Here is a 41,808-nt window from a genome sequence, read left to right as displayed (position 1 = left end):
TTCTGTAAGTGGTATTGTAACAATGGAAGATGTTATTGAGACCCTTCTTGGGCTCGAAATAATGGATGAGAGCGACAATGTTGCCGATTTGCAGAGTCTTGCTCGTAAAAATTGGGAAAAACGCGCTCAGGCAACGGGAGTGATCGAAAAGCCTACATCACCAGACGAATAAATAGTTAAATACCAACATGGACGATGTTGCTTACATACATACACCCCTAGGCGTTGCCAAAATTATTGGCGATACTGACGGACTCTCAGCTGTTACCGTGCTTAATTCTGATGCCCCACTTACCGATGTTATACCAGAATCTTTAGAAGATGCCGTTTACCAATTGAACGAATATTTTGAAGGACTAAGAACCGAGTTCAATTTAAAACTGAACCCACACGGAACCGAATTTCAAAGGAAGGTTTGGGTAGAATTACAGAACATACCCTACGGAAAATCTAGATCCTATTTAGAGCTTGCAAAGTTATTGGGAGACCCAAACGCTACCCGAGCAGCCGCTTCTGCAAATGCCCGAAATCCGTTATGGATTGTAGTGCCTTGCCATAGAGTTATTGGATCCGATGGTTCACTTACCGGTTACGCTGGTGGGTTGCATAGAAAACAGTGGTTATTGAACCATGAAAGCCCTACAAAACAGCAAAGTTTATTCTAAAATCGCTGGTCTACTTCATCAAATAACAAACCACTTGGTTTGTTTAGTAATCAAAACACCTTATTCAATTAGTGCTCTTTGCATTTTACCGATACAATTGCGATTGCTGTCGTTGCTTTCTAGAACTCTTAACTCAATTTACAAGTAAAAAACAGACTGGTTGGTCGGTTTGCTGTTTTTAGTCATTTCTTACGGAGACTTAAATAATTTATTGGGATTATGGTTTCCCGTAATGGAATGTGAGATGGTAATTGTAGGTTTATTCTTTAATGGTATATTTAGTATACTGAAATATTAACTATTACGCATATTCCTTAATATTGGGGAATATTTGCAATTGTGCACATACACAATAGTTATGCGCAATAAAAACTAACGAACTGCAACAATATTATGGCAAAACTTTTCCCAGATATAAAGACAATTAAAAATCTTCATCAAAAACCAACAGAAGGAGAATTAGTATTGCTTAATTTTCTGCAGACGAATTTGAATGACGAATTTGAAATTTATTTTCAACCATTTATAAACGGTGATAAACCTGACATTGTAATACTAAAACGATTCGGTGGAGCAGTAATAATCGAAGTCAAAGACTGGGTTCTTGACCACTACTATATAGACAAAAATACTGATTGGCATTTAAAAAAGAATGATTGTAAGCTAAAATCACCACTATCGCAAGTAAAAAGCTATAAAGACAATTTATTCAATATGCACATTGACAATCTTTTGCCAAAAAGTATGAAAAACAAATACTATCAGGCAATTGTGAATACCGTTGTGTATTTTCATTGTGAATATGAGCATAGAATAAACAGTTTCATCCTTAATGACTTTGAGGATAAAAGGTATAATGGGTACAGGACGTTTGTTAAATATATTCAATGTTGGGGGAAAGATTCATTGAGCCAAAATAATCTAAATAATTTTCTATCTCTAACAAGGTTAAATCAAAAGTCAAAGCTATTTGATGATAGCTTATATGAAAGTTTTAAAAGATATTTACAACCACCACTTCATATGCTTGAAGAAGGTAAGGTTATTAATTATACAAAGGCACAAGAGGTTTTAATTAAAAGTGAACAAAGACCCCGCAGAAAAATAAAAGGATTAGCAGGAAGTGGTAAAACATTCGTTTTAGCAAAAAGAGCTGTAAATGCTTATTTGAGGACAAATTCAACTGTTCTGATTCTAACTTATAATTTGTCTCTTAAAAATTATATTCACGATAGAATAAATGATGTTCGAGAGGAATTTCCCTGGAAGAATTTTTATATAACTAACTATCACCAATTCATCAAAGCAGAAGCAAACAATTATGGTCTTGAAATTAAATCATTAAGCCCATTTTCTGATACAAAGTTTTTTGAACCTGTAAAAGATGAAATTAAAAAATATCAAGCTGTATTCATTGATGAAATTCAAGACTATACAACAAATTGGCTTGAAATAATTCATAATTATTTTATAGAGGAGGATGGAGAGTTTGTCGTATTCGGAGATGAGAAACAAAACATTTACAACCGAACACTTGATGAAAATAGAGACCCTAAAACTGTTGGTATTCGTGGCGATTGGAATAGGTCATTGAATATTTCAAAAAGGTTTGCAGATGAAATTGGTAGATTAGCTTTAGAATATCAGAAAGACCTAATGTCAAAGAAATACTCGATTGATGAATTGCAGATAATTTCTAATCCGACATTTGACTTCGACCAGAAGACTCTTAAATATTTCAATTTTGGTATTGAGACCACTGCCAAAGATTTATTTGACAAATATGCTGAGTTGGTAAAATTTTATAAAATACATCCTTCTAATGTTTGTTTTCTATCAGCTAAAGTGGACTATTTGAGAGAGGTTGATTATTTGATTCGTAGAGAACTAAAAGAAAAAACAATTACGACTTTTGAAACAAAAGAATTTTGGGACAAATTAAAAGAAGAGATTCATAGCAAATCGGATTTCAATAAAAAGATTGAAAATATAAGAAGAAATAAGAAAAATCATTTTTGGATGAAGACAGGAACAACTAAACTATCATCTATTCATAGTTATAAAGGTTGGGAGTCTCATACAGTGATATTATTGATTGAGCCAGAAGAAGGAGAAAACCAATTCGAAACCGTTGAATTGGTTTATACTGGTTTGACAAGAGCACAATTGAACTTATTTGTATTTAATATGGGAAATGATTTTTATGATAATTTTTTTGACAAGAAAATGAATAATTAAAGCGCATAACATTTTGTATAAGTAATGGCAGGCGATGTGACATATCAAAGTATGTATCTCGCTAAAACCTCGTAGCGGTTTGACAGTAAATTACTACGCAATCTGCCACTACTCATACAATTTATCGTTGTGCTTCATTATCTGAAAACACTAACCAATGATAAAATTCTTTAGAAAAATTAGACAGAAACTATTAACTGAAAATAAGTTTAGCAAGTATTTACTTTATGCCGTTGGAGAAATTGTATTAGTAGTTATTGGGATTTTAATTGCATTACAAATTAACAACTGGAATGAAAATCGAAAGCAACAAGCTGAAATTACTGATATTTATAAGCAGATTGTTCTTGACTTAGATAATGACATTGACGAGTTTTCAAACGTTATCAAATATTACGATTCTATAAAACCCGTTTACGATGCTGTCCTTTCAGATAGTAGAACTATAGATTTATTAGACAATGGATTATCTCGATTAATGGCTGGAGGTCCAATAACTAATATGAATAAAGGCGGTGTTGAACGCTTAAAATTAATTGCTTCTAAAGATAGTCTATCATTTCATTTGATTGACTTATATGATAGTGGAACATTCCTTAACACTTATGAGAAAAATATTTCTGATGAATGTTTGCTAGTTGTAAATTCATTTAGAGATAACCACAGTTGGTATCCTGAGTGGATAAGTAAAACAATAACAAAAGATAATAGTAGCAAGGAGCTACAAGATTATTTTATAAATAGTCAAGAATATAGACGCTATGTTATTAGTAGTTATCAGAAATTATATAATTCTTATATTCCAAATTTGGAATTCGGAATAGTTGAATTTAAAAATATAAAAAAATCAATTAAAGAACGAATAGATAAATAACGAAAGCACAACAAAGACCTAAGGTAAAAAACAAACAAATTCATCTTTAGCCTATACATATAGCATACCAACTAAATGAAAAACCTCCTATTCCTACTAACCCTTATTCCCTTTCTAGTCTTTTCGCAAGAAACTAACGACTGCGACGAAAAAACCATGCCCTACTGGGCATATGGTATAAATAGCAGAATAGAAGGCGAGAAACCTACCCTGAGAAACGCTTTTAAAAACATACAACTAACTGAAACCAACATAGCACCAAGTAGCGGTTTTATAACCTTAAGACTTAATATTTCTAAATCAGGCACTTTGTGTGATATAGAAACCTTTCAGATAGATGAAAATTACGAGCCTACAGTATTCAACAATGGCGAATTAATAACAGCATTGGAAACCATTGCACTGACTTTAACCAATTGGCAAAGAGACAGAGATTATAAGACCTACAACCTTATCAGGTTAAAAATTAAAAACGGAAAAATTGAAGAAATTTTTTAAATACCTACTCCTATTTTTAGTTTCCATTATACTATTTCTGGTTATTGGATCAACCGTTTGGTGGCATTTAAAATCAGATACGGAGAAATCTGACTTTCTGGTAGATGCACGTCACTATGAGAAAGCGTTGGAATACAACCCAGCAAATAGCGATGCTTGGATGGAGCGTTCCGTTTCCTATAACAAAGCCGGAGATTTCAATAAAGGGTTTGAATATTTAAACAAGGCTGTTGAGCTAGACCCCATTAAACACTTAGGGTACCGCGGGTGGATCAGATTGCGTAAAATGCGTGATTACGATAAAGCCTTACTAGACTTTGACAAACTTGATAATCTTACTCCAAACGTCACTGACGCACCTTGGGGCGAGGATATTGACTTTTTACGTGGAGAATGTTATTTCGGCAAAAAAGACTACCCAAGAGCCATTGAAATGTTTAACCGTAACATTAAAACGCAAAAAGAAGATTGGGTAGATATACACACGTTCGTCTACCTAGGACTTTGCGAATATGAATTGGGAAATTACGAAAAAGCAATAACCGAATTTCAACGCGCATTACGGCAATCGGAAAACGTACCAGAGTCCCACTTCGGTATAGCAAAAGCCCATGAAAAACTTGGAGATTTGGAAAAAGCCAAAACTCATATTCTCAAAGCAGAAAGTACTATAGCCAACAAACGAGATGATTATTACAACGAGTATTTAAACGAAATCCACCTCTCAGAAATAGTGGAATTTAAACGTGCTTTGGAGAACTAACAGAGCTAAAGAAGCGCAATAAACAGTAATGTCAGTTCTAAAATTGCTTGTTTAATCCTCTAAAAAACAAACCACTTGGTTTGTTGTGTGCTCAAAATACCCATTTAACTTCGTACACCTTGTATTTTGTCGATACAATGGTAATTGCTGTCGTTAGTTGCTACAATTACCAGCTCCTTTTACCAGTAAAAAACAGACCGGTTGGTTGGTTTGTTGTTTTTAAGCTAATTCTCTTCTGAGTGTTATTAATAACTAATTAGCCCTATACAATTAAAAGCAATTGTTGTTTTTCGTAATAGAAAGTTCTAAGCTAATTGTAGGTTTATTCTTTAGTGGTATATTAGTGAACAGACGAAATATCTAATTGCACAATAGTTGTAAGTCAATACCCAAAAAAAATAAAATGAGTATACTAAAGAAAATATTCGGAAATAAATCTACTCCTAAAAAAACCAAATTAAGAAAACAATATCTGGCTGGATGGGAGGTAAATTTAGATGGCAAAGAACATTGTCTCAGTTTCATTGAAACACAAATAACAGATAAACAAACAGCAGAAAGTATGTATTCTCATATCATTTTGACTTATGATGAAAATAACTTTTTAGAGTTTGCCGAATCCAAAGATGAGGATGGAAATAATAAAGAACTGATAATAAAAGACGACCAAATAAAATATAGGGATTTAAGAATTAACAAGATTTTCAATTTTGAAAAAACTGAAAATGGAGAAAACTGGATTGGTGGAAATATACCATCTAACTTTTCAATGCCGGCAAACAATTGTCCAGGCTCTTTTCAGTATCTAGGAAAATTAAGTAAAGAAAGTATAGCCTTTGATTGGCTTCCATTTGACATAAACCTTATTTGCCCAATATATTTAGATTTGGATAAAATATGGCTAGACTATTCTGAGCCGAATTCTCCCAAAATATTGAATTTAGAAAAAGTAAACTCTCTTTCTACAGCTTATGACGATTTAAAATCAGATTCATTTATAGAATACAATAAAATCCGTTTTACAACAAAAGAGGACAAAGCTATTGGTTATGAAATTGGATTTTCAGGAATACCTAATTGGATTCAATTTTCGGATATTCCAAGATGTCCAAAAACACATAAAACAATGAGGTTTTTATGTCAATTACAAAGTAGCGATGAGATAAAAACTAAAAAAACCAATATCGAACCAGCTGATAAATGGTACATACAATACTTTGAGAAAATGAATTTCTGGGGAGATGGAGATTTATATGTGTTCTTTGAGCCTGAATCAAAAATTGCTTGTTATATGATTCAAAACACTTAAAAATAAATGCCTTACAATACGGTGTATAAAATATAGCTAATAAGTGCTAAATTCAATGGTTTGTACTTATTTGCAAAGACCGCCAAATTTTGAAAATTGGCTTTTAAGATTTATAAGTTAAAACAAAATATAAAAATACGGCTCTGTAATTCCGATAAAATAGCGTCTATTTACACGCTACGTTTCATACACAAACACATTATCAAAGTTCAAATAAAGGATGATATTAAAAAGAATTTTATTGATAGCTATTTTGGGAGTAGTATTCTTAGGTTGCGAAACTGACTCGCTACCTTGTGAAGATGGGTATATAGAATTGCCAGGTCAAAATGGACCTGTTTGCGTGCCTGAAGGAGAGGTAAGAGCTATTGAAATATTAATACCCTAAGTTCAAATAAACGATAAATAATATGCTGGTTAAAAATACCATTTCTAGTGAAGATTTTGAAACCATTAAAAAGTGTAAAGCTTCAATGGAGCATATAGGTTGGGCTATAAAAGGAGTTAATATTGTTGGAAACTCTTTAGAAACAGGAGCTAGATTTATTCCTGAAAAAGCGTTAAATATCCTTCAAAAATCTACAGAAAAAATATTATTGGGTTTATTAAAGGCTAATCTCCTTACCATTTCAAAGAACAAACCGTTAAAAGAACCTTCTAGTATTACGTATAAAGCCATAGTTATTGGCTCAGGAACAGTTGGTGGTTTTTTTGGTTCAACTACGGGCATTGGAACAGCCATTTTCGCTTCTGAAATGACCATTACCACAAAGTACATTTTACGCAGTATTATGGATATAGCTAGAAGCCAGGGTGAGGATATTTATTCCCTTGAAGGGCAAATGCAATGTATGGAAGTATTTGCGTTAGGAGGCAAGTCTAAAGATGATGATGGTATGGATACAAGCTATTATGCAGCACGCGCTGCTTTATCATCAACTTTAAAGAATCTTACTTCGGCTAGCTTACAAGCGGCTATTAAGACTGCAGCAAATAGTTCTGTTGTTTTTGGTTCTAGTGCTATCAATAAATTCATCACCCAAATAGCAGCGAGATTTAGTGTATTAATTAGCGAGAAGTTTATGGCACAAGCTGTTCCAATTGCCGGAGCACTAGGTGGCGGATCTATGAACTTTATTTTTATCAATCATTTTCAGAAAATGGCAACTTCACACTTTACATTAAGAAGGTTGGAGCGTAAATATGGTGAAGATGCTGTGAGGAAGGCATATTCAAAAATCTAACATAGCTCTAATAATAATAAACCTGAAGGTGAATTTCCTACTCAAAAATAAACCACTTGGTTTGTACTACGCTTAAAACACCTTTTCCATTAGCGCTCTGTGCATTTTACCGATACAATTACAATGGCAATCGTTGATTTTAAACACACATAACACATTTTACCAATAAAAAACCGACTATTTGGTCAGTTCATTGTTTTCAGCCATTTCTGTTACATATGATTTTTATGATTGTGGTTTCATCCCACGGAAAGCGATAGTTAATTATAGGTTTATTCTTTAGTGGTATCTTAGCTAAGTAAGCTTTAATCTCTAAAACAGGAAATAAACGTACCCTATTCAGTTTATACGTACGTAGGCAATAATTATAGAATGCGACCTAGAAGTCTTAGAATATTTCAAAAAAGAAAAGGGATTTATATTTCTCCCGAAAAATTAGTCGCCATTTTTTGGACAGGCTTGGTATTTTTAATGGCATATTTAAGGCAATCTCACGGATATGATTTTAATGGTTGGGACACTACTCTATTAATTCTATGGCTAATTTATGTAATCGGACTTATGATTAGCACCTTCTTTCGCTATGAACGAGAAATAGGAACATATTGCGGTAAATTGACTTTTTGGGAAGACAGAATACAAGTGGACGAGGCAAATTATAACCTATCTCAAATATCAAAATTGGACTTTACCCAAGCATATGATATTAGGGGAATGTTTGTTAATTCTATGCTGGAATTCTCTCCACACTTGTCCAATGGGTTAAACAACCTAATGACTCTTGAACTGAAAAATGGACAAAAAATAAAATGTAATTTTTTACAAACCGAATCTGAAAGGCTGAGTCATTTTAAAGAAGTACTGACGCACTATCATAAAAATGGAATTCTTGGATGGTTACAACTTATTGACATATTAGGAATCGAAGATTATAATAAAATTCAGGACTTAAAAAAAGAAATAACTATTGCCAACACAACCTAAACGTAATGCGGACTTTAGGGCAAAACCGAAAGGTCTGTGTATATTTATAATGTCGCTAAATCTTATGGATTTAGCTTTGGAACAATAAAAGAAAAAGCAAAACAATAAGCTTTAGCTACGTCGGCAGACGGAAACGAAAAGTTTCCTTGCCTCCGCACTACGCTTAGCCCAACCGTTGACGGTAACATAAATCAAGTCTAAACATGGAAAAAATAAAATCAGAAATAATTGGTGTTTTAAATCAAGATGATAGATTTGAAGATTGGTGGAAAAGTAGTCCCATTAAGATTCCCTTTTTTGACTATAAAGAACTAGATGTTGTTTTCATTGATCTTATTCCTGATAAGGATGAAACATTTATAACTGAAGCAGATGAAGCTCTTAAATCTTTCTTAGAGAAGAGTTCAAGCGAAAGATTGGAAATATCAAATTATGTTTTTGATAATTGTGAAGAGTTTTTAGAAGCAATAGGATATGATGATGAAGATGAACATCTTTGGCAAATTAAAGATTCAAATAAAATTTGGGAATATGTTTATCCAAATCGTATTTATATCAGTCGTCGAAGTCGAAGAGATAAAGATATATATCTGAATATAGCCTGTAGATGTGACTGGGAACAAGAACATGGTCTTCAGTTAATTTTTAGAAAAGGAAAACAATTAACTAGGGTTAGTGGCCAAGATGGTCATTTGACAAGTTCAGATGCTTATGCTACAACCGATGAAGAAGACTTTTTATTGAGTCAATATAAAGAATGAAAATACCGCTAACAATGTATATGCGTCAATGCTCTCTTCTGTTAGAACAGTGCATATACGAGCCGTTACCAATAATTTAAAAAAACATCCAGTTTGAGAGAAAACACAACAGAATATTATGTTTACGTTTACATTGACCCAAGAAATTTTGAGGAATTCTATTACGGTAAATAAAAAATTTGGCGTTTATAGTAGAAAAGATAAAAGCAAAATATTAATATTTAGCTAAGTAATAAACCGAAACGATAGTGCTTATCATCTGCCCTACGTTTCTTAGCCCAATCGTCACCGCAAATTTTGAAATAAATTCACAAATACATATTAACCTTGAGCATATTAAGCAAACTTTTCAGGAGCAATAATCAAAAAAAGGATTTTGTCCTTAATGAATTCAAAGCCGAAATTGAAAAGCAAGGAATGAAAATTGAGTCAATAGACGAAACTGAATTGATTTTCATTGCCAAAGGTAAAATAACACTTAAAGTAAGTTTAGATAATATTAGACGAGATTATCTAAAGAACAATGATAAATCTATAATATCGGACTTTGCTAAAACTTTAAGGAATTACACTCTTGAAATGCCTAATAACTGGGCTGAGGCAAAAGAGAATATTTTCATTTCTTTATATCCCAGCGACTATGACTACAAGGATTTTATAAATCATAAATTGACCGATCAAGTCCATAAAATTTATATCCATAGAGAAAATGATATGCTAACTTGGATTTCATACAATGACATTGATAAGTGGAATATATCGGAATCTATTTTAAATGCTCAAGCGGAAAAAAATGGAGATAGAATTTTAGCCGAATCTACCATTGAATACGATACCATAGAAAACAAAAAACTAGGTATTCTGGAATCTAAATACAGTAATTTAAAAGGAGCTCTATTATTAGCACCCTCAATGAAGACAAAAATTAAAACCGATTTTAGTTTTCCGTTCTATGCTGTAATACCGGTTAGAGATTTTTGTTATGTTTTCTCTGAACAAGATTCTCTGTTCTTTTCACAACGGATTGGTCAAGTGGTTGTGGAAGAATTTAGAAAATCAGGCTATCCATTGACAACCGAACTTTTAAAATTTTCAGAAAATGGAATAGAAACTGTTGGCATTTATGATGAATCCGAATAAAAGCGAGTGGTAACAATATCTATAGCAAATAGAGCAAAAAAGTACTGAATTTAATGGCTTGGTATTATTTACTAAGACCACCAAATCTTTTGGATTTGGCAATTAAAAAATAGTTACAAAAGAAAAAGCGCCGGCTAGCAGGAGAGACGGAACCAAAAAGTTTCCTTGCCTCCGCACTACGCTTAGCCAAACCGTTAGGGGTCATTCAAAATTAAACTGCAAACTAATTCCATATATCAAATGGTGCAGAATTAAAATATTATCAAAAGAAAACCCATAGACAGATTAAATAATAAGTCTTAAATATCTAATTTGCCTATCAATCAAAAACGCAAACAGGTTATTCAGGCAAAGCAGGTAAAATGATTAAACAAAGATTAGTCTTAAACTTCGAAAATATTTTAAGAGCAAAAATATATTTCTTCTTAAAAAAGTCAATTTGGAAATATTTGATAATGACTTTAGTATTAGGATTTCTAAAACCAATTAGCGGATTGAATCCTATTGTTTCTGCTGTAATTTATTTTATAGGAATCAATGTTATATTATGGCCACTCCAATATTTGAGTGCTAAAACCTTTGCCAAAAAAATATCTTTTGATGCAGATGTTGAATTTAATGATAGAGAAATCTTAATTCATCATAACAACAAAGAATTAATAGAAAACAAAGATTGGAACTGGATAAAAAAGATAGATATCAACAAAAACAGAATTTGGCTAACGATTAACCAAAAACGACCTTTTGGAATTTCAATCCCAACAAACAAACTAAGTGAACAGGATATTGATTTCTTTAAACAAAAGTCAAATAAATAACGACCACTAACACTACATATTAGATCATAGCTACTTTCTTCGTTGGAGCGCCGTACGATATCATTTTACGTTGCCACACATTATGAAGAAACATTATGCAGTTAATTGAACATTGGGGAAATCATTTGAAAATTCATAATATCCAGACCGCAACATTCTTGGTTGAAAACATTGTTTTAAGAAAAGAATTTGAAGGCGCATGGCACAATGTAGCATCAGCTGGCGGTCACTAATACTGTTCTCAAAGTAACCGACCAAGCAGAGCTTAAAGAACACAACCAAATCTATACGCTGTTGACCGCTAACCCCATAAAAGCCATTCGTAAAGTCGTAGAGGAAACATAGGGCCAACACCTCTTTTAAACGATTGTAAAAGTTGTTCTCCAGAACCCGATTACTAAGTTGAAAACTGGAGAACAGTTTTTCTTGATAATCCTTCTTGCCTTGCATAACTAAAGTTAAGCATATTCACTATTTTTGCAGTAATGAAAATACTCTGTTCTATATTATCATTATATGTTTTTTTACTCTCTACAGTACCTTGCTGTTGGGACGATAATTGTAATGAAGAAGAGAAAACAGAATTAACAGAAAATCATTCAAAAGACCAACAAGATGATAGTTGCAATACCTGCTCGCCATTTTTTTCTTGTGGTACTTGCTCGGGTTTTGTTTTTATAAATTACTCGATCAACTTTAAGAAATTTCATATTACCAAAACAAAATTGGTATCGGTTTACAAGTCCAAATTCGCAAGTAACTTTTTTGCGAAAATTTGGCAACCTCCTAAGTTAATTTAATGATAAAAGTGGCTTCACCACTTTTTAAAAGCGGTATCAAATACCGTTAATCCTTTTTTACATCATTAAATTAAATCATTAGACAAATGAAACAAATCATTTTGCCTCTTTTGGCAATACTATATACGTCTTTGGCTTTTAGTCAAAATACATTCAAGGCCATAATCAAAGACACTGAAAGCAAAGAAACCCTTTTTGGTGCATCAGCCGTTTTACAAGGAACAACAAATGGCTCTAGTACAGACGAAAACGGTTATTTAGAAATTACAAATATTCCCAACGGACCACAGACCATTGTTATCAGTTATCTTGGTTATGAAGAGCAGAAACTACAATTTAGTTTTCCTTTATCAGAAACGCAGCCTATCAACATAGCATTGACAGAAAGCGAAGGAGAGAAATTAGATGATGTAGTGATTACATCTACACGTTCAAAAAGAACCATTTATAACATTCCTACACGAATAGAAGCCATTTCTGGAGAAGAACTTGAGGAAAAAGGAAATATGAAACCGGGCGACATTAGAATGATGCTTAATGAAAGTACCGGTATACAAACCCAACAAACATCAGCGACTTCTTATAATTCAAGTATAAGAATTCAAGGTTTGGACGGAAAATACACTCAAATACTTAGAGATGGTTTTCCTCTATACTCAGGCTTTTCTGGTGGTTTAAGTTTAATGCAAATAGCACCATTAGACTTACAACAAGTAGAAGTAATTAAAGGAGCTTCTTCAACACTTTTTGGTGGAGGCGCCATTGCCGGTCTAGTAAATCTTGTTTCAAAAAAACCAAAAGAAGAAAGAGAATTAAGCTTTATGCTTAATGGAACATCTGCATTGGGTTTAGACGCAAGTGGTTTTTACTCTCAACAATTCAATAAAATAGGTACAACCATATTCGCTTCTTATAATTTGGGTACACCTTATGACCCAGCTGATATAGGCCTTACGGCTATTCCTAAATTTACACGCTATACTTTAAACCCAAGAATATTTATTGATTTAAGTGATAAAACTTCAGTGAACGTAGGTTTTAACAGCGTAAAAGAAGATAGAGTTGGGGGAGACATTGAATATATTAAAGGCAACCGTGATGAAGAGGATGTTTTTTTTGAAAAAAATACTACTGACAGATTTAGCACGCAATTAGGTATAGAACACCAACTGAACGAAAATTCTAATCTGGCATTAAAAAACAGTATTAGCCTATATGACCGAAGCATTGAAATACCTGATTTTTTATTTTCTGGAGTTCAGACATCGTCTTTTAGTGAAGCAAACTACACGACCAGAAATACCACATCTGAGTGGATAGTGGGGCTAAATCTTTGGACAGACAAATTTACCCAAGATCAATTGAACAATACAGAAGCCATAGATTATAATCACATTACAACAGGTGCCTTTATACAAAATACTTGGAACGCAACAGAAAAATTTGTGCTAGAGACGGGTATACGAGGTGATTATCAAAATGAATATGGTTTTTTTGCTTTACCAAGAATTTCTGCATTGTTAAAAATTAATCCGAAATTATCAATGCGACTTGGTGGTGGTTTGGGTTACAAAACACCAACCGTTTTTACCGAAGATGCAGAACGCATACAATTTAGAAATGTATTGCCTATAGATGTCCCAAATACAAAAGCTGAACAGAGCATAGGTAGTAACTTTGATATTGATTACAAAACTCCGTTATCAGACAATTTATTTTTCAGTATAAACACCCTATTCTTCTATACTCAAATAAAAGACCCGCTAATTCTTACTCCTTTAAGCAATGGATCCTATGAATTTCAACAACCCGATGGTTTCATTGATACAAAGGGTGTAGAGACCAACGTAAAGCTAGCTTATAAAGACCTGGCTCTCTTTGTAGGGTATACATTAGCAGACGTAAACGAGCATTACAATGACACCAAGAGTACATTCCCTTTAGTTTCAAAACACCGCTTAAACAACGTATTGATGTATGAGGTAGAAGAAAAATGGAAAATAGGGCTCGAAGCCTATTACTTTGGTCCACAACAATTAAATGATGGTGCCACTGGTGAACAATATTGGCTTTTTGGGTTTATGGCAGAAAAACTGTGGAAAAACTTCTCAATTTTCATCAATTTCGAAAACTTTGGAGATACAAGACAAACTAGGTTTGATACCATTTTTACGGGTTCCATCTCTAATCCTGAATTTAGAGATATTTACGCCCCAGTTGATGGGTTTGTGGTAAACGGAGGGTTTAAAATCAAATTATAGTTTATCTACTGGATATGATTTTTATGATGATGTTTTTCCGACACGGAAGATGACACTTAATTGTAGGTTTATTCTTTAGTGGTATATTAGTGACTAATTCTAAGAATCAATTACATATATCCATGTATGGTTGAGCATATACTTAATTGAACCTATATACGATTGTTAAAATTATGAAACTATCTCAATACCTTTTAATCTTTCTAACTATTATTTTTGTCTCTTGCACCAATGACAAAGATGAAATAGAGAGTGTCTATTTAGACTACAAAAATGCTCTAAAAAAAGACAATGGAAGTGAAATCATCAATCTTCTGGACAAGAATTCTCATGTATATCTTAAAAACTTACATGCTAAAATCATTTCATCCGATTCTTTTGAAATTTCAAAAATAAAATATATAGATAGGTTTAACATACTTTCAGCTAGGTCTCTATTATCAAACGACTCCTTATCAAGCCTCAAAACAATAGATTTATTTGAAACTTTATTTTCAAATGGTCGTTTTGAGTATCATAAATCTCTTTATAGAGATTATCATATTATGAAAACGAGTTTCAATGGGAATAAAGGAGTTCTCACTCTAAATAATGGGTTAAAAATTGATTTTAACAAAGAAAATGATCAATGGAAAATTAACTATAAATCAATTAACGATTCGAAAAATGATATTCTCAAAGAAGCTTTAAGTTTTGTTAATGTAAACAACCTGCAGAAATATAAAACCAACGCGATAAATACTGTTTTACTTAGAGAAATAGGACCAAAAACGACAAAACCATTTAATTTGCTTTTTTGGCCCTTGCATAATAGTATAGACGATTTATACTTTAATTATCATTTTTCTGAAAACCTTGAATGTAACCAAAACCAAACTTGGGCCTCAGTTAATAGACCAAGAATATTGTTTTTTTTATCTGATTCTGAATTAGATAAACAATTTTATTCAAAATTTGAAAAGAGTATTGAATTTAGAAAATTCTGTAAGAATAATTATAGCGTGACAGCATTAACTAAAGATTGTTTTTCTGGTTATAAATACTTTAAAAAATTTAATATTGGAACAGTACCACGCATGATTGTACTAAATGAAAATAACCAAGTGATTCAAGAATCAGGCGGCTATTTCATTACCCCTGAAATGTTCATTGAAAACTTTGACAAATCTGGTGAAATTAATTACGATATATCAAAAATTCAGAAAAAAGCTAATGCTGACAAATAGCCTTTGTAAATATGTAACGGTAATTTAAAATGAAAAAAGATTTAATACAATTACATTCTTTTAGAGCCAAATTTATTCTAAATTTTTATCTAATTATTATAATATTAGGAATATACGGTATCTACAAAGCCATCGTAGATTGGGAAAATATACTAAGAAATCAAGAGTACTTTTATCTATTTATGATGTTAGTTCTAATAGTTACAGGAATTGTACTTTATTCCATTTCCTACATTGGATATTACGATTCTAAGAAACATTTAATAATTTTAAAAAAGCCTTTTTTTGAAAATGAGAAGGTCATTAAGCTCGAAAATATTTTGACCATTGAAACTACTCGACTTATGGTTGTGACACATTTTAAACATCTAAAAATCAAAATTAAAAAACCCAATAATGATATTAAATCTTATTACATTATGAAGGGTAGTTCTCTATTTGGAGATGATGAAAAAATGTTGAGGGAAGCAATCATAAAAAGGAAATTGGGAATTAAAAACTAATGTTTATATAACCATAAAAAATACATAATACTTTTTAAACCATATGTTTACGTTTTTTATGAAGCCCTCAAATCTTAGTATGGATTATGCTTTAAACAAGAAAAAAAACAAAAAGATTTCGCTATCTACGCGTCAGAATGCAAACCCTAGTTAGCACCCCGCACTGTTCACAGCCAAATTATTGCGGTAAAATTCAGTATAAATGAGAAAGTGATTTTTAAAACAAAAGATTAAAAAATTCTTATCTAAATATCCAGGAATCGTTAAGAAAATTCAAAATAAAGAATTGAAAACTATTGAAGAAGTTGGGTAGAACGTAATAATGTAAATGTGATATACTGGAAATAAACATTACCAATCAAACACAAAATTCAAAAAAAGGGCTTAAGCGAAATTGTGTTAATTTCCTACTTATTAGTATCTTACCTTTCTATGCCCGATAAAATACATCTTGATAATATCTTATTTTTAGATATAGAAACCGTACCAGAAAAAAGCTCGTTTGATCAACTTGACGAAACAACAAAAGAACTGTGGGCACACAAATCTCAGTACCAACGTAAAGATGCTATTACTGCAGAAGAATTTTACGAGCGTGCTGGTATATGGGCAGAATTCGGTAAGATTGTTTGTATATCCGTAGGGTATTTTACCTTTCAAAAAGAGGAGCGTAGTTTTAGAATAACCACGTTTTATCGTGAAGAGATCAAATTGCTACAAGATTTTAAAAATCTATTAGACGAGCATTTTAACCATGTAAAGCATGTACTCTGCGCGCATAACGGTAAGGAATTCGATTTTCCGTACATAGCCCGTAGAATGATTATTCACGGTATATCATTACCTCAAAAACTAGACCTGTTCGGTAAAAAACCATGGGAAGTTCCACATATAGATACCATGGAGCTTTGGAAATTTGGAGATTACAAACATTATACTTCACTAAAGCTAATGGCACATGTACTGGGCATACCATCGCCCAAAGAAGATATTGACGGCAGTATGGTACGCGTGGTGTATTACGAGCAAAACAATTTAGACCGTATTGTTACCTATTGTGAGTTAGATGTACTCACTACGGCACAAGTGTATTTAAGGCTTAGAAATCAACCGCTATTGACCGATAACGAGGTAAAGAAGGTAGCTAATGAGTAGTATGACGTTAAAATTAGCATCAGCCGATATAAAAATAGGACTAATGGTGTAATTTTGTTGGTACCATCATTTGTTGTAAACAAACCATACGTATGAAAAAAGTCATCTTATTATTCTCTGTAGTTGCTCTATTGGCAAGTTGTGTACAAGAAAAGGAAATAAGTTCTATACATCCTGAAAACTGGACAAAGAGACAAGCAACCATTAATGCTAAAGATTCTTTGGAGAATGGTAAGTCTTACTTATCTATCTATTCTCAAATTTACAGTAGTTCTGAGCATAAGACACATAATTTAACTGCGATGGTAAGCCTACGTAATACTAGTGACGTAGACACTATTTACATTACCAAGGCAGAATATTTTGATACTCATGGCGTATCATTAAGAAGTTACTTTAGTCATGCTATTTATTTGGCACCATTAGAAACTGCCGAAATCATCATAGATGAAATGGATGTTGAAGGCGGTACCGGTTCTAACTTTATTTTTGAATGGCATGCACCAAAAGATTGTCCTGAACCCTTATTTGAAGGCGTAATGAACTCTACCGTTGGTCAACAAGGCCTTTCTTTCACCACACAGTCTAGAAGAATAAAGTAACCCTTCTAATACTTATAGAATTTTGTGCTTTTGTTGATATCAGCATCTTGAATCTGTAATACGTATAGACCAGAAGGTAAATCAGCTACATTAATTCTAGAACCTGAAGCTTTGTCCATTTTTAATGCTACACCGCTTGTACTCATAATTCTATAGGTAGCGGTTTCTGAAGTTGTTACATTTAACTGAATTTCATCTACCGCAGGATTTGGATACACACTAAATGGAATTTCTGAGTCTGCACTTAAAGCATATAATGTTTCTAACTCTGTTTCTTCCCCTTCAAAAGTAAAAGTTACCACTTCACTAAATTCAGAAGCTATGTTTTGAGAGCAGAAAGTTCTTAATCTAAAAGAATATGTAGTGTCTGTCAATAAGCCTTTCCAGTTAAAGTTATTTACCGAAACGTATTCTGTAGTCCAGTTCTCTTGGTAAACTTCTTTATACTGAATTTCATAAAGCCCATCTTCTGAAGCGTTCCAAGCTAAGGTTACATTGGTCATTTCAGTTTCATCAAGACTAACTTCTGGAGCATTAATAGAACAAGTAGTCATCTTTACACCAGAAACGATCAATGAAAAATCTTGCATATCGTTAACTAGCTCTCCCTTATGGGTAACCGTAATGGTATACGTACCACTAGCATTTGGTATTTCAACTCTTTCAAAAGGATCTACTTTATTATCACCTTTAGTAGCATTGCTTTCAGCCTTTGCAGGGTTTAATTTCCAAGGTAAAAATGTCTGTCCGTTTTTTGTAACTCTAATATCAAGATCGTTTACCAAGGCCGCAGTGGTATTGTTCAACTCTCCTGAATTAATGTAGCTAGATTGTACATCGGTCCAAGAAATTGAAGCGATCAATGTTTCGTTACCTTCTGCAGTAACATCAAAAGAAAAAGAGTTTCCGTTTTCTAAAGACTCTTCTGCAATGTGGCTAGAAAAATCTTTGTTGTTCAATACCTCGGCAGCTGTTTTTGAATTCATAATTCCCCAACCTAATTTATAATCTGGTCCTAAGGCATCAACATCATCGGCAGTATGTAAAGCCAAACCTTTTAAGGTCGCCGCTTTCATATACTCACCAAATAGTTCTTTATTATACTGTTGTAATAACAATAATGACCCAGTAACACCCGGCGTCGCCATAGAAGTACCAGAAGAAGTCTCGTAGCTAGTATTGCTAGCAGCATCTGTAGAAAGTACAGAACCACCGTTACCTGCAATGTCTGGCTTTATTCTACCATCATCAACAGGACCAAAACTACTATAAGCACAAACATCGGCATTCTTTAAGTCTCCGTTTCCGTCAATTTTAGAATTTGCACCGGCAACGGTAATATTATTCTTTGAAATTGTAAAACCTAACAGCACATCAAAGCCATCTGCAGATTGACCGTACATAGGGTCTAAGTTGTTTCTGCTTTTTTGTGCGTTACCTGCAGCGGTTACCATTAGATAGTAAGGTGCATTATACATTATCTTGTCCCAATCTTGTGCAACTTTAGTGTAAGCACCAAAATACCAATCTGGTACGCCACTTGCTTTAATACCGTAAGAATGGTTAGAAAGAAGAAGTCCTTCCGCAGCAGCTTCGGTAGCTTCAATTTTATCTCTTGTCCAATCATAAGAAACCACTTTCGCCTTATTTGCTACACCTTTTGCATCATTTTTAAGTCCCGTAGAAATAATACTACCCGTTACATGAGTTGCATGTGCATCTATTTCAAGACTTTCATCGCCAATTGAAACTCTAGAAGTATATTCAATATGATTCTCTAAAGCAACACCGGCATCCCAAACTCCTACTTTCATGCCATCACCATCTAAATTCAAACCCATTGAACCATTGGTATTTAAGGTACTAGCCCTAGAAGCTAACCCAGCTTGATCAGAATACGTTTCGTAGTATAGAGGACTACCATCAGCACCTATACTCTGCAGTTCTACTTTTTTACCGTTCGCTAATGTTTCCTTGATTTTCCAATTCTTCAATTTAGCTACTTCTTGAAGTTGCGTTCTTTCAATAGCATACTCAGAAACCAAGTTAGCCTTGAAATTTGCCAATTCTGTCTTCTTATTTTTGGCAGCAATTTTTAAACGTTGTTGAGAAGTTTGGGCAGTAGCAATAGTTGCAGTTGAACAAACAAAAAACAGTATCAATAGCATACTACTTATGCGGTAGTTTGGGTTGTAGGTAGACATCGTAGGTATATATGTAAGATTTGGACTACAAATATATAAACCAGACTGAGTGCTCGATGAATGAGCACTTTTATTCGATGAATTACCTAAGCATTATGTTTAACCTGTTGTGAAAACATCAATTTTTGATGTGTAAGATTTTTCTTTCGTTTAAATGTCAATCAAGAATTTAAGGTAAACATAGCGTAAACAGGAAAATGATCACTATAACCACCCATATACCGATCTGAGACAAAAGTTCTGTAGGGCGTACCTTTATATTTTCCTTTTTTCTCTTTTAAAGATTTGTGATCAAATATAGCAGCACTGTCAAAACTGTGTGTATTCTTTTGATAATTAAAAAATGAGTTCGACAACAAAATTTGGTCAAACATGTTCCATTTGCTACCATAAACAGAAGAGCCTGTAGTGTCTGGTATATGCAAAGTCTCAAAAGGATTAAATAAAGATGCTTCTTCTTTAAGTAGCTGTAAACTTTTAGAAGAGGGATCATCGTTAAAATCGCCCATGACAATAATATTGGGATCTAATTCCGTATTCTTAATAACCTCAATTTTTTGAACAATCTCTTCTGCGGCGATAACACGTTTGTATTCCGTTTCAACACCACCATCTCGCCTAGAGGGCCAATGATTAACAAAAACATGTACCAGTTCTTTATTTAATTCTCCTTTTACATATAGTATATCTCTCGTTGTATCTCTAACTCCGCCAGGATTATCGACCATTAAAGTAAATGGCTCTGAATGTAAAACCTTAAAAAAGCGTTTTCGGTAGATAAGACCTGTATCTATGCCTCGTTCATCGGGCGAATCATAATGAACAAATCCATAATCAATAACATCTAAAGCCTCTGTATCTAGTAGGGCTTTGAATACACTATTATTCTCAGCTTCTGCAACACCTATTAACGCAGGAGGATAAGGATGGTCTTCATCTCCTATTTTAATTATCGTCTCAGACAATTTATCCAATTTACGCTGGTAGCGTTCAACTGTCCATTTTTTTGCACCATTTGGTGTATAATCTTTGTCCAAAATCTTAGTATTACGTTCTGGATCAAATAGATTTTCTAAATTGTAGAACGCAACCGTATAACGCTGTTTTTTAGCTTTTTTCTTAAAAAATGGAAATCGCATAAATATTTTTAATGGGTAACCAATCTAAGACAAAACCATTTGAAAACGCTAATTGAAAAATTGAACCTTCAAGGAATGTCTTAGCGTATGTAATCTCGATTATCGAGTCAATAAAAATACGAAATAGCTTATCGGTAATTGCTTAATTTTGCACTTTACGGAAATATGATAGAAAAGAAGAGTATAGATTATGAAAAAGCGGTTCTTATTGGTGTTATCAATAAGGAGCAAAATGAAGAAAAAGTAAATGAATATCTAGATGAACTAGAGTTCCTTACTTATACGGCAGGCGGTGAGGTTATAAAACGCTTTGTGCAACGTATGGATGTTCCAAATCCGAAAACACTTATTGGTAGTGGTAAAATGGAAGAAGTGGAACAATACGTACAAGACCATAAAGTAGGATCTGTCATTTTTGATGACGAACTTACGCCAGGTCAACAGCGTAATATTGAAAAACAATTACGATGTAAAATCATTGATCGTACCAGTTTAATATTGGACATCTTTGCACAACGTGCACAAACAAGTTATGCCAGAACACAAGTTGAACTAGCACAATATGAATACTTGTTACCAAGACTAACGGGTTTATGGACGCACCTTGAGCGACAAAAAGGGGGTATTGGTATGCGCGGACCAGGAGAAACCGAAATTGAAACGGATAGACGTATTGTACGTGATCGTATTACCTTACTTAAAAAGAAACTAAAGAAAATAGATCGCCAAATGGAAACCCAAAGGGGTAACCGTAGTGCTTTAGTTCGTGTGGCTTTGGTTGGATATACCAATGTAGGTAAGTCTACATTAATGAATGTAATAAGTAAGAGTGATGTATTTGCCGAGAACAAACTGTTTGCTACATTAGATACTACGGTAAGAAAAGTGGTTATAGGAAATCTACCTTTTTTATTAAGTGATACAGTAGGTTTTATTAGAAAACTACCTACACAGCTGGTAGAAAGCTTTAAAAGTACTTTAGATGAAGTAAGGGAAGCAGATCTGTTATTACATGTAGTAGATATCTCTCACCCTCAATTTGAAGAACATATTGAATCTGTAAACCAAATTCTATCTGAAATTAAAAGTTCAGAAAAGAAAAGTATCATGATATTCAATAAAATCGATCAATACGAACACGATATCATTGATGATGATGATTTGGTTACCGAACGCACCGGCAGACATTTTACCATTAACGATTGGAAACAAACCTGGATGGAAAAAGTGGGCGACCGTGCTATTTTTATATCTGCACTCAACAAAGAGAATTTAGATGAGTTTAGAAAACGTGTGTATGATGAAGTAAGAGATATTCATGTAACTCGCTTTCCGTATAATAATTTTCTATATCCAGAACACTTAGATCAGTACTAGATACCAATTATAATCAAAATTGTGCAGTTCATCGATGAAATTAAACCAATGGTAAATCTCACCACATTTTGAGATCAGTTCACAACATAAATTGCTTACTACATGACCTTATGCATTAATTTTACAGTGTACTTAAGATAAGTCTTGACCCCAAATCGATATTTAGCTTATGAAAACTAAAAAGTAAAACCCCAAATTTTACGATATTACTTAACCGAAAAAAGCCCTCTAATTAGAGGGCTTTTTTATTATATGTACATTACTAAATATTATCTAAGACTACAAAGAGTAGTTAAGACCTACTAGGAAATACGTTTGTAATTTGTTATCAACAGTATCAAAAGTAGTAGCTGTTTCTCCTAACGTATTAACTGCATAGTTTAATGCCTCTTGCTTGTTGTCACGTAAACCGAATTCAAAACCTAAACCAATACCGTTCCATAACGTGTAACCAAATGAGTTGATCCAAGTAATGTTAGAAAGGTCACCGCTCTCATAGCTTTGAAACATAGAAAGGTTAGACTTAAAGTTTACCGCTCCAATTTGTCTTGTGTAATCAGCAACAATCTTAGCACCTAAAGAAGATTCAAAAATTGCATCGTTATCACTAAATACGAAGTTGTAGTTTAATGGATGAATTACAACAACTAAATCAGTAATAGGAGTCCAAGTAGCACCAACACCTAAGTCAAGGTATCCTGGATCGTTAAAGTTATTTAATATAGTTGTTCTGTACTCACCTAAACCAGAAATAGCCCACTTTTCACTAAGCTTTCTTCCGTAAAGAGAAGAGATGTTGAATACATCTGTACCTTGCTTAAAGCTATCGTCATCAGTATCATCGTTCTTGTCATCGAACTTTACCCATCCTAAATTAATGTTACCAGTGTTTCTCCAAAAGAATTTCTCTTCGTTCAAATTAGCAAAAGCATTCACAGTTACACCAATGTTACCAGATGCTAAATCTGGAGTTCCTTGACCGTACCAGTTATTAAAGCTGCTTAAGTTAGCACCAATAGTACCAAATGCACCTAATTTCCAGCCTGGTAATGCATCTATTGCACCCTGAATAGCATCAGCTCTTCCTTGAATAGCTGCGATAGAATCATTTGCAGCACTTAATTGACCTTTTAGTTCTTCTTCTGTTTGAGAAAAACCAACAGTTGCAACAAACGCAAGAGCTAGAGTTAATACAATTTTCTTCATAATAATCAATGTTTATAATTTATAGTGGCGCAAAGGTAATAATACTAGCAACAAATTATCAAATTGATAATGTTATTTTCTTTTAAATAAAGGCACTGAAGAACATGCCTCACCATACATAATTGACTTTGCAAGTGGTTTTAAACGCTCTGCTAGAAAGAGATAGGCGTTCGCAGGAACAGGTTTATTACTGCATCCTTTTATGATTATTAATTTATCTTGATATTCAGAAAAATCAATGTTTTCGATTATAGACTGATATATACTTGTTTCTAAGTCTACCAATGAACCTTGAATTGCTTTTTTTGCTATTCCGCTAAGCTTCATACTTAACAATAGGTAAGCCCAACCCGGTACAATAGCATCTGTAGAACACTGCATGGCAACATAAGCACCTTCATATTGAGACCAATCATGGGCGTCAACAAAGGCTCTGAATTCCTTTTCCTTTAATATAAAACCTTCAAAAAGCCAATCTTTAATATCTAACACTACTCTATTTCCTTGAGGATAGTAATCTTCTAGGTTAAAAGTAATCAGTTTGCTCTGGGCAACTTTATTTACGATTTCGTCTTGCATACAGGTGAATTATGGACAGGAATAAAACTTCTCTTATTAAAGAAGACCTAATTCTAATTTTGCTTCTTCACTCATTAAATCCTGAGTCCAAGGCGGATCAAAAGTAATTTCAACCTCAGCATCTTTAATGGCATCTAGCGACTTTACTTTTTCTTCAACTTCTGCAGGTAAACTCTCAGCTACCGGACAGTTTGGCGATGTTAGCGTCATTAAGATTTTAACTTCATTATCTTCATTCACCAAAACATCATAGATCAAACCAAGTTCGTAAATGTCTACAGGAATTTCTGGATCATAAATGGTCTTTAAAATCTTAACGATTTTCTCTCCTAATTCTGCGCTGTCTTCAGCTATATTTTCGTCACTCATAATCTTATTCTTCAATTTGTGTTTGATACGCCACTGCGTATAACTTTAGTTGTTTGATCATACTTACCAAACCGTTTGCCCTAGTTGGCGACAAGTGCTCTTTTAACCCGATTTCATCTATAAATTGTGTATCGGCATCTAAAATATCCTGTGGTTTCTGATTACTAAATGCACGAATTAGAATGGCAATAATACCTTTGGTAATGATAGCATCGCTATCTGCTGTAAATATCAGCTTATTATCTTCTAGATCTGCATGCACCCAAACTTTACTTTGGCAACCCTTAATAATATTATCGTCGGTCTTAAATTCTTCTTTGATCAATGGAAGCGACTTGCCTAGTTCTATCATATATTCATAGCGCTGCATCCAATCATCGAACATGGAAAATTCGTCTATAATCTCTTCTTGTATCTCTTTAATTTCCATTGCTTTATTTTATGCAAAAATACGATAACAATTGAAGGATTTCAAACCTTAACATTACCTATGAAACTTTGTTTATAACAACATACTTTTAGCTTTTAAAACACCTTGTACCAACACATCAACTTCTTCCTTAGTATTATAGAAAGCAAAACTAGCACGTACGGTACCTGGTATTTTAAAGAAATCCATAATTGGTTGTGCACAATGGTGCCCGGTACGTACCGCAATACCCAACTTATCTAAAATACTGCCCATATCATATGGATGTACACCTTCTATATTAAATGAAATAACAGAAGTCTTGTTTTTTGCCGTGCCGTAAATTTTTAGTCCGTCTATCTTCAGTAACTCCTGCGTGGCATATTCTAATAACTCATGCTCATATTTGGCAATTTCTTCAAAACCAATTGCATTCATATAATCTAAAGCGGCACCGAAAGCAATACCACCACAAATATTAGGGGTGCCCGCCTCAAATTTATGCGGCAAATCTGCATATGTCGTTTTTTCAAAAGTTACCTCGGCAATCATTTCACCACCACCTTGATACGGTGGTAATTTATTCAACCACTCCTCTTTGCCATATAACATACCTTCACCCGTAGGTCCACATATTTTATGAGCGGAACAGGTATAGAAATCAACATCTAAAGCCTGTACATCTGCAACTAAATGCGGAGCAGCTTGCGCACCATCTATTAAAACGGCAGCACCTACTGCATGTGCTTTTTCAATAATCTTTTCAATAGGGTTAATAGTACCCAACGCGTTCGAAATATGATTACAGAAAACCAGCTTTGTTTTATCCGATAGTAAGTCTTCATAAACATCCATCAGCAATTCCCCATCCAAATTCATAGGTATTACCTTTAAAATAGCCCCAGTACGTTCACATAACATTTGCCATGGCACAATATTAGAATGATGCTCCATTGCTGAAACTATAACCTCATCTCCATTCTTTATAAGCGATGAAAATCCGTTTGCAACAAGGTTTATACTATGGGTGGTACCCGAAGTAAAAATAATCTCGTAAGCCTTGGCTGCATTAAAATGCTTTTGAATTTTTAACCTGGCTTGCTCATATTTATCTGTGGCCTCTTGAGAAAGCGTGTGTACCCCACGGTGAATATTTGCATTGTAGTTTTGATAGTAATCTACAATAGCATCTATTACCTGCTGCGGAGTTTGAGATGTAGCCGCATTGTCTAAATAGACCAATGGTTTACCGTTTACCTCACGCTTAAGAATTGGAAAATCTTCCCTTATTTTTTTAATGTCTAACATAGTCAATCTTCTTATATACAAAGATACCCGATAATGAAAACATATCGGGTATTGTTTATCCTTTTGTGAAGTGGTAGATTTTTTAGTTTTAAAACCGAAATCCGATACCAGCTTTTATTAGACTTCCATTTTCATCATAATCATAACTGAAAGTTTCTCCATTTATAACGGTATCTCCATTTACATTTACGTTTAAGTAATCATATTGTATTTGAATAAAAAATCTTTTAGAAATATCATAAGACAGACCTAAATTCAAGTTTAATCCTCCGTCAGTAGAATTATTATCAACTTCTGAATTATTTCCACTTTTATAATAGTAATCATCTTTAACTATTGAATAACCTAGGGCAATTTGTGGCTTAAGTTTTGTAAAACCCGGTATCGTCAATTCGGCAAACACTTTCGGCTGAAATAAAAGCTTTTTCACTTTATAATCATTATTTACATTTACATTCTCTTGATCGTAGTATGTCCATTCATCTTGATTTTTTAAATACGCGACACTAAGACCAACACCAATATTTACGGCTCCTAGCTCAACAAAACGATATTTAATACCCAAATCGATAACACCATTTAATTCACTAAATCCTAAATCATCAGAAACATTTAATGGATAATTGGCTTCCACACTCCATTTTTGATCTTGAGCATGTAAAATAATAGAGGTAAATACTAAAAATGAGGTAAGTAAAAGTCGTTTCATAAAATTCTAGTTAATTATTTATAAAACGAAAATAGTTCAATAGCAGTGTAAGAAAATACAACGGTTCGTTAAGAATTACCTAACGAACCGTTAATTTAATGGAATAAAATAATGAATATCTTACAAATCAAACCCAAGGTTTACCCCTAGTTTTTCTGCAATTAATTTATTTATTCTTGTCTTCAATTCTGGTATACGAACCGAAGACAATACGTTATTAGCAAAGGCATACATTAATAATGCTCTTGCTTCTTTTTCTGGAATACCTCTAGATTGTAAGTAAAACAAAGCATCTTCATCTAACTGACCAATAGTACAACCATGAGAACATTTTACGTCATCTGCAAAAATCTCTAATTGAGGCTTTGTGTTGATGCTAGCTTTATCACTAATTAAAATGTTATTGTTCTGTTGAAAAGCATTGGTTTTCTGAGCTATTTTATCAACGATAATTTTACCGTTAAAGACACCTGTAGAAGCATCACCATAAATACCTTTATAATCTTGATGGCTTTCACAGTTAGGCTCTATATGATGTACCAAAGTATGATGATCTACATGCTGCTTCTCACCTAAAATAGTAACTCCTTTCATGGTAGAGTCTATATACTCACCATTTTGATAGAAATTAAGGTTGTTACGGGTTAATTTCCCACCAAAAGAGAACGTATGAATTTTTACTAAACTCTTATCTTTTTGGTCAATGTAGGTATTGTCGATTAATGAAGCTGTTTCAACATCATTCTGTATTTTGTAAAAATCTACAATAGCACTTTTTGCAGCGAATATTTCGGTAACCGCATTGGTAAGTACTTCATTTGAAGTTAAACTTTGGTGACGCTCTATAATCTGTACCTCCGCATTTTCCTCAACAACAATTAAATTTCTTGGTTGCAATAACAAAGAAGCCTCATTACCTGTAGAGAAATGTAGAATCTCAATTGGCTTTTTAGGCATTTTATTCTTGGGAATATAGATATAAGCCCCTTCCCTACTGAACGCAGTGTTCAATGAGGTTAACGACTCATCTTTAGATGCCACTTTATTAAAATACACATCAATTACCTGCTTATACATAGGCTTTGTAAGCGCTGCACTCATTAAGCAGATATCAACACCATCATGCGTAGTTTCAGAAAGGTAAGAGCTATAAATACCATCAACAAAAACAATCTTGTAGGTATCAATTTCGTGAATAAAATAGCGTTTTACATCTTTATACTCCAACGCATTCTGTTCCTTAGGAAATATGCTGAAATCTATTTTTTGTAAACTATTTAATGAAGTATATTTCCAAGCTTCTTCCTTTTTAGAAGGAAATCCTTTTTCCTCAAAGTTTTTTATAGCCGTCATACGAACATCGTGTACCGGATGCTCAACATCCACGTTGTTCTCAAACGCCATAAAAGAGGAAATCAATTTATCTTTTAAATCCATATTTTTTCAGTTGCCAGTTTGCAGTAGTAATTGGCAGTTAATAATTACTGCCATTGAATACTGTATACTTAATTACACCGCTGTTTCTTGCTTTAACCAGTCGTATCCTTTTTCTTCTAACTCTAGTGCAAGCTCTTTACCACCAGATTTCACAATTTTACCATTATGTAAAACGTGTACATAATCTGGCACGATATATTCTAACAAACGTTGGTAGTGCGTAATCAAGATTACTGCATTATCCTTACTCTTTAATTTGTTTACACCACTAGCAACAATACGTAGCGCATCAATATCCAAACCAGAATCGGTTTCATCTAATATGGCAACTTTAGGCTCTAACATTGCCATTTGAAAAATCTCATTACGTTTTTTCTCACCACCAGAAAAACCTTCATTCAATGATCTAGATAAGAACTTACGGTCAATCTCCAATAACTCAGATTTCTCACGAATAAGCTTCAACATATCTTTAGCAGGCATATCTTCTAAACCTTTTGCCTTACGAGATTCGTTGATTGCCGTTTTCATAAAGTTGGTAACGGAAACACCTGGAATTTCAACTGGGTACTGAAAAGATAGAAAAACACCTTTGTGTGCTCTTTCTTCTGGAGAAACATCTTCTAAATCTTCACCACTTAACTCAATTGAACCTTGAGTAACCTCAAAATTTTCATTACCGGCAATTACAGAAGCCAATGTACTTTTACCAGAACCGTTAGGTCCCATTATAGCATGTACTTCACCAGCTTTTACCTCTAAGTTAATTCCTTTTAATATTTCCTTATCGTCTACGTTAGCATGTAGATCATTAATTTTCAACATAGTATGTTACTTTAAATATTGTGGCGCCTACGGCGTTTTACTAAAATCTTAATTATTATTTATCCTACAGAACCTTCTAAACTAATTTCCAATAATTTCTGTGCTTCTACAGCAAATTCCATTGGTAGTTTATTCAGTACTTCTTTACTAAAACCATTTACAATTAATGCAATTGCTTTCTCGGTATCAATACCTCTTTGATTACAATAGAATATTTGGTCTTCACCAATTTTACTGGTGGTAGCCTCATGTTCTATCATCGCAGATTTATTCTTGGCCTCTATGTATGGAAAAGTATGTGCTCCACATTCATTACCCATTAACAAAGAGTCACATTGAGAAAAGTTACGAGCACCATCGGCACGGCTATTGACCTGTACTAATCCTCTATAACTATTTTGAGATTTACCAGCAGAAATACCTTTAGAAATAATAGTACTCTTGGTGTTTTTACCAATGTGTACCATTTTAGTACCCGTATCTGCCTGTTGGTAATTATTGGTTACTGCAATAGAATAAAACTCACCGATAGAATTATCTCCTTTTAAAATACAAGAAGGATATTTCCATGTTACGGCAGAACCTGTTTCAACCTGTGTCCAAGATACCTTAGCGTTCTTTTCACAAATAGCTCTTTTAGTAACGAAGTTGAATACACCACCTTTACCCTCTTTATTACCAGGGAACCAGTTTTGTACCGTTGAATATTTTATCTCCGCACCATCTAGCGCTACTAGTTCTACGACTGCCGCATGTAATTGGTTTTCATCTCTTGAAGGTGCTGTACAACCCTCAAGGTAACTTACATAACTATCTTCATCTGCAATAACCAAAGTACGCTCAAACTGACCTGTACCTGCCTGATTAATTCTAAAGTATGTAGACAATTCCATTGGGCAACGTACACCTTTAGGAATATAGCAGAAACTACCATCTGAAAAAACAGCAGAGTTCAATGCAGCATAAAAGTTATCTCTTTGTGGAACTACTGACCCAATATATTTTTTGACCAATTCTGGATGGTCTTTTATAGCTTCTGAAATAGAACAGAAAATAATACCCTTTTCAGCTAATGTCTTTTTAAATGTTGTTGCTACAGATACAGAATCCATCACAATATCAACTGCAACGTTCTGAAGCTTTTTTTGTTCATCTACAGAAATACCCAATTTCTTGTACATCTCTAACAATTCTGGATCAACATCATCCAAAGTTTTGTTAGGATCTGCTTTCTTTGGTGCAGAATAATAAGATATAGCTTGGAAATCTGGCTTCTCATAATGAACGTTAGCCCATTCTGGTTCTTCCATCTCTTTCCAATATTTGAAGGCTTCTAATCTCCAAAGTGTCATCCACTCAGGTTCACCTTTTTTCTTAGAAATGGCTATAACGATTTCTTCGCTTAACCCAATAGGAAATGTTTCAGACTCAATATCTGTATAAAAACCATATTCATACTCTTTGGTTTCTAATTCTTTCTTTAATTCTTCTTCTGTATATGCCATATATTCATAGTTAATAAGTAAAAAATAAATGAGTTAAAAAAATCAACTACACCTTTTCTTTACATATTTAATATAGTTTGCTAATTGTTTTGATATCACCACAATTTGCTCTCTATATTCTATTAATTCTTTTTTATTAAAATATCCAATCTGCTCCATCACATTGAAAAGATTCCTAACTTCTCCCGAAGAACCTTTAGCAAAATATAGAAACCTAATCAATTCCTTGTCAGTTTCTCGCTCAAAACCTTCAGAAATATTGTTTGATATTGAAATTGTTGCTCTTCTTAATTGGTCAACCATTGCAAAATCATTTTTAAGAGGTTGCCTTTCTAGCAATCTATAGATATTCCCAGTAAATGTTATCGATAATTTGTATACTTCTAAATCTTCAAAAGAACTATACATAACAACCTTTACTTATTTTCTTTTTCTCTTTTTAACTTAACTTTTATAATGAAAAACTCTCACCACAACCACACGTTCTTTGTGCATTTGGGTTGTTAAAAACGAATCCCTTTCCATTGAGTCCGCCTGAGTATTCCAATACTGTTCCTACTAGGTATAAAAAGCTTTTTTTATCTACAATAATTCGTACGTTATTGTCTTCGAATACTTTATCGGCATCATCTTTCTTGTCGTCAAAATTTAACTCGTAAGATAATCCACTGCATCCGCCGCTCTTCACCCCCACACGTACATAATCCGTCGTAGCATCAAAACCCTCTTCTGTCATAAGGTTGATGACTTTCTGTTTAGCCGTTTCTGATACTTGAATCATAATATCTGGATTTAATCTAAAATAGTTTACAAATATACGTTATAAGTAGGTTTTTTCCATAGAACCTAACATTATTATAAAGTATATTCTAATAGAGAAATACTATTGTTTAAAAGAAACTCATAATTGCAATTGAAGAAGAACATTTTCTAAATTTTAATATCGATTATCGACTTTTAAAAATTTAATATATCTCAATCAAATACAATACTAAATGCGCCTGTATATACCTAAGAAAGTGACATATATAAAACCAATGATGATTAACATATATAATACAATTTAATCTACTTTAAAAAGTAAATTAAATGTTAAAAATTAAATTTACTTTACACGCAACTATCTAATAATCAGTAACTAAAATTTAAATAATATTAACATATAAACCAACACGTTCTTAAATTGTCTGTATTCTAACAGATTTGAATTACCTTCAATACCAATTCAAACAACAACAACTTATGTCAAACAAAAAAAACAACACTCGCCGAAAATTTATGAAGAATACCGGTATGGCGGCAGCCGGTTTTATGATTGTCCCTAGACACGTTTTAGGCGGAACAGGATTTGTCGCGCCAAGCGACAAATTAAATATTGCCGGTATCGGTGTAGGCGGAAAAGGTCAAAGCGATATTGCATCTTTTGCTGAGAGTCCGAATGTAAATATAGTATCCCTCGCCGATGTGGATAATCGACAAGCAGTTGGATCTAGAGAAGCATTTCCAAAAGCTAGTTATTTCAATGATTTTAGGGAAATGCTAGATAAAGAAGGCAAGAATATCGATGCCGTATCCGTATCTACACCTGATCACAACCATGCCGTTGCAGCTTACCAGGCAATGTCAATGGGTAAACATGTGTATGTACAAAAACCTTTGACCCACGATATTTGGGAAGCTAGAATGTTGACCGAAGCAGCAAAAAAATTCAAAGTAGTTACACAAATGGGTAACCAAGGTGGTTCTGGTGACGGTGTACGTACCATGAAAGAAATCTATGACACGGGCATTATCGGTGAAGTACACACCGTAAAATGTTGGACGAATAGAGCTATCTGGCCACAAGCATTACAAACACCAACTAAAAAAGACCGTGTACCTAAAGGTCTAAATTGGGACCTTTGGTTAGGCACTGCAGCAATGCGAGATTACAATAATGCTTACTTACCATTTGACTGGAGGGGTTGGTCAGATTTTGGAACAGGCGCACTTGGCGATATGGCTTGCCATATTATGGACCCTGTGTACAGAATTCTTCCAATTTTATACCCTGACACAGTAGAATGTAGTGTTTCCGATTCTTTCAGTGGTAATTTCCAATATAAAGATTACCCAAAGAGTTTCCCAAATTCTAGTAAAATACATTTAAGCTATCCAAGAACGGATGGCAAAGGAAAAATAAAAGTTACCTGGATGGATGGCGGACTACTACCTGAAAGACCAGAAGAGCTTGGCGATGACGAAGCTTTAGGAAACTGGGATGGCGGCGTACTGTTCATTGGTACAAAAGGAAAATTAATGGCAGATTGCTACGGTGCAAACCCGAGGTTATTACCATTAACACTTAACGAACAATTTGAAGTAGAACAAACTATTGCCCGTGTGCCAGAAGGTCACTACCTACAATGGGTAAATGCATGTATGGCAGGTTATGGAAACGCAGAAACTAGCTCTTCTTTTGATTATGCAGGACCTTTTACCGAAAGTATATTAATAGGGAACTTAGCATTGAAATCATATTTTGAAGTAGATCCAACAGTTGAAAACCAAAGCTTTTGGGGCGGCGGAAAACAATACCACGGTAGAAAAAGATTGCAATGGGATGCAGCAAATATGAAAATCACCAATTTTGAACCCGCAAATAAATACGTAAAACGTACGTATAGAGATGGTTATTCTGTAGGGTAAACTTCAAAATTATTGATAATTACTATAGAAAACCCGAAGCTTTTTAGCTTCGGGTTTTTTTATGCATTTCATCTTATTTTACTTCTTATTTTTGCAACATGCTAGAAGATAAAGAACAAGAAAGAACATCATTAGAGAAATTAGGTGAATTTGGACTCATAGAACACCTTACCAAAGATTTTGAGCTTACTCAAAAATCAACCGTGAAAGGAATTGGTGATGACGCAGCAGTATTAGATTATGAAAAATCTAAAACAGTGATAAGTACTGATCTTTTAATAGAAGGTGTGCACTTTGACCTTGCCTATATGCCATTAAAGCATTTAGGTTATAAATCTATCATGGTCAATCTTTCAGATATTTATGCCATGAACGCAACAGCTACGCAAGTAACGGTTTCCTTAGCTGTATCAAATAGATTTCCACTAGAGGCACTTGAAGAATTTTATGCAGGTGTAGCTACAGCATGTAAAACATACAATGTAGATTTGGTAGGTGGCGACACAACCTCATCTAAAACAGGGTTAATGATTAGCGTTACCGCAATTGGGGTCGCAAATGAAGAAGACATTGCCTACCGTTCAGGTGCAAAGCCAAACGATCTGTTGGTAGTGACCGGAGATTTAGGTGCCGCATACATGGGACTTCAAGTACTAGAACGAGAAAACGAAGTTTTTAAAGTAAACCCAAATAGTCAGCCAGATTTAGAACCGTATTCTTACATAGTAGAGCGACAGTTAAAGCCTGAAGCCAGAAAAGATATTCCTGAATTATTAAAACAATTAGATGTTCACCCAACTTCTATGATTGACATTAGCGACGGACTTTCATCTGAAATTTTACATTTAAGTAAAAGTAGCGGATTAGGGTTTGACTTATATGAAGACAAAATCCCTTTAGATCCCACAGTTATTTCTGCCTGTGAAGAGTTTAAGCTAGACAGTACTTTAGTTGCTTTAAGCGGCGGTGAGGACTATGAATTATTGTTTACCATAGACCAAAAAGAATTCCCGAAAATAAAAGGCAATCCAAACTTGACCGTCATAGGTCATACTACAGGAAAAAACGAAGGTGCATTCTTGATTTCAAGGAGCAACACAAAAATTCCGTTAACCGCACAGGGCTGGAATTCATTTAACTAAAGGCAATACAAATTATGCCACTTGTTGCGCAGGTGCATGTACGTGCGAAGCAGTATGTCTTCTTTGATAAATATGCTCTAATGTTCTATTGATATCTTGTAATTCTGGCGTTAAAGTAGAAAGATTACCACTTACATCTGTAGTTACTTCTTTTTGACAGTGAATACATTTGTATTCTTTAATATGAGATGTCACTTTTTTAGAAATAGCATAGTGATGGCCAAAGATACTGCAGAATAATTTCTTCATGGTGTAGGATGTTTTTTTGCAAAAAATTCGATTTGGGTAATCGAGAAAATGCGATTAATATATTAGGTTGAAAATCAAGGAAATTTGCATACGCTTTGTTTCCTTTGGTTAAAGTACAACACATTAAGGCCCTGTACCAGTAATTGTTGTGAGTTTTACCTAACCTGTTGTCAATGCGCTTTTTTTTGCTGTTTCAATAAATGAAAAACCTTGTCTTGCCTGTTATTTAATAATCTTTCACTTAATTTGTACCCATGTTCAAAAAGAAAGAAACCCTAGTTACAGCCTTTGCCCTATTCTCTCTTTTTTTTGGAGCTGGCAACCTTATTTTACCACCATTACTCGGTTTTAACTCTGGAGACCAATGGCTTATAGTTACAATAGGTTTTGGATTATCAGCAGTAGCTATTCCTGTACTTGGTATTTTGGCACATGCAAAACTTCAGGGCACGCTAATTGATTTTGGAAACAAGGTATCGCCAACCTTCAGTTTAATCTATGCATTCTTCATTTATGCTATTGCAATTGCACTACCTAGCCCCAGAACGGCCTCGGTAACACATGAAATAGCCATACAGCCCTATTGGGACATCTCTTCATGGTTTACAAGTAGCATCTATTTTGCTTTAGTATTATTGTTCGCTTTAAACCGATCTAAAATTCTGAACATACTGGGCAAGGTATTAACGCCCGCTATAATTTTGATTCTCCTTTTAGTAATAGGAATCACTGTTTTCAGGTTCCCATTCGGTTTTGGAAGTACCATTATCGAGAGTCCGTTTACAAACGGAATATTGGAAGGCTACCAAACTTTTGATGCCATTGGTGCAGTCGTTGTTGGTGGTGTTATAATTATATCCATTAACCTTAAATATGTAAATGCATCTTACGAGGATAAAAAATTACTGATAAGAAATGCGGCATGGTTTGCAGGTTTAGCACTGTTCTTAATTTATATGGGACTTATTCTTTCTGGATCCTTAGTACATTCTATATTCGATGCAGACACTACTAGAACAGAAATACTATCTGGTTTAGCTATACAAAGCCTAGGAAACATAGGAAACTTGTTTTTGAGCATTCTAGTGGGTCTGGCATGTTTTACCACGGCAGTAGGCATTGTAACCGGTACGGCAGATTTTGTAGCCTCTAGATTTAAGGAGTCAAAATCGGCATATACTATTATGGCAATAATTGGTAGTGTATTAGGCGTTCTAGTCGGTCAGTTCAATGTAGCTTATATTATTGCAGTAGCAATACCTTCTTTAATGTTTATCTATCCTATAACCATTATACTCATTGTTTTAAATGTAGTGCCAGATAAATATGCATCGTCTTTGGTATTTAGAGCGGTAACCATAGCCACCATACTATTTAGTATTCCTGATTTCTTGGGAAGTATTGGAACATTAACACCTGAATCAAATACTTTTTCATGGATTCCGCTTCAGCAATATAGCTTGGGCTGGGTATTGCCGGCGTTGGCTATGTTTGTGCTATCAAACATTTACATCAACTACAACAAAAACTATCTTTCCTAGATTAATTTTATCTAATATATACTCAAAACCAAACCTTCACCTTTTGGTTTCCGTAAGTGGGGTATACTAAAAAATTAGATTATGAAAATTTCAAAAAAGATTAAACTTGCAACTCTTGCCTTAACTATAGGACTTACAACTTCATCTTTTGCTCAAGATGGCAATATGGAAATGAAGAAGGACAAGAAAATGATGAAAAAGGAAAAAATGATGATGAAGACCAAGATGGTCGGTGGCGCAGAAATGTATCCTAATAAAAATATCATTGAAAATGCAGTAAACTCAAAAGACCATACTACACTAGTAGCGGCAGTAAAAGCAGCTGAATTAGTTGAAACTTTACAAGGCGAAGGTCCATTTACCGTTTTCGCACCAACAAACGAAGCTTTCGAGAAATTACCAAAAGGGACTGTTGAAACTTTATTAAAACCCGAAAACAAAGCTAAGTTACAATCTGTACTTACCTATCATGTAGTTGCCGGTAAAGTAAGTGCTATGGAATTAATCAAGATGATTAAAGATGGTAAAGGAAAAACTGAATTGACTACTGTAAACGGTGGTACATTAACAGCTATGCTAAAAGGTAAAAAAGTACAGTTAAAAGATGTTGCCGGTACTATTTCTACGGTTACCATTGCAGATGTAAACCAATCTAATGGTGTTATACATGTTGTAGATACAGTTGTATTACCAGGAATGTAATTTTTTGCCCCAAATAAAAAAGAACGGCCCACTAGTAGTGGGCCGTTTTATTTTTAAAACTCAATTTCTAAACTAATAGGACAATGATCACTGCCCATTACCTGATCATGAATTTCAGCAGATTTTACTTTGTCCCAAATAGATTCGCTTACCAAAAAGTAATCTAAACGCCAGCCTACATTTCTACCACGTGCACCACCACGTGCACTCCAAAATGTATACTTATCAAAAGTATCTGGATACATTTTTCTAAAACTATCTACTAAATTTAATTCTGAAAGCATATGATCCAAGCCATCTATTTCATCTTGGGTAAAACCAGAAGTTTTATTGTAGTTGCTTTTCGGATTCGCCAAATCGTTCTCCGTATGGGCTACATTAAAATCACCAGTAATAACCAAAGGCTTAGTTTTAGAAAGCTCCTTTAGATAACTGGTAAAATCCTTATCCCATTTTTTACGGTAATCCAATCTTTTTAATCCACTACCACTATTGGGCACATACACATTGATCAAATGAAAATCTTCAAATTCAGAATGCGTAATTCTTCCTTCTTGATCATGTTCTTCAACACCCATATCCTTATCGAACTTAACAGGGGCTTTTTTAGATAAAATTCCTGTACCAGAATACCCTTTTCTTTCAGCGCTATTACTAAAAAGCTTATAGTCTGCTATATCTTTTAAAGCTTCAGCAACCTGATCATCTTGCGCTTTGGTTTCTTGAACACAAAATACATCTGCATCAAAATCTTTTACGATATCTTCAAATCCTTTTTTTACGGACGCTCTAATACCATTTACGTTCCACGATACTAATTTCATTTTCTGCAATTATTTGTTCATTAATTCTTCAATCTCATCTGCCTTAATAGGAATATTCCCCATTAAGTTAAAAGGTTCTCCTTTCTCTTGAATGACAACATCATCTTCTAAACGAATGCCCATGTTTTCTGTCGGAATATAAATTCCCGGTTCTACGGTAAATACCATATTTGCCTTCATTGGAGTTTTCAAAGCACCGTAATCATGTGTATTTAAACCAATATGATGACTGGTACCGTGCATAAAGTACTTTTTATATGCAGGCCATTCAGGATTTTCATTTTGAACATCTGCCTTATCCAACAAACCAAGACCCAGTAATTCTGAAGTCATTAACTTACCACACTCTTTATGATATTCTGCCCAAAGTGTGCCAGGCACCAACATTTTAGTAGCTTCATCCTTTACACGTAGAACAGCATTATAAACCTCTTTTTGGCGCTTGGTGAATGTACCACTTACCGGTATGGTTCTAGACAGATCACTAGAATAATTTGCGTACTCAGCGGCAACGTCCATCAAAATTAGATCACCTGCGTTGCAAGACTTATTGTTTTCTAAATAATGCAATACGTTAGCGTTATTACCAGAAGCTATTATAGGTTGATAGGCAAAACCTTTAGATCTATTTCTTACGAACTCATGTAGCAACTCTGCCTCAATTTCATATTCCATCACCCCAGGTTTCACAAAACTAAGTAGTCTGCGAAATCCTTTTTCAGTGATATTACAAGCAGTTTGCATAATATCAATTTCTTCAGGCTCTTTTACACCTCTAATTTCCTGTAAAATTGGATTACTCTTAGCCACGCCATGAGCAGGGAATTCACGTTTACACTTTTCAATAAATCGATCTTCTCTGGTCTGTGTTTCAACCGCTTGTCTATAATGCTCGTTCGTGTTAAAATAAACAGTTTCTGCTTCGGTCATTAGGTCAAAAAAGATTTTATCAAAATCTTGCAACCAATAAACGGTTTTAATTCCAGAAACTTCTGTAGCCTTCTCTTTTGTCAATTTCTCACCTTCCCAAACAGCAATATGCTCGTTTGTTTCACGCACAAAAAGCACTTCACGATGTTTTTCGCTTATAGCATCTGGAAACAAGACTAAAATAGTTTCTTCTTGATCAGCTCCAGAAAGATAAAAAATGTCTCTATGCTGCTCAAAAGGTAAAACGCTGTCGGCACCTATAGGATAAATATCGTTAGAGTTAAAAACGGCAATACTTTTAGGCTGCATGCGGTCCATAAACTTCTTACGATTCTTTATAAATAGAGAGTTAGGTATTTGTTCGTATTTCATGAATTCTTATTTTGACATAAAATTACGCATTATGTGTTGTTTCCTTAAAAAATAGGGCATAGAATTATAGTATTACAAGAAAGCCAAATCCTATTTTTAATATCAAATTAGCTAACTTGTATACCTCAACCAAACACAAACAACTCATGAAAAAAATCGCTTTTCTATTCATAGGCGTATTATGTCTACAGGCATGCTCAGAAACCAAAAAAGAAGAATCACAAGCTGAATTATTTGCTCGTATCGATACCGAAATCAAAGCAAACTCAAAAGGTTATAGCACCTTAAAAGAAGCAACAGAAACTATAGGGCATCGCTTAACAGGTTCTACAAATGGTGCTAAAGCAGAAGAGTACACCTATAATAAATTTAAAGAATACGGTTTTGAAGACGTTACCTACCAAACTTTTGAAGTGGAAGCTTGGGCAAGAGGCGAAGTGTCTTTAGCAATTAATGATGAAGATATTAAAGTAGTTACCTTAGGTCACGCACCAATTGAAGCTCATGTAACCGGAGATATTGTAGATATGGGCAATGGTTTAGATGCAGACTATGCTGCTAACCCAGATGCTGTAAAAGGTAAAATCTCGTTGGTCTACATTAATATTTTACCAGATAGCGGAGAAGGCCTTAGCAATTTGCACCGAAGCGAAAAAACAGCTTTAGCAATAAAATATGGTGCAATTGGTATCATTATCATCAATCAAGTAGACAATGGAGTTTTATTAACGGGTACCGCTTCTGTTACGGGAGAGTTAATTCCTATTCCTGCAGTTTGTATTGGTAAGGAAGACGGCATGGCATTAAAAGAATCTTTAAAAACAGAAAAAGCTATTGCCAAAATAGACATGACCAATACTAGTGATGTTATTAAGGCTAGAAACGTGGTTGCTACATTACCGGGTACAGAAATACCGCAAGAAGAGATTGTCATTGGCGGTCATTTAGATTCTTGGGATTTGGCAACAGGCGCCATAGACAACGGTATTGGTTCATTTGCGGTTATAGATATTGCTAGAGCCTTTAAAGCAAACAACCTACGTCCAAAAAGAACTGTAAAGTTTGTTATGTTCATGGGTGAAGAGCAAGGGCTACTTGGTTCTAAATATTTAGTGGAACAAGCTATTGAAAACAATACCATTGAAAACATTAAATATATGATGAACCTAGATATGTCTGGTAACCCAATTGGCATGAACGCAGGTGGAGAATTGGAGAACGAACAATTTTTTAAAGATTTAGGCGCAGCCATTCAAAAACAAGATGCCATTTACCAAAACAAGTTTTCAAACAAATCTGGACTACATAGCGATCACCAGCCATTTATGTTAGAAGGTGTGCCTATTTTATCGGTTCACAGTAATTTAGACCGTTCTATTTATGGTTGTTACCATTCTGATTGTGATGATTTTAATCTGGTAAACGAAGACCATATGAAAAATACGGCTCGTTTTGGCACCATGATGCTCTACGCACTTGCAAACGCAGAAACTTTACCAGCTACCAAAATGGATAGCGAAACAACAAAAGAGTTTATGATCAAAAATGATTTAAAGGAGAAATTGATTATTGGCAACGAGTGGAAATGGGAAGAATAAGTTCACTTAATAAAATTATAATGAAGCAGGGTATTGTTCCCGCACTACTCTGCTTCTCTTTTTTAACAGGATGCTCCCAGCATACTGAAGAAAAGCAAGTCGAATATTTTAATCTTGTTCGTCCGGAATTCACAGGCAAGCTTGCTTACGAAACCACGGATTTCGTAGAAGATTATTGGCGCGTGGTTGGTAATACTGGCTTTGATAAAACCATATATCTTATAGCAGATAGTTTACAAGCTGCAGGTTTTGTTTTAGAGGAAAAAGCAAAAGACAATGATCGATTAACCTACCGTATTGAAAAGCGAGAAATGACCCACCAAACATGGGAGCCCGGATCCGCTTCATTACAGATTATCGGTAACGATGAACCTCTTTTACTTTCAGAAACTAACCGAAACATGACCTATTTGAATTCGGTAGCTACTCCGAAAAAAGGTGTTAAGGCTGAAGTTATCTGGATAAAATCCGTTGATGATTTGGATAATATATCATTAGAAGATAAAGTTGTTTTTGCAGAAATGAGTGTTCGGAAATTATACACAACAGCACTTAAAAAACGTGCTTTAGGCATTATCACTTATGACAATCCTGAGTATTTGCAACCAGAAAAAAATAAGACCTCCATTCAATTTAGAAGTCTACCTGAACAATACGATGGCGATTTTTGGGGTATTGCATTATCCTACGAAGCAAAAGAACTATTAGTAGCACAGCTTAAAAAAGGTAAGACTGAAGTCTTAGTAAATATACAAACTAAAAGATACCCATCCGAAGAACTGACAATAGTTGCGAATATAAAAGGTAGCGAATTACCAGATGAGCGTTTGGTATTCAGTGCACATATTCAAGAA

At 34.1% G+C, this 41,808-nt stretch carries 41 protein-coding genes and 2 pseudogenes; 26 read left to right on the top strand and 17 right to left on the bottom strand.

What is annotated here, in order from left to right:
• From ABJI11_RS09920 to ABJI11_RS09860, 13 genes and pseudogenes are all read left to right on the top strand, one after another.
• Positions 1 to 172, top strand: a pseudogene (locus tag ABJI11_RS09920) (hemolysin); the annotation flags it as partial.
• A gap of 16 nt (positions 173 to 188) precedes the next feature.
• Entirely contained in the window at positions 189 to 665 is a 477-nt protein-coding gene (locus ABJI11_RS09915) for a methylated-DNA--[protein]-cysteine S-methyltransferase (protein WP_348351705.1), read from the top strand.
• 393 nt (positions 666 to 1,058) lie between these two features.
• Positions 1,059 to 2,903: an AAA family ATPase gene (locus tag ABJI11_RS09910; protein WP_348351703.1), complete on the top strand. Its 1,845-nt coding sequence runs from the start codon at positions 1,059 to 1,061 to the stop codon at positions 2,901 to 2,903.
• 157 nt (positions 2,904 to 3,060) lie between these two features.
• Complete coding sequence (locus ABJI11_RS09905) at positions 3,061 to 3,777, top strand: DUF6090 family protein (protein ID WP_348351701.1); 717 nt, start codon at positions 3,061 to 3,063, stop codon at positions 3,775 to 3,777.
• A gap of 75 nt (positions 3,778 to 3,852) precedes the next feature.
• Complete coding sequence (locus ABJI11_RS09900) at positions 3,853 to 4,275, top strand: hypothetical protein (protein WP_348351699.1); 423 nt, start codon at positions 3,853 to 3,855, stop codon at positions 4,273 to 4,275.
• Positions 4,259 to 5,038 carry a tetratricopeptide repeat protein gene (locus ABJI11_RS09895; RefSeq protein WP_348351697.1) on the top strand — a complete coding sequence of 260 codons (780 nt, stop codon included), beginning with the start codon at positions 4,259 to 4,261 and terminating at the stop codon, positions 5,036 to 5,038. The genes ABJI11_RS09900 and ABJI11_RS09895 overlap by 17 nt, the downstream gene beginning before the upstream one ends.
• A gap of 403 nt (positions 5,039 to 5,441) precedes the next feature.
• Positions 5,442 to 6,347, top strand: coding sequence for a hypothetical protein (locus tag ABJI11_RS09890; RefSeq protein ID WP_348351695.1), 906 nt, complete (start codon positions 5,442 to 5,444; stop codon positions 6,345 to 6,347).
• Positions 6,348 to 6,567: 220 nt separating this feature from the next.
• The gene (locus tag ABJI11_RS09885; RefSeq protein WP_348351693.1) at positions 6,568 to 6,735 is read left to right on the top strand and encodes a hypothetical protein; all 168 of its coding nucleotides are present in this window, start codon (positions 6,568 to 6,570) and stop codon (positions 6,733 to 6,735) included.
• Positions 6,736 to 6,757: 22 nt separating this feature from the next.
• Complete coding sequence (locus ABJI11_RS09880; RefSeq protein ID WP_348351691.1) at positions 6,758 to 7,591, top strand: EcsC family protein; 834 nt, start codon at positions 6,758 to 6,760, stop codon at positions 7,589 to 7,591.
• A gap of 372 nt (positions 7,592 to 7,963) precedes the next feature.
• Positions 7,964 to 8,575 (top strand): hypothetical protein, encoded by a 612-nt coding sequence (locus ABJI11_RS09875; RefSeq protein WP_348351689.1) that lies wholly within the window; start codon positions 7,964 to 7,966, stop codon positions 8,573 to 8,575.
• Positions 8,576 to 8,778: 203 nt separating this feature from the next.
• A complete protein-coding gene (locus ABJI11_RS09870) occupies positions 8,779 to 9,336 on the top strand; it encodes a hypothetical protein (RefSeq protein ID WP_348351687.1) in 558 nt (185 codons plus the stop codon).
• A 417-nt stretch (positions 9,337 to 9,753) separates the two neighbouring features.
• Positions 9,754 to 10,476, top strand: a complete 723-nt coding sequence (locus tag ABJI11_RS09865; protein ID WP_348351685.1) for a hypothetical protein — start codon at positions 9,754 to 9,756, stop codon at positions 10,474 to 10,476.
• Between the two features lie 362 nt (positions 10,477 to 10,838).
• Positions 10,839 to 11,294: a hypothetical protein gene (locus tag ABJI11_RS09860; protein WP_348351683.1), complete on the top strand. Its 456-nt coding sequence runs from the start codon at positions 10,839 to 10,841 to the stop codon at positions 11,292 to 11,294.
• A gap of 93 nt (positions 11,295 to 11,387) precedes the next feature.
• Here the strand turns inward: ABJI11_RS09860 and ABJI11_RS09855 are convergent, their stop codons facing one another.
• Entirely contained in the window at positions 11,388 to 11,744 is a 357-nt protein-coding gene (locus ABJI11_RS09855) for a hypothetical protein (RefSeq protein WP_348351681.1), read from the bottom strand.
• Positions 11,745 to 11,779: 35 nt separating this feature from the next.
• Here ABJI11_RS09855 and ABJI11_RS09850 point away from each other — a divergent pair, with 35 nt between their 5' ends.
• The 6 genes from ABJI11_RS09850 (at position 11,780) to ABJI11_RS09825 (ending at position 17,841) form a co-directional block, all read left to right on the top strand.
• Positions 11,780 to 12,094: a DUF6660 family protein gene (locus tag ABJI11_RS09850; RefSeq protein ID WP_348351679.1), complete on the top strand. Its 315-nt coding sequence runs from the start codon at positions 11,780 to 11,782 to the stop codon at positions 12,092 to 12,094.
• Positions 12,095 to 12,180: 86 nt separating this feature from the next.
• Positions 12,181 to 14,355 (top strand): TonB-dependent receptor, encoded by a 2,175-nt coding sequence (locus ABJI11_RS09845; RefSeq protein ID WP_348351677.1) that lies wholly within the window; start codon positions 12,181 to 12,183, stop codon positions 14,353 to 14,355.
• A gap of 173 nt (positions 14,356 to 14,528) precedes the next feature.
• Entirely contained in the window at positions 14,529 to 15,581 is a 1,053-nt protein-coding gene (locus ABJI11_RS09840; protein ID WP_348351675.1) for a hypothetical protein, read from the top strand.
• 29 nt (positions 15,582 to 15,610) lie between these two features.
• Positions 15,611 to 16,084, top strand: coding sequence for a hypothetical protein (locus ABJI11_RS09835; protein WP_348351673.1), 474 nt, complete (start codon positions 15,611 to 15,613; stop codon positions 16,082 to 16,084).
• Between the two features lie 432 nt (positions 16,085 to 16,516).
• On the top strand, positions 16,517 to 17,239 hold the full coding sequence (locus ABJI11_RS09830; protein ID WP_348351671.1) for a 3'-5' exonuclease: 723 nt from the start codon (positions 16,517 to 16,519) through the stop codon (positions 17,237 to 17,239).
• Positions 17,240 to 17,331: 92 nt separating this feature from the next.
• Positions 17,332 to 17,841 (top strand): DUF3124 domain-containing protein, encoded by a 510-nt coding sequence (locus ABJI11_RS09825; protein ID WP_348351669.1) that lies wholly within the window; start codon positions 17,332 to 17,334, stop codon positions 17,839 to 17,841.
• Between the two features lie 5 nt (positions 17,842 to 17,846).
• Here ABJI11_RS09825 and ABJI11_RS09820 read toward each other — a convergent pair whose 3' ends face one another.
• Positions 17,847 to 20,045 carry a S8 family serine peptidase gene (locus tag ABJI11_RS09820; RefSeq protein WP_348351667.1) on the bottom strand — a complete coding sequence of 733 codons (2,199 nt, stop codon included), beginning with the start codon at positions 20,043 to 20,045 and terminating at the stop codon, positions 17,847 to 17,849.
• 161 nt (positions 20,046 to 20,206) lie between these two features.
• Entirely contained in the window at positions 20,207 to 21,184 is a 978-nt protein-coding gene (locus tag ABJI11_RS09815; RefSeq protein ID WP_348351665.1) for an endonuclease/exonuclease/phosphatase family protein, read from the bottom strand.
• 165 nt (positions 21,185 to 21,349) lie between these two features.
• On the opposite strand from ABJI11_RS09815, the gene hflX reads away from it, so the two are divergent.
• Positions 21,350 to 22,561, top strand: coding sequence for a GTPase HflX (hflX, locus tag ABJI11_RS09810; protein WP_348351663.1), 1,212 nt, complete (start codon positions 21,350 to 21,352; stop codon positions 22,559 to 22,561).
• Positions 22,562 to 22,840: 279 nt separating this feature from the next.
• Here the strand turns inward: hflX and ABJI11_RS09805 are convergent, their stop codons facing one another.
• The 11 genes from ABJI11_RS09805 to ABJI11_RS09755 all read right to left on the bottom strand — a co-directional run bounded on the left by ABJI11_RS09805 (position 22,841) and on the right by ABJI11_RS09755 (position 31,689).
• Entirely contained in the window at positions 22,841 to 23,767 is a 927-nt protein-coding gene (locus ABJI11_RS09805; protein ID WP_348351661.1) for a DUF3078 domain-containing protein, read from the bottom strand.
• Between the two features lie 72 nt (positions 23,768 to 23,839).
• Positions 23,840 to 24,346 carry a DUF2480 family protein gene (locus ABJI11_RS09800; protein WP_348351660.1) on the bottom strand — a complete coding sequence of 169 codons (507 nt, stop codon included), beginning with the start codon at positions 24,344 to 24,346 and terminating at the stop codon, positions 23,840 to 23,842.
• Between the two features lie 36 nt (positions 24,347 to 24,382).
• Entirely contained in the window at positions 24,383 to 24,715 is a 333-nt protein-coding gene (locus tag ABJI11_RS09795; RefSeq protein ID WP_036151130.1) for an SUF system Fe-S cluster assembly protein, read from the bottom strand.
• Between the two features lie 4 nt (positions 24,716 to 24,719).
• On the bottom strand, positions 24,720 to 25,145 hold the full coding sequence (locus ABJI11_RS09790) for a SufE family protein (RefSeq protein WP_276491561.1): 426 nt from the start codon (positions 25,143 to 25,145) through the stop codon (positions 24,720 to 24,722).
• A gap of 72 nt (positions 25,146 to 25,217) precedes the next feature.
• Complete coding sequence (locus tag ABJI11_RS09785; RefSeq protein ID WP_348351657.1) at positions 25,218 to 26,432, bottom strand: cysteine desulfurase; 1,215 nt, start codon at positions 26,430 to 26,432, stop codon at positions 25,218 to 25,220.
• An 88-nt stretch (positions 26,433 to 26,520) separates the two neighbouring features.
• Positions 26,521 to 27,141: an outer membrane beta-barrel protein gene (locus ABJI11_RS09780; protein ID WP_348351656.1), complete on the bottom strand. Its 621-nt coding sequence runs from the start codon at positions 27,139 to 27,141 to the stop codon at positions 26,521 to 26,523.
• 120 nt (positions 27,142 to 27,261) lie between these two features.
• Positions 27,262 to 28,578 (bottom strand): Fe-S cluster assembly protein SufD, encoded by a 1,317-nt coding sequence (sufD, locus tag ABJI11_RS09775; RefSeq protein ID WP_348351654.1) that lies wholly within the window; start codon positions 28,576 to 28,578, stop codon positions 27,262 to 27,264.
• Positions 28,579 to 28,650: 72 nt separating this feature from the next.
• Entirely contained in the window at positions 28,651 to 29,403 is a 753-nt protein-coding gene (gene sufC / locus ABJI11_RS09770) for a Fe-S cluster assembly ATPase SufC (RefSeq protein ID WP_276491556.1), read from the bottom strand.
• Positions 29,404 to 29,462: 59 nt separating this feature from the next.
• On the bottom strand, positions 29,463 to 30,908 hold the full coding sequence (gene sufB, locus ABJI11_RS09765; protein ID WP_348351652.1) for a Fe-S cluster assembly protein SufB: 1,446 nt from the start codon (positions 30,906 to 30,908) through the stop codon (positions 29,463 to 29,465).
• A gap of 42 nt (positions 30,909 to 30,950) precedes the next feature.
• Positions 30,951 to 31,316, bottom strand: coding sequence for a four helix bundle protein (locus ABJI11_RS09760; RefSeq protein WP_348351650.1), 366 nt, complete (start codon positions 31,314 to 31,316; stop codon positions 30,951 to 30,953).
• Between the two features lie 43 nt (positions 31,317 to 31,359).
• The gene (locus tag ABJI11_RS09755) at positions 31,360 to 31,689 is read right to left on the bottom strand and encodes an iron-sulfur cluster assembly accessory protein (protein WP_073241609.1); all 330 of its coding nucleotides are present in this window, start codon (positions 31,687 to 31,689) and stop codon (positions 31,360 to 31,362) included.
• A gap of 461 nt (positions 31,690 to 32,150) precedes the next feature.
• Here ABJI11_RS09755 and ABJI11_RS09750 point away from each other — a divergent pair, with 461 nt between their 5' ends.
• Entirely contained in the window at positions 32,151 to 33,596 is a 1,446-nt protein-coding gene (locus ABJI11_RS09750; protein ID WP_348351648.1) for a Gfo/Idh/MocA family oxidoreductase, read from the top strand.
• A gap of 98 nt (positions 33,597 to 33,694) precedes the next feature.
• Positions 33,695 to 34,738, top strand: a complete 1,044-nt coding sequence (thiL, locus tag ABJI11_RS09745; RefSeq protein WP_348351646.1) for a thiamine-phosphate kinase — start codon at positions 33,695 to 33,697, stop codon at positions 34,736 to 34,738.
• 12 nt (positions 34,739 to 34,750) lie between these two features.
• On the opposite strand, the gene ABJI11_RS09740 is transcribed toward thiL, so the two are convergent.
• Entirely contained in the window at positions 34,751 to 34,987 is a 237-nt protein-coding gene (locus tag ABJI11_RS09740; protein WP_348351644.1) for a hypothetical protein, read from the bottom strand.
• Positions 34,988 to 35,241: 254 nt separating this feature from the next.
• On the opposite strand from ABJI11_RS09740, the gene ABJI11_RS09735 reads away from it, so the two are divergent.
• Both ABJI11_RS09735 and ABJI11_RS09730 read left to right on the top strand, forming a co-directional pair.
• On the top strand, positions 35,242 to 36,528 hold the full coding sequence (locus ABJI11_RS09735) for a branched-chain amino acid transport system II carrier protein (RefSeq protein WP_348351643.1): 1,287 nt from the start codon (positions 35,242 to 35,244) through the stop codon (positions 36,526 to 36,528).
• A 165-nt stretch (positions 36,529 to 36,693) separates the two neighbouring features.
• On the top strand, positions 36,694 to 37,230 hold the full coding sequence (locus tag ABJI11_RS09730; protein ID WP_348351707.1) for a fasciclin domain-containing protein: 537 nt from the start codon (positions 36,694 to 36,696) through the stop codon (positions 37,228 to 37,230).
• Between the two features lie 53 nt (positions 37,231 to 37,283).
• Here ABJI11_RS09730 and ABJI11_RS09725 read toward each other — a convergent pair whose 3' ends face one another.
• Positions 37,284 to 38,054 (bottom strand): exodeoxyribonuclease III, encoded by a 771-nt coding sequence (locus ABJI11_RS09725; protein WP_348351641.1) that lies wholly within the window; start codon positions 38,052 to 38,054, stop codon positions 37,284 to 37,286.
• Between the two features lie 9 nt (positions 38,055 to 38,063).
• Positions 38,064 to 39,356: an aminopeptidase P family protein gene (locus ABJI11_RS09720; RefSeq protein ID WP_348351639.1), complete on the bottom strand. Its 1,293-nt coding sequence runs from the start codon at positions 39,354 to 39,356 to the stop codon at positions 38,064 to 38,066.
• Between the two features lie 146 nt (positions 39,357 to 39,502).
• Between ABJI11_RS09720 and ABJI11_RS09715 the strand changes: the two genes are divergently transcribed.
• Both ABJI11_RS09715 and ABJI11_RS09710 read left to right on the top strand, forming a co-directional pair.
• On the top strand, positions 39,503 to 40,954 hold the full coding sequence (locus ABJI11_RS09715) for a M20/M25/M40 family metallo-hydrolase (RefSeq protein WP_348351637.1): 1,452 nt from the start codon (positions 39,503 to 39,505) through the stop codon (positions 40,952 to 40,954).
• A 20-nt stretch (positions 40,955 to 40,974) separates the two neighbouring features.
• Positions 40,975 to 41,808, top strand: a pseudogene (locus ABJI11_RS09710) (peptidase M28); the annotation flags it as partial.

This window comes from Maribacter sp. (genome assembly GCF_039968975.1).
In the GTDB taxonomy this organism is placed as follows: Bacteria; Bacteroidota; Bacteroidia; order Flavobacteriales; family Flavobacteriaceae; genus Maribacter.
The sequence above is the reverse complement of the archived record's forward strand: the minus strand, read 5'-3'. Positions and strand labels throughout refer to the sequence as shown.

Bases quoted from the DNA above. Each gene is read 5' to 3' on its own strand.
- ABJI11_RS09870 (WP_348351687.1), top strand. From the start codon at position 8,779: ATGGAAAAAATAAAATCAGAAATAATTGGTGTTTTAAATCAAGATGAT.
- ABJI11_RS09875 (WP_348351689.1), top strand. From the start codon at position 7,964: ATGCGACCTAGAAGTCTTAGAATATTTCAAAAAAGAAAAGGGATTTAT.
- ABJI11_RS09905 (WP_348351701.1), top strand. From the start codon at position 3,061: ATGATAAAATTCTTTAGAAAAATTAGACAGAAACTATTAACTGAAAAT.
- ABJI11_RS09845 (WP_348351677.1), top strand. From the start codon at position 12,181: ATGAAACAAATCATTTTGCCTCTTTTGGCAATACTATATACGTCTTTG.
- ABJI11_RS09780 (WP_348351656.1), bottom strand. From the start codon at position 27,141: ATGAAACGACTTTTACTTACCTCATTTTTAGTATTTACCTCTATTATT.
- ABJI11_RS09715 (WP_348351637.1), top strand. From the start codon at position 39,503: ATGAAAAAAATCGCTTTTCTATTCATAGGCGTATTATGTCTACAGGCA.
- ABJI11_RS09825 (WP_348351669.1), top strand. From the start codon at position 17,332: ATGAAAAAAGTCATCTTATTATTCTCTGTAGTTGCTCTATTGGCAAGT.
- ABJI11_RS09820 (WP_348351667.1), bottom strand. From the start codon at position 20,045: ATGTCTACCTACAACCCAAACTACCGCATAAGTAGTATGCTATTGATA.
- ABJI11_RS09730 (WP_348351707.1), top strand. From the start codon at position 36,694: ATGGAAATGAAGAAGGACAAGAAAATGATGAAAAAGGAAAAAATGATG.
- ABJI11_RS09725 (WP_348351641.1), bottom strand. From the start codon at position 38,054: ATGAAATTAGTATCGTGGAACGTAAATGGTATTAGAGCGTCCGTAAAA.
- hflX (WP_348351663.1), top strand. From the start codon at position 21,350: ATGATAGAAAAGAAGAGTATAGATTATGAAAAAGCGGTTCTTATTGGT.
- ABJI11_RS09740 (WP_348351644.1), bottom strand. From the start codon at position 34,987: ATGAAGAAATTATTCTGCAGTATCTTTGGCCATCACTATGCTATTTCT.
- thiL (WP_348351646.1), top strand. From the start codon at position 33,695: ATGCTAGAAGATAAAGAACAAGAAAGAACATCATTAGAGAAATTAGGT.
- ABJI11_RS09915 (WP_348351705.1), top strand. From the start codon at position 189: ATGGACGATGTTGCTTACATACATACACCCCTAGGCGTTGCCAAAATT.
- ABJI11_RS09785 (WP_348351657.1), bottom strand. From the start codon at position 26,432: ATGTTAGACATTAAAAAAATAAGGGAAGATTTTCCAATTCTTAAGCGT.
- ABJI11_RS09880 (WP_348351691.1), top strand. From the start codon at position 6,758: ATGCTGGTTAAAAATACCATTTCTAGTGAAGATTTTGAAACCATTAAA.
- ABJI11_RS09760 (WP_348351650.1), bottom strand. From the start codon at position 31,316: ATGTATAGTTCTTTTGAAGATTTAGAAGTATACAAATTATCGATAACA.
- ABJI11_RS09865 (WP_348351685.1), top strand. From the start codon at position 9,754: ATGAAAATTGAGTCAATAGACGAAACTGAATTGATTTTCATTGCCAAA.
- ABJI11_RS09855 (WP_348351681.1), bottom strand. From the start codon at position 11,744: ATGCAAGGCAAGAAGGATTATCAAGAAAAACTGTTCTCCAGTTTTCAA.
- ABJI11_RS09750 (WP_348351648.1), top strand. From the start codon at position 32,151: ATGTCAAACAAAAAAAACAACACTCGCCGAAAATTTATGAAGAATACC.
- ABJI11_RS09735 (WP_348351643.1), top strand. From the start codon at position 35,242: ATGTTCAAAAAGAAAGAAACCCTAGTTACAGCCTTTGCCCTATTCTCT.
- ABJI11_RS09850 (WP_348351679.1), top strand. From the start codon at position 11,780: ATGAAAATACTCTGTTCTATATTATCATTATATGTTTTTTTACTCTCT.
- sufB (WP_348351652.1), bottom strand. From the start codon at position 30,908: ATGGCATATACAGAAGAAGAATTAAAGAAAGAATTAGAAACCAAAGAG.
- ABJI11_RS09910 (WP_348351703.1), top strand. From the start codon at position 1,059: ATGGCAAAACTTTTCCCAGATATAAAGACAATTAAAAATCTTCATCAA.
- ABJI11_RS09755 (WP_073241609.1), bottom strand. From the start codon at position 31,689: ATGATTCAAGTATCAGAAACGGCTAAACAGAAAGTCATCAACCTTATG.
- ABJI11_RS09795 (WP_036151130.1), bottom strand. From the start codon at position 24,715: ATGAGTGACGAAAATATAGCTGAAGACAGCGCAGAATTAGGAGAGAAA.
- ABJI11_RS09890 (WP_348351695.1), top strand. From the start codon at position 5,442: ATGAGTATACTAAAGAAAATATTCGGAAATAAATCTACTCCTAAAAAA.
- ABJI11_RS09720 (WP_348351639.1), bottom strand. From the start codon at position 39,356: ATGAAATACGAACAAATACCTAACTCTCTATTTATAAAGAATCGTAAG.
- ABJI11_RS09835 (WP_348351673.1), top strand. From the start codon at position 15,611: ATGAAAAAAGATTTAATACAATTACATTCTTTTAGAGCCAAATTTATT.
- ABJI11_RS09815 (WP_348351665.1), bottom strand. From the start codon at position 21,184: ATGCGATTTCCATTTTTTAAGAAAAAAGCTAAAAAACAGCGTTATACG.
- ABJI11_RS09885 (WP_348351693.1), top strand. From the start codon at position 6,568: ATGATATTAAAAAGAATTTTATTGATAGCTATTTTGGGAGTAGTATTC.
- sufC (WP_276491556.1), bottom strand. From the start codon at position 29,403: ATGTTGAAAATTAATGATCTACATGCTAACGTAGACGATAAGGAAATA.
- ABJI11_RS09805 (WP_348351661.1), bottom strand. From the start codon at position 23,767: ATGAAGAAAATTGTATTAACTCTAGCTCTTGCGTTTGTTGCAACTGTT.
- ABJI11_RS09840 (WP_348351675.1), top strand. From the start codon at position 14,529: ATGAAACTATCTCAATACCTTTTAATCTTTCTAACTATTATTTTTGTC.
- ABJI11_RS09860 (WP_348351683.1), top strand. From the start codon at position 10,839: ATGATTAAACAAAGATTAGTCTTAAACTTCGAAAATATTTTAAGAGCA.
- ABJI11_RS09790 (WP_276491561.1), bottom strand. From the start codon at position 25,145: ATGGAAATTAAAGAGATACAAGAAGAGATTATAGACGAATTTTCCATG.
- sufD (WP_348351654.1), bottom strand. From the start codon at position 28,578: ATGGATTTAAAAGATAAATTGATTTCCTCTTTTATGGCGTTTGAGAAC.
- ABJI11_RS09900 (WP_348351699.1), top strand. From the start codon at position 3,853: ATGAAAAACCTCCTATTCCTACTAACCCTTATTCCCTTTCTAGTCTTT.
- ABJI11_RS09800 (WP_348351660.1), bottom strand. From the start codon at position 24,346: ATGCAAGACGAAATCGTAAATAAAGTTGCCCAGAGCAAACTGATTACT.
- ABJI11_RS09830 (WP_348351671.1), top strand. From the start codon at position 16,517: ATGCCCGATAAAATACATCTTGATAATATCTTATTTTTAGATATAGAA.